The organism is Bacillus sp. GW821-FHT11D08 (assembly GCF_058808515.1).
The window spans coordinates 1-57,671 of record NZ_JBXARS010000008.1 but is presented as its reverse complement, the minus strand read 5'-3'; the positions used below and the strand labels follow the sequence as shown (position 1 = coordinate 57,671).

Sequence of the window (57,671 nt, the reverse complement as noted above, 5' to 3'; positions counted from 1 at the left end):
TCCCCATGCAGTCTGAATCAATGCACTTAAAGTAATGTGATATTGATCAGCTGCAGCTTTCAACATCGAAGTACATGTTTCATCAATAATGAATGTTTTCTTCCTATTATTGAAACCGCCCTCATCAGCAGAACTTTGGAATACCGGCTTGCTGCTCATATTCATTTAGATAATCCCCCCAATATTCTAATGCGGCACTTTTGTCCTGATTATCCAGCCATTCTAAGTAGGTGCTGTAAGGCTCGGTATGCTGAAGCACTGTCTCTCTTCCTTCTTTTAATGACGTATAAATAGTTTTTATATCATTCATTATTAAACTCATACACCAGCCATCCATAATAATATGGTGAAAACTGAACAGCAGTTTATATTCTTTCTCATCAGTTTTTAATACGGTTACTCTTATTAAGCAATCATTCGTCAAATCGAATCTCGTTCCCCTGTCTTTAAACTGGACATCTTTAAGCCGGACTTTCTTTTGATATTCCGAGAAAGTGCTGATATCTTCAAATTCAATTTTAACTTTTCTCTCTCTTAGAACAGCCTGTTTAAACTTACTTAGTCCTTCATGAAAAAAGCATGTTCTTAAAATTTCATACTTCTCGATCAGCATATTAAAAGCTGTATTTAATCTGCCAATATCAAGCTGACCGGATAAAGAAAATGTAAGCTGTTCAAAATAGGCTTGTGAAAACGGATCAAGCAATGCATGATAAAGCATCCCGCTCTGCATAGGAGTCAGGGAGTGGATTTTCTCTATCTCTTTTCCGCTTGATAAAATCTGCTCCAAATCTCCAATGGATAAATCCAGATCTCCATAGTCAAAGGGTGTTTTTTCAGGAATTTTTTTCATTTCGCAATGCTGAATAATATCGATTAACCGGTTTATATAGGATTCGGTTAATGTTTTAATTGTTTCTTCTTTAAACTCTTTCGTACTATAGTTAAATTCCAACTGCAGTTGACCGTCCATAATAAAGCTGTTGATTTCGATGGCATTCAATTTTTTATTAGATAAAGAAACACTTGTACCAGATGATATATCTGCATGCTGAAAAACAGCCCGCTTTTTTTGAGAGATTTCTCCCAGATAGTTAAACCCGATCTCGGGCTTTATCGTAAAACTGATGTCTTTTTTATGTTCCCGTGCCGTCAAGTATTTAATAATTCCGTAACCAATACCTTTATGAGGTATTCTTCTTAAATACTCTTTCGTATTTTTTATGCAATAAGGCAGATCATCACTGTGCTCCATATCCAGCACGATCGGAAATAGTGAGGTGAACCAGCCGATGGTTCTTTCTATTGAAATGTTTTCTAATATGTTCTCTCTTCCGTGGCCTTCCAGACCGATTAAAACCTTGTCAAGTCCCGCCCATTCTTTTACTGCCATTCCCAGTGAACAAAGCAAGATGTCATTAATCTGTGTGTTATAAGCTGCATTTGTATTCCTCTGGAGCTTATCAGTTAACTGCTTTGTAAGACTGACAGTAATGGTGCGGCTTTCCTTAAATACACTGTCAGTTTTATTGAAATCTCTCGGAATTTCTTTAATCTTCGTTTTTTCGATATTCTCCCAATACCGAAGTTCCTTTCTTATCTCACTTCCGTTTGCATATTCCGCCAATTTACGTGTCCATTCTTGAAAGGATGCCGTTTTCGGCGGAAGAACGGCCGGCTCTCCTTTTTGCAGATTGTTGTAGACCTGCTCCATATCTTCAAGCAGAATTCTCCAAGAGACTCCGTCAATCACCATATGATGTATAGCAATAAGTAGATAATCGCCCCTCATTGTTCGAAATAAACCAAGTTTCATTAAAAGCCCTTTTTCAAGATCCATTCCGCTTTGTAACTGATCGGCAAGTTTTTCTATTGTATTTTTGTAATCCGTATCAGCAAGCAGATCATATATGTCCAGAGTAAAAGTATCCCGGGCGGCTTGGACATCTCTGACTTCTTGTTTTATTTCGTCATTTTCGGCTGTATATATCAACCTCAAAGCATCATGATGCTTTACTAATAATTCAAATGTCTTTGCCAGAGCGTGTTCATTAATTTTTTCTTTCATTTGAAACATGAATGCCTGATTAAAGTGGTGAATGTCCGCAAAGTCATTCTCTATAAACCACTTTTGTATCGGTGCCAGTTCAGTTCTCCCGCTAACCGGGCTCTGATCTGTTTGAGCTTTATATAATTTCACGTGTTTACTGAGGTTTTTTATTTGCGGATACTGCAAAAGATCTTTTACCTCTAGACTGAGACTGTATTTTTGAAGCTTTGATACAATCAGTATAGATTTTATTGAGTCTCCGCCCAGCTCATAGTAATTATCATTAATACTAATATCATCAATTTTCAGAACTTCCGACCAAACATTTACCAGAATCTGTTCGACTTCGGAACGGGGTGCTTCAAGGTGCTCCTTTATATGTTTAGGCTCTTCTATTTCAGCAAGTGCTTTCCTGTCAATTTTCCCATTTGGTGTGAGAGGCAGCTGTTCAACCTGGATGATGACACCGGGAATCATATATTGCGGCAAAATGTCACCCAATTGCTCCCTCAAAGCTGCTCCGGATATTTTATATTCTGCGGTTACAAAAGCAGAAAGGTATTTGTCACCGTGAAGGTCGCACTTATCTATAACAACTGCTTCTTTTATCCCGCTTATTTTCAGAAGCTGGCTTTCTATTTCATCAGTTTCAATCCGGAAGCCTCTGATTTTGACTTGATTATCAATTCTCCCCAAAAATTCTATGTTTCCGTCAGGAAGCCACCTTGCCAAGTCTCCTGTTCGGTACATTTTAGTTCCGGACTCAAATGGATGATCAATAAACTTCTCACGCGTCATTTTCTCTTTATTGAGATATCCTCTTGCTAAGCTGTCACCCGACACACACAATTCTCCCGCTAAACCAATAGGCACAAGATTGTTGTTGTGATCAATTATGAAGGCTTTCAGATTTCTGATCGGCTTACCGATAGGAATGGTCTTTGCCATCGCCCTCTCAGCTTCTGAGTATCTCCACATTGTAGAGCAGATTGTCGTTTCAGTTGGGCCGTAGGCATTAATATAGTCTATTTTATTCACGATCCGGTTCAAGGATTTTGTAGATATCTGAGAACCAGCAGTAATTAAGAGCCTTAAAGCTGATAATCCGTTTATATTTATATGGTTGATGTATACAGGCGGCAAAGTGGCTACAGTAATGTCATGCCGGTTAATATACTCTTCAAATAATGTATAATTATTGATGACTTGACTTGAAAGGATGTGTAGTTCCGCTCCGGTCAACAGTGCCATACTGATTTCCCACACTGATGCATCAAATGAAAAACTTGCAAATTGAATAATTTTATCCCGGTAATTGATATTCATATCATGTTCAAAGACACTTTTGAGATTACTGATTCCGATATGCCGGATCGTTACACCCTTTGGTTTTCCAGTCGTTCCAGAAGTATAAATGACATAAGCAAGATGTTCTGCGGAACTCATCAGTGGCAGGTTATGCCGATCTCCGGAGTAAAGAGAACTATCTGTTAAATCAATAACCTTCCCGTCAAACGGGATATTATCAGCCTGACTATTCTGCACTAATAAAATGTCAGAACCGCTGTCTTCAATCATGTATTTGATTCTCTCAGAAGGATATCCCGGATCAATTGGCAAAAATGCGCCTCCCGCCTTCAGCACACCCAATATGCCTAACACCATCTCTAATGATTTGTCAGCAACAATACCTACTATTGACTCTTTTTTCACCCCCATTTTCATTAGTGTTCTCGCCAGACTATTTGATCTTTCGTTAAGTTCTTTATAAGTTACTTTATTATTTTCATACACTGCCGCTATTCTTTCCGGTGTCTTTTCCGCTTGTTCTTCAAACAATTGATGGATTGTCTTATTATGCGGGAAGTCGGCTGCTGTATCATTGAATACATAAAGCAGTTTATGTTTCTCATCATCCGTTATCATATTCAGTCTGCAGATTGCCGTGTCCGGTTCTGATACAACCTGTTGTAAAAGCTGGGTATAATGAGCACCCATTCTTTCGACTGTGTCTTTCCTGAATAAATGATTGCAATATTCCAATTGGAAGTTAACGCCTTCATCGGTTTCCATTGCAGTTAACGTTAAATCAAATCTTGATATATTGACCTCAGATACTAGTAAATTTGATTCTGCTGTCTCTTCATTTCCTCCGAATCCGTAATCCTTACTCTCAAAAGTAAACATGACATCAAACAGCGGGTTCCGGCTCGAATCTCTTTTTACCCCGAGTTTTTGAACAATATTTTCAAATTGGTAATCTGTATTCTCAAAATCTTTTAACGTATGATGTTTGACCTCTTCTAAAAACGCTCTGAATGTTTTATGTTCCTCAGGAAAATTTCTTATGGCGACGGTATTGACGAACATCCCCACTGTATTCTCCAGTTCGGTGTCTGACCTTCCGGACTCTGCTGTTCCGATGATTACATCCTGCTGACCGCTGTATTTTGAAAGCATGACATTATATACCGCCAGCAGCACCATGTACAAAGTTGTTCCTGTTTCTTTCGCCACCGACTTTAAGCTTGATGTTAACCTTTCATCGGCCGTAAAGCTGATTCGGCTTCCTTCAAAGCTTTTGACTCTCGGCCGCTCATAATCAGTCTGCAGATTGAGAATCGGCAGATCTCCGCTTAACCGCTTAAGCCAATACTCCTCTTGTTCCTTTAACGCCTCTTTTGTTCCTGAGCTTACTTGCCATTCTGAATAATCTTTATATTGCAGCGGCGGCTGTTTTAGTTTATGACCCGCATACAGCGCATTGAATTCTTTGCGGATTATTCCAACCGATACACCGTCCGCAGCGATATGATGAACATCCAGCAGCAGCAGATTCCGGTCTTCATACGTTATGAGTCCGGCTCTGATTAACGGTGCTTTGTCCAAATGAAAGGGTCTGATAAACTGCTTCACATATGGTCGTATCCCATCAGACGGCAGCTTCTGATAATCAAATTCGAGCTCCCATGTATCGTGAATAATCTGAACCACATCGCCGCTTACAACATCGAAACTTGTCCGTAACGCTTCGTGTCTGCCAATAATCTCTTGTAAAACTGATTCGGCTTTTTTTACATCTAATTTTCCGTTCAGTTCAATCATAATCGGCAAGTTATAAACGATACTGTCTTTATCCGTCTCCCAAAGGGCAAACATTCTTTTCTGAGCAGATGATGCTTGATAATAAGACTGCTTCCTCGCTTTACTGATGACCGGATAATTCTGTTTATCCCGCTTTTGAATAAGACGGCTCAGCTGTTTGATGGTAGGCTGCTCAAAAAGCTCCTTCACCTTTATATCCGTGCCGAAAGTTTTTCTGATGCGGGAAATTAACATAGAAGCCTTTAGTGAATGACCGCCGGTTTCAAAGAAATTTTCATCTATACCGACGCGTTCCCTGCCAAGTACAGCTTCCCAAATCTCCGAAAGTTTTTTCTCCGTTTCATTTGTCGGCGCTTCATATTTTGTTTCGGACATTTGAGATATATCAGGTCTAGGAAGTGCCCGTCTGTCAATTTTCCCATTTACCGTCAAAGGCATGTTTTCCATTTGTTTAAAGTACGATGGAATCATATATTCCGGAAGAAAGTCTCTCAGAAAGTGCTGCAATTCAATCTTTGCGATTTTATGATTTGAAGTGTAATAAGCACAGATATATAAATCTTCATCACCATTATGATTTACTGTTACTGCCGCTTCTTTAATTTCTGTATGATTGATCAATCGGGCTTCTATCTCCCCAAGCTCGATTCTAAAACCGCGGATTTTGACTTGCTCGTCCCGCCGTCCAATAAACTCCACATCGCCATTTTCTAAATAACGCACTAAGTCTCCTGTTTTATAAAGACGTGCTGAAGGATCATTATTGAAAGGGTGTGATATAAACCGTTCCTTCGTTAAATCAGGCCGTCGCCAATACTCTCGCGCCAGCCCATCTCCGCCAATAAACAGCTCACCAGGAATTCCCGGCGCTACCGGTTTTAATTGCGAATCTAAAATGAATATTTCTGTACCAGAAATAGGCCTCCCTATAGGAAGCATACTGCCTTTCCAATCATGAGGGACCGGGAAACAACAGGTAAAGGTCGTTCCCTCTGTCGGCCCATATCCGTTAATTACTTGTACCTTTCCAAGCGCTAATACTTTTTGAACATGCGGAACGGAAACCACATCTCCGCCTACTAATAATTGCTGAAGTCCTTTTAATGATTCTAACTGCTGATCAACTACTAGAGAAAATAAACCGGCCGTCAGCCAAAGAGTCGTAATGTTATATTTTTTCACAGCTTCTGCAATATCATCAGCCGTCGGTATTCCCGGAGGCATTATAGCCAGACATCCCCCATTCAATAAACAGCCCCAGATCTCGAAGGTAGAAGCGTCAAAAGCAGCAGAAGCTAATTGCAGAAACGTTTGATTCTCATCAAATACCGCATAATCAGTCTCCTTCACCAGCCGAATCACACCGCGGTTAACAATACTTACTCCTTTAGGCAGTCCCGTTGAGCCTGACGTATACATGACATAAGCCAGGTCATCCAAGGAACCTTTTATGCCAATATTAGATCCATCCATCTTTTCAATTTCTTCTTTCATACCATCCAAACAGATTACGCCGTCCCCGTGAGGCGGGAGTTGTGACTGAATGCTTTCGTTTGTAATCAGCAACTCTACACCTGAATCTTCGATTAAGAATGATAGTCTTTGCTTCGGATATTGAGGGTCTAACGGCACATAAGCACCGCCTGACTTTAATATTGCCAGAATACTAATATACAAATCAAAAGAGCGTTCTAAAGCAATTCCGACAAGGTCTCCCCGTTTTACTCCGCACTCCTGAAGATACCGTGCCAGCTGGTTCGCACGGTGATTAAGTTCTGCGTAACACATTGAAGAGTTTTCTAGTACCAAAGCAGTCTTATCCGAATATTCATCAGCCTGCTGCTCAAACACCTCCGAAATTGTTCCAATTTTCGAATAATTGTCTTCCCAGCCAAAGATTTTCTTTTGCTTATTTTTTTCTTTCAGGAATCTCATATCTTTCACTCTGATATTTTCAGGAGTTATCATAGCTTCAAGGATCATCTGAAATCGCAGTGACAAATCTTTTATCATCTTTTGAGAATAGAGGCATTCGTTATAGTGTATGACTGTCTCTATGTATTGTTTCTGGTTCATAAACGAAAATAGGATATGAATAGCGGGATTTTCTTGATTAAGTATGTATTCTTGAATATTTTCAAGGACTATCATGACATCAAAAGGAAGGCCAGTCATTTTATCACTTGTTCGAGAATTATTTTGGGGGCTTTCCAATGCCTGTTCTACGGTGAATTCGACTTTATGTATGATCTCTTTTAATAGGTCTTCACCATGAACAGCATTTTTAAGAGTCAAAATTTCTTGCTCACAATCAATCGTTCTGTTCTTTTTGAAAACAGGAGTTTTGATTACAATATTTTGTCTTTCTGTATATTGATTTATTAACAAAGTCAGTGCCGCTGTTAATACGATATGCAGACGTTCATCCGATCCATTGCAGTATACATTCAGCTTATCGCTTAATTGCTGTGACAATTTATATGTAAGATTTTTCATTCTTTTTTCTTTAGAAGGTTTACTTGCCACTAAAAAATGCTCTTCAGTTTTTAACTCACCAATACTGTCTTTATCTCCCTTTATACTTTTTGTCATAACAAAAACTCCTTCACTTGATATCAAAATTCAAATCATTCACTGAATTAAAACAGCAGAGGCTTTCGGTGGATTTTTATGTTAAACTGCATCACAGGCAATACCGCTCACCAATAATTGTTGTTGTAGTCTGACAGTTTATTTATCGGCAGCAAAAACCATTTTTTAATGATATAGACCCGTACAAACACTTTTTTTAAAATAAGGATAATGAAGAAGAACTAGCCATCTTTAAGAAATATTATACAAATATTTGAGAGTTGTCAATTAGCGGGAAAAAACACCTAAGCACATTAACCCAGTTTTTATTTTTCGTATTAACATAAAAAAAAACCGGGACAAAGTAACACTCCCGATTTTTTAATCAAAAATTCATCTCAAGGTTTTATTTATAATGTCAGTTATTTCATTCGAAAATTGATGAATAAAAAAATGATTTCCTTCAAACGTATAAAAATTGCATTTCCCTAAAGTATAATGTCCCCACTTACATATTAAATCTGAGCTTATCGTCTTGTCATTATTACCATGCAACACTGTTATATCACAGTCCATAACAGTCTTATTTTCAGAAATAACATCCTCTTCCAACATTTTGAAATCACTTCTTAAAATAGGAAGATATAATTGTTGTAATTCCTTGTTATGTAACAGTTCTTCCGAAGTCCCGCCCATATCCATGATTCTTTGCAAAAATAAATTATCCGGCAAAGCATGAATCATCCCCTCTGCTTTCTTCGTTTTAGGAATGCCGCAGCCGGAGAAAAATATGTGATTTGGCTTCTTCTGCTGCATTTCAGCAATTTTACTATATAACTTATAAACTAATCGGCCTCCCATACTGTGGCCGAATAAAGCATAATCACACTCCCTGATTTGATCCTTTATCAGATCATATATATCATTAACAGCCTCATCTATATGTTCATAAAAATCTTCGTTAATTCTTGTACCTCTTCCTTTTAACTCAATAGGATGTATTGTTAAAGAGTCACTCATTAACCTTCTCCATTTATAGTATATTGCACTTGATCCCCCTGCATACGGAAGACAAAATATTTTTTTCATAATTCACCTCAGAAATTTTGTAATAACCCGATAAAAAAACACCCTGAAAAGGATGTTTTTTACTATCTCATTTTATATATGAAATGCTCTTGAAACTCCGTTGATGATGAGGAAGATTCCTATTACTCTTAAAATGATCCTTGTTGTTCTGTTATCTTTTCCAAAAGCAACTTGCCCGATTTTACCGATAAATACATTCATGAGTACACCTATAATTAATTCAGCCATTCCAAATAGTTCTTCCATACCCAATTCCCTCACGTCCTTTTTGATCTGTTAATTTTATCAGATTATTGTTGATTTAATTTTTCTTTTTTTTAATCTCCCTGCTTATTAAGATGAAAGATACAATAATACTTAATAAGCCGACACTTGCAAAAATTACGATCGGAAGCCATTCAGTTCCTAAGGTACTCTTACTAAAGATAATGTTGTTTAAAGACTGTATTGCCCATGCTTCGGGTGTAAATTTAGAAATAACCTGCATATATTTTGGAGCAATTTCCAATGAGAAAAAGGAACCGCCTATCATCCCGCTTACTGCAATTATGATCGATGCGGCAGAAGTAAACTGCTTTTGGCTTCTCATAAATGGAACCATAATCATCGTAATGCAGGTCAATGCAAATAAATAAACAGCGAGCATAACAGCGATGGCAAAGATGTTATGACCTATGCTGATCTTGAGTAAATATTTTCCCGCAAGTATAATAACGATTATATGAATGATTCCGGAAATATAAGTAGCAGCCATTTTGGATAAAACATATTTTGTATAGTTTATAGGCGTACTTAGTAATCTGCTGAAAGTATTATTCTCTTTTTCATCAATAAGTGTTCTTAACCCTTGAATAACAACAAACCAAATAAACATTACAAGAAAACCAATTAATCTCACGGTCGCATTATCCTGAGTATGTTCACCCTGACTTAATGTTTTGTCATTCACTTCTATTCCTGAATTGTTTTTCAATTTCTTGAAAATGTTCTTTTCTATATCTTTTGAGTCCGTATGCAACTGTGCAGACATATATTGCGAATCTTTAACTACCTTTTTAAGAGTTCCCGCCTCATTTGTGACCAGCTGCTCTAACAATGTTCCGCTGCCGTTCTCGTAGTTTTGGATGATTTTCATTTTTATCTTGTGATTGTCCGTCAAATCCTTTCCAAAACCTTTTTCAATAACGACCCCAAAAGGAATATCCTGATCATCGACTTTTTTCTTTAATTCATTTTCCGTTAGCTTTATAACTTTAATATTTTTATGCTCTTTTATCATTTCAATGAGCTTTGCAGCATAGTTACTTTTATCAGCATTGGCTATATACAAGTTCTCTTTGCTATCCGTATCTTGAGAAAAAGAGAACAAAAATGTAAGGATTAACGGCACCGAAATCGTTGCAAAAATTGCTAATCTATTTCGGAGCATCAGTTTCAGCTGATGTTTAATCATGGCAATCAATTGCACTACTACGCCACCTTCTTCCGGTTGAATACCATAATATTAATAAAGACAAAGATGAGACCAATACCAATTAGCTCAAGCAAATCAATATACATGCCGCTAAGACCAATATTCTGTTTGACTTTTAAATAAGAGTTTATTGCCTTACCGTTCGGTATGATCTCTTGAACAACCCTCAAGCTATCAGGCAGTCCGTTCTTAGAAATAAAACTGCCTCCCAAAAAACTAAAAATATAAAGAACCGGAGAAGCCATACTGGACACCGCCACGTGGTCCTTAGCGGTAAAACCCCAAAACAATACAATGCTGCCTATAGCAAATGCGTATACTACCGTAATAACAAAAATATCAAACAAGTTGCCCCAGTTCATTCGGAATACGACCCAGCTTATCAGAATAACAGCAGTCATCTGCATTAAGATCGCAAAAATAATACCTGTCAACTTTCCAAGCACATACTGAATATTTAAAGTCGGTGTAGATTTAATTCTGAACAGCGTATTATTCTGCCGCTCATCAACAATGCTGTGAACAAGCACAAAAGCCGTCATAATGGAAAACATGACAACCATTGCAATTGAATAATACTGCATGGAATCGACAGGAACCGCATTTTTATTTGTCGCTGCTTTTGGGATATCAGCGGAGATCCCGTCATTATCGGCCAAATCGTTCATCATTTTTTCTATTTTTTCTTTTGGTACGCTGCCGCCGGAGCTGATATGTTTTATTACTTCTTGTTGCTCAGCGCTCATTGTTTTCACGCTTTTCGTAAAGCCCTCCAAAACAGCCTGAACAATATTTTTATCTATGGTCTTGTTATTATCTCCAATTAAATCGATATTTGTTTTCCCGTTGTTCATAACGGCTTTCGTAAAGTGTTCCGGTACATAGATAAAAGCTGCAGCCTTTCCTTCTTTAACTAATTTTTCACCGTCATTGTAGCTCTCAGCTTCTTTTAAATGAATGATATCTTTGAGATCGCCTTTCTTAAAAACTTTATCCTTTAAGACATCACCTAAAGAAACACTCTCCCCTGAATCTGCTGAGTAAAAAGCTACATCAAATGCTTCGATTTTTGAATCTGAATTACTGAACACACTGCCCAATATGAGGATTAGCAGTGATGGAAACAGCATCAGCTTTAAATAAAATGACTTATTTTTTGTTAACAGCTTAAAATCAAGAAAAAATAAGTTGAATAATTTTCTCAAGATAGCCTCCTCCTACTAATCTCTTAGGTTTTTCCCTGTAATTTGAAGGAAAATGCTTTCCAAATTTACTTCCTCGTACTTAAAGCTAGTGAGGTCGATCCCCAGATTTTTGATATCATCTACAATTTCAATGATGTTTCTTTCCTTCGTCGATACAAGCATTGAAATTTGTTTATGATCTACCGTCACTTTATCAATTCCTGTAATGCTGTTTATCCGGCTGAGTGCCTCTTCATCAGCACCCTTAAAAGTAACGGTTAAAGTGTCACAAGCATTTAAGTTTTCCTTGAGTTCTTCTTTCGTTCCTAAAGCAATAAGAGATCCATGATCAACAATTGCCACCTTCTCGCAAAGATACTCTACTTCTTCCATGTAGTGGCTGGTATAAATAACAGTCATTCCTTTTTCTTTATTCAGCCTTTTTACTGTTTCAAGAATATGATTTCTTGATTGCGGATCAATTCCTACTGTAGGCTCATCAAGAATTAATAATTTAGGATTATTCATTAACGCCACGCCTATGTTGACCCGGCGTTTCATTCCCCCGGAAAACTCTGATACATTTTGATTTTTTTTATCTGTCAGTTCAATAATCTCCAGAACCTCATCAGTTCTTTCTTTTAGCTTTTTCCCTTTCAGCCCGTAAAGGCTTCCGAAGAAGTTCAAGTTATCTTTGGCGCTTAACGTTTCATATAAAGCTAAATCCTGTGGAACAACCCCCATTATTTTTTTTATCTCAATAGGTTTTTCCTTAAGTGATTTATTATCTACTTTAATTGTCCCGCTGGTAGGTGCAAGAACAGTGCTAATCATAGAAACCATTGTTGATTTGCCGGCACCGTTAGGACCCAATAGTCCGAATACTTCTCCATCTTCTACAGTCAGCGAAATATTATTAACTGCCGTAAAGTCATCATATTTTTTGGTAAGTTTTTTTAATTCGAGCATAATTAAAACACCCCTCGTGGTATTTCGGTTCTTTTATTTTAACCTGAATGGAATATTTTTAGAATTTACTATAGTACTCATTTACCTTATTACTTTAGTTAGGAATCGCATTGTTACTTTAGTCATATACGGAAGGTGTAAGTCCGGATATATTCAGAAGAAAATGGAGGAAAGGAATTTGATGAAATTCCTTTCTGATTGAAGGAAAAAAGTTGAATCACATATGCTTTTGTAAATATAAGCTAAGCTCCGTTCGATTGTTCATTTGAAGTTTTTCCAGTATTCTTGATACATAATTTTTGACTGTGCCTTCAGTAATAAAAAGTGCTTCGCTTATAGCTTTGTTGCTTTTCCCTTCCATAATCTGTTTAGCGACTTCTTTTTCTCTGGGAGTAAGCAATTGCACCAGCTGTTCCTTTTCATTATTTTCTTGAACAAGCTCTTTATTATGTTCTACCGAATTTAGAGCCTTTACAACTTTTAGCGTTACCTTAGGATTTAACAGAATATTGCCTTCACATGCTGTTTTGATGGAATCAATAATTTCTTGTGAATCAGAATCTTTCAGTATGTAACCATCAGCACCGCTTTTCAGTCCAGTAAAAATGTATTCACTATCATTAAAGGTTGTCAGGATAATCACTTTAATATCCGGATATCTCTCTTTAACTAGCTTTGTTGCTTCAATGCCGTCCATTATGGGCATTCTTATATCCATTAAAATGATTTCAGGCCTTATCTGTTTTAGCAAATCTAATAAATGTTCACCATTAGAAGCTTCGCCTACAATATTAATTTCCTCGTGCAGACTCAGAATCATTTTAAGCCCTTCCCTGACAATTTGCTGATCATCCACAATGATAATATCCATATCAATACCTCCTCACATTCGGATTAAAGATCTGCTATCTCGGGGATTACGGCTTCCACAGTAAATCCTGAATCTAGCCCTGAATGAAAATCAACCTCTCCTCCAAGTGCAGCAAATCTTTTCTCTATTCCTTTTATTCCATTTGACTTATTAATTTCAGAACATCCTGTTCCGTTATCAGTTATCGATATAGAGATTTTTTCAAAAGACTTACGTATTCTTATTGAAAAAAACGTAGCATTTCCATGTTTTATCCCGTTCGTTATAGACTCTTGTACTGTTTTATAGAGACAATTCTTGATATCAGGATCAGCTGACTCTACTTTATTGTCCATATCAAGCTCGAATTTTATTTCATTTGTTTGCTGAAAATTTTCAAAAATCTCATTGATCGATTTCAGAAGCCCTTTTTGAGGAGCAGGGTCATTGAGCAAAGCGACAGCTTCTCTCAGGTTAATAATACACTCCTTCGATAAATCATGTGACTTATTGATGACTTGTTTAGCCTCGCTGGGATTTTTACTGACTATTTTATCGGCGAATTCAAGATTCATTGTTAATGCGATCAAATAATGCCCTAGGGAATCATGAAGCTCTTGTGCAATTCTTGTCCGCTCTTTAGAAATAGTTAACTCTTGAATCTTTTGAGAATAATTCTTAAGTTTAGTGTTTACACTTTGTAATTCTTTATTTAATGTTTGTATTTTTGCTTTTTCGAGCAGTACGTTTCTAAACAGATAAATAATAGCCATGATCACTAAATAGGACATCAATATATCTTTCCCGCTGGTCCCTGCTGCTTTAAGAGCTGTTAAAAAAATAATAAAATGCAGGCTTACTACAGTCCAGGGCAGTTTACGAGTTGTTACAATAATCTCGATCAGTAAGAAAATATTATATATTTGAGAACCGAGACAGTTAATTTTAAACAATAAAATGCCTGATAAAAGGTTACTTACTAAAAAAGATGCATAATATCTAAAAGAATACTGACCGCTTAGGTATTTTAATCTGATATGATCGTTGACGACTAAAAAAATGGTGATTATCAGCAGGTAAGCGGATTCCGAAGCCGTGAAAGTTGGCGTTTTAAAAATAGAACTGATAATAGAATATAAGGAAAAACAAATAATGGTTTTTTCTATGAGCACTCTTGTACTAATTGAAGAAAGATTTTTCATAATAATCCTTCCTGAGACAACTTGATATAAATTATATTATACATATATTGAGAAATCATAAAGCGACAACCTCCACGTTCAGCACATCATACAGCTCATCAAGCGAATGAATCTCGTACGTCGGGATGATTCCGGACTCATTTGCTTTCTTTCCGGGATTAAACCAGCACGTATCCATTCCCGCCATCTGGCCGCCTTTTATGTCCGCGCTCAGTGAATCGCCGATAATAAGTCCGCCCTCGGCAGAAAAACCGGGAATTCTCGCAAACACGTAATCAAAGTATTCCTTCATCGGCTTTTGAAAACCCGTGTCCTCAGATACAAACACATCTTTAAAGAACGGATACAGACCGGAGTCGCCCAGCCGCTTATATTGTGATCTTGAGACGCCGTTCGTCACGATGTATAAATCAAATAAAGGACTCAGCCGTTCAATCAGCTCATAAGCTCCGTCTATCATCTGGTGCCCTTCTTCTAAGTATTGGCGGTACGCCTGATTCATCAGCACGCCGTCGGCTTCGAGGCCGTATTCTTTAAACAAAAGGGCAAACCGTGTATTCACCACTTCATCGCGGGTCATTTCCCCCTCTTCAAACGCCTTCCACAGCCCTTGATTTAACGCTTTATAACGGGCTTCCACCTCTGCCGTCAGCTCCAGCTTTGAACCTTGAAACAATTTTTGAAGAGCATCGGTTTCTGAAGCGGTAAAATCCAGCAGCGTATTGTCTATATCAAATAATAACGTACGGTAATGACTCATCGATGTTTCCCCCGGTTCTGCTTTTTTTAACCAGTATACCACTCGCGGACAAGCCGAAAAAGACACCCCTGTAAGAGAGGTGTCTTTTTGAATTATACAGCGTCTTCTATTTTCGATTTTTCACCAGGCATGCGCTTGCCGATACCGAACGCATAATAGCTGACCGTCACTATCGCCAGGAAAATCACCCCGACAACCAAAGAAATCCGCGTATCTTTGTTAAACCACATGCCGATCAATACCATGAGTAAGAAAGCGATCGTCAAATAGTTTGTAAACGGCGCAAAAGGCATTTTAAACGGATGCTTATCAAGCTCAGCGCCCTTCGCTCTTCTGAAACCGAGATGGCTGATTAAAATGACGAACCACGGAATCATTCCCGGCAGCACACTCGCGCTGTACACATAGACAAAAATTTTCGGAGGCGCGATGTAGTTCAGCACGACACCGATCACAAGTCCGATTAATACGGCAAACGTACCGAATATCGGCACACCGCTCGAAGAAACTTTCTTAAAGAATTTCGGGGCCTGTCCGTTCACGCCCAATGTATAAAGCATGCGTCCCGCACTGAATATCCCGCTGTTGCATCCGGACATCGCAGCGGTAATCACAACAAAGTTAATCAAACCGGCCGCCGCCGTAATCCCGACTTTCGCAAATGTCGAAACAAACGGACTGCCGAGTGAGTGAAGCTCATTCCACGGATATACGGTAACGATTACGAAAATCGCACCGATGTAGAAAATTAAAATCCGCCAAATAATACTCTGAATCGCGCTTCGCAGCGTTTTTTGCGGGTCCTTCGCTTCCCCTGCCGTAATCCCGATCAGTTCGACCCCTTGATAGGCCGCAACGACCAAAGACAAGGCAAAGAAAAATCCTGAAAAACCATTCGTAAAGAAACCGCCGTGCGACCATAAATTAGATAATCCGATCGCATGCCCTCCGTTACCGAAACCGAAGAAAATAATCCCGATTCCGGCCACAATCATCAGAATAATGGTGACGATTTTGATCATGGCAAACCAAAATTCAAACTCACCGAAAGATTTTACCGAAATTAAATTCGCCGCACCGAGAATGGCCATGGCGATAATGCCGGGAATCCATGCCGGCAGATCAGGAAACCAATATTTCATATACGAACCGACGGCGATAATTTCAGACATCCCGACGATCACCCATTGAAACCAGTTGCTCCACGCCGTCATATAGCCGGCTAACGGATGTATATACTTATGGCCGAACGTCGCAAACGACCCTGTACTCGGCTCTACATAGAGCATTTCGCCCATCGCACGCATGATAAAAAAGATAAAGATACCCGAGATCGCATAAGCCAGCAGGACAGACGGCCCGGTCCATCCGATCGTGCTGGATGACCCCATGAATAAACCGACACCGATCGTGCCGCCCAGCGCAATCATCTGTATATGACGCGCGCCTAAGCCTCTCTTTAATTCTTTGTTTGCCACTTCGCTTCCTCCTCTTAACAGCTCTGATATATGTGAAATAATGAAGCAGAAGGTGCACCTGTTGAACCTAACTCACTCTTCATTTCCCGCAATATTAGAAATATTCTATCTTTCTATTGTTATATAATCTCCAATTTCCTTATTCCATCATAATAAATTTCCGTGGAAAATACAATTGTTTTTTTCAGGTAAACACCTTGCACCCTAAATCAACAAACCGAAAATAAAGCGCTTTCATTTTTATTGAATTATGAATATTGAGATAATAAATGCCGCAGCCTCCGAGAAACAGGATGTCCCCTGGAGAAACATGTTCCGCCCCCTATTCAATATTATTTTTGCTAAGCAGAATGGCGTAAAGCCTTACCCTCTTCCATTCTCCCTTGTATACGCCATAATCCTGCTTAACTCGGCAAAAATCATGCATTAATCGATAAATGCCTCATTCAGCCGCAGCAAAAGCCGGCCGAACATTTCTTTTTCATCGCCGGACCAATCGTCAAGCATACGATGATACCGCTCAAGACGCATCTTTTTATCAGCTTTTAACCTCTGTTTGCCAAGCTTCGTAATCGCAAACAGACTGACCCGCCCGTCAGAAGGATCGGAAAAACGCTGGATCAGCTCTTTCGACTCCAAGGCCGCGGCCTGGCGTGACAATGTGGAAATATCCAGCTTAAATGATTCGGCCAATTCCTTCACACGCGCCGGCCCGAATTCATCCAGCTGCCGTAATAACAAATACGCAGCCCTTTCCAGATGTCCGATTTTACGGTCGGAGTTATCAAGATAAACAGCTCTCCTGATAAAAGTGGTGAGCTCATATTCAATTAATTCAATCGGATCTTGTTTTGACAAACAGCCTCACTCCTTACATTGACAACAGCAATATTAGTTGTATAATACAAACATATGCACATTTACTCAGAAAACATATAGAAAGATTTTGCATACATATATTTGTATAGTACAAATATATGCGTAAAAAGTAAAGAAACTTACCGAAGCATCAAGAAAGGGGGAAGCTGCTCTTCTCCAAAGAACAGCATTGTCGTGAAAGTCATACGCATCATACTGCAAATCATTATTTTATTCGCATTTTCCTTTATCGGGGGAGCCGTTCAGCAGTTCTTTCACCTGCCCATTCCCGGAAGTATCATCGGTTTGATCCTGCTGATCATATGTTTATCGGTTAAGATCATTCCCGTCAAAATGATTGAAGAAGGAGCCGGATTTTTGCTGTCTTTTCTTCCGCTGTTATTCATTCCGGCCATGACGGGCGTCATCAATTACCCGTCACTGTTTTCCGCCAGCGGGGCTGCTCTGTTTCTGATCATCGTGCTGAGCACCATCGTCACAATGATCGCCGCAGGGTACGCCAGCCAGCTGTTAGAGCACAAAGCCAATCAGAGAAAGGAGAAAAAGAAGTGCAGCAAGCATGTATCGCAATCCTTATAATTTTGTTCACGGCCGCCGCCTATCTGGCTATGGTGAAGTTATATGTGCGCTTTCCATATCCCTTTCTCATACCGGTTTTGACGACTACGATTTTCATTATCGCCGTGCTGCTTGTTTTTCATATTTCGTATAAAGACTATATGATCGGCGGCCAATGGATCAATTCACTGCTCGGACCCGCCGTGGTGGCTTTGGCATACCCGCTTTATAAGCAGCGCCGGGTATTAATCAAGTATATGTTTCCGATCATCGGCGGCGTGTTGGCCGGTTTATTCTCCGGAATGGTCAGCGGCCTGCTATTTGCAGAGCTGTTCGGCATCAGCCGGAGTTTGATTTTGTCAATTATCCCAAAATCAATTACGACGCCTGTCGCCATACAGATTGCGTCCGGTATCGGCGGTGTCCCTTCCATGACAGTCGTGTTCGTCATGATCGCAGGGTTTTCCGGCGTTATCTTAGGACCGCTGCTTCTCAAGTGGATCCGCATCCGCAGCTCACTCGGGAAAGGAATTGCATTCGGGAGCGCTTCCCATGCGCTCGGCACCTCAAAAGCAATGGAGTACGGAGAATTAACGGTCTCCATGAGTTCTGTTTCCATGACGCTCTGCGCCGTGTTAGGGTCGGTCTTCGGCCCCGTCGTAGCATGGATGTTTCAAATTTAAAGCTGACGATTCTCCGTCAGCTTTTTTCATGTGCGGATCATCTCATTTCCTTCCATTATTAAGTTTCATTTGTAAGAATAATGGTAAAGTAGAAAACAAGGAGGGATTTAATGATGACTGAAGCAATTCCGCAAAAGAAACTGCTGGATGGGACAAGCATTCCCGCGATCGGCTTCGGTACATACGCTCTTAACGGAAACAACGGCGTTCATGCCATTACCAGCGCCATTGATATCGGCTACCGTCTGATTGACACCGCTTATAACTATGAAAATGAAGGGACGGTCGGAGAAGCCATCAAGAGAAGCTCTGTTCCGAGAGAACAGCTATACGTGACGTCCAAGCTGCCCGGACGCTACCATGACTATGACAAAGCTGTACAGACCATCCAAGAATCTTTATACCGCGCCGGTCTGGACTACTATGACCTGTATCTCGTCCATTGGCCGAATCCGAAACAAGACCGCTACACGGAAGCATGGCAGGCACTGATTGATGCGAAAAAATGGGGTCTGATCCGATCCATCGGCGTCTGCAATTTCCTGCCTGAGCATATCGAACGGCTCGAACGTGAAACCGGCGTAAAGCCAGGCATCAACCAAATCGAACTGCATCCCGCTTTTAATCAGCAGCAGCAGCGCCAATGGCACGAAGAACAGGGCATCGTGACAGAATCATGGAGTCCGTTATCCCGCGCCGGCGAAGTATTGAACGATCAAAAACTCGGACGGATTGCGGACAAATACGGCAAAACCATTTCTCAAGTCATTTTACGCTGGCATATCCAGATGGGCGCCATCCCGATTCCAAAATCAGCATCGCCCGAGCGCCAGCTTGAAAACATCTCCGTTTTTGATTTCTCCCTTGATGAAAACGACATGAACATCATCGACTCGCTTACCCGCCCCGACGGACGCATAAACGGCCAAGATCCGGCGGAGTATGAGGAGTTTTAAGTAAACGCATAAAGAAAAGCTGACGGCATCATTTGTCAGCTTTTTTCTCATTTTATATACGCACACCCAGCTCCCGTTTCCATTCAGAAAGCCAGTCTGTATCCCCAGATCCGTATTGCCTGCTTTGGCCGACATCACGCAGAGATCCGTTTTTATACTCAATGGACAGCACCAAATCAGGAATGGCGTCATAACCCGTTCTCGCAAGCTTCGTGAGCCCCTGTCCGTAATGGGCGGCCGCTTCTGCGGCCGTATGTCTCAACAAAGGATCTTGCTGCAGCGCTTCCTTATAGACGTCTAAAAGGTCGCGTCCGTCTTCTGTGACGTACTTTCCGTCCACGATCTGCAAGTCTTTCAGATGATAGCCGGTCACCTCGTACATTTCCCGAACGACTTGATATTTCTCATATGTTTCCGGCGTAAACTGCGAGGAGTCATCACTCCGGCTGCGAATGATGTGCGCAAACAGCTCTTTGCTGTTTTCCCCGGAGTTTAAGACAGCTTCAATCTGCTGAGTGAGCTCTTTATCGTCAGTCCCGCTCACTTTCAACAGATAATCAATCGGTGATATCGTAAATGTAAGATTCGCACCCTCCGGAATCTGAATATGATTCCGATGGAAAAGCATCTCAATCTGCTGATTCACCTGCCCGCGCTGAAACACCTTTTCATTTTCGACTTGAATCTCTCCGTTGAGCGTTTCACCCCGAAACGCCGCATCACGGAAATCATAGCTCTGGGCTTTCCCCTTAAACAGCCATTCCGTTTCATTATGATAAGCGGCCTGACGCTCCGATTCTGATAAATCACTTCTGAAATAAGGTGAATCGGCACGCTGGTATTTGTCCTTAATATAATGCAAAGGATCTGGTTTTCGTTTATTGATTTCATTGATACGGCTGTATTTCTCATCAAGAATCTTGCTCGCAATATCACTCTCAGACTCATATGGATTATTAGCGTCTATTACCGTCTCATTCCCATTATCCGTAATCGTTTTCTGATTTGCAGATTGATATAAACGGGACAGGCTGCTCCCTTTCTCAGTGACACCGCTCCTTGAATAATTCACCTGGCTCAGATCGCGGCTCCCGCCTGTCTGAATCAATAAGCTGTCCGATCCTTTTGCCGCATCTTTCACATTTGTTTTGGAAGAATACCGCTGAAGCACTTGCTGAACCATTACTTGATTTTTTATATATCGAGCGTTTAGGCGCATGTTTTTAACCTCCGCTTGAGATGATGTTCTAGTGTTTGTATCGGCTGTTTCCCAGTTGATTTTAACCTTAAATAACAAATGTTTACATAGCTAATGTTTTTATGTATGATGTAGTCAAAAAGGGGGATTTTTCCATGAAGAAGTGTATATTGATTCTATTTGTCAGTGTCATCGTTTTATCAGGCGCATTGTTTGCATCTTCACCTTCAGCCTCTGCGTCTCAAAAGAACTCGTTACAAATAAGCGCCATTACAGGAAATCATTCATTTGAAACTGCCAATCCGGTAGGCTACTGGAAATATAAAAATATTGATACTGCCATATTGCCAAAAGGGGAAAAAGATTCGTATTTCACTTTCACGGCAAATAAGGGAGAAAGACTTTATGTCAGGAGTTCAACAAGAAGTGAATACAAGGGAATGGACATTGAAATTTATAATAAAAATAAAGTACTGATCAGTAAAGGCACAGAAGTGATAAATCCTGATACGGCGCTACCTTTTATCTATGCGAATACAGATGCGAAAGAAAATAACGAGACGTTCTACGTGAAAGTGTCCCGCGGCTCCTACACTGACGATATGTACTTTACACTCTCTATTTACGACCGAATCAAATCCGGCAGTGAGACCTTCTCATTCAGCGGTACAGCTGAAAATAAAGGGAACACAGGCCTCAGTCCGAATGGATCAGATTCAACTGTTCTTAGACTCGACTTAACCAAACAGACAAGCATTCCAAGAGACGCCACAGTGAAAAGAATCAACACCACCGCAACCCAAACACCAAGCCAAGGAAATACAAGCCACTACATCATGTCGGAAGAAAATAAAGTGTGGCACCGTGCACTTGCAAACAGCTCCACTCAAGGAAATTACGGTATCACACTGGATGATAACCTCTCAGTCTCAAGCATCTGGAATTTTAAATACAACACACTCGCAACAGCAAAATCGACTATGAAAAATGTAAAATTGAAGATTGATTATGAGTACGATGTGACAACGCAGTTTTAATTAGAAGAACAGCCGCCCATTGTGCGGGCGGCTGTCTGCTTGGAGTTAAAGTGAATTTATGAGCCCGTGCCATGCCGTATCCTGTTATAACTTGATCAGTTGCTAAAATTCTTTTTTATGATATATAGCTGCGGCAATGAAAAATGAAATGATATATAAGATAACGCCGATCATGAGATATATAATCGGAACATATAAAGAAGGATTTATGTGCAAAAATGACAGCGGTACTTGTTCTGCTGCATACCCAGCGACACTTTGCAATCCAAACGTAGCAAAAAGTCCCCCCATTGCTCCTCCAATCACGATAGCATCGGATTTTTCCGGGCCTATCATGTAGAGAAGAGGATAAACGATTGCACCGGCAAAGAGAACGATGAACGTTCCAAAAGAGACAATATTAAATATGCCGTCAATCGGTTCATCAGAACCCAGGCTGTATACAAGGAAAATACCATAAGATATTACGGCTCCGATCACAACAATCAAAAGATAGAAGACATAGTGGCTTTGAACAATATTTGTTCTGCTGACCGGTAAAGTCAGGACATACCTGTCATAGCCAGACTTGCTCTCATACTTTATAACCTCAAGTGCGGGCATGACGACAAACAAAATAATCAGCATAGCAACAAAACGATGCATTGAAGCATCCCCAAAATAAAAAATGACTGCTGATACCAATATGGCCAACCCCGTGTATGCAAAGAAACTCCGATAAACCAAGTAATAGTTAGTCAGTAACAGACCTCTCAATGTTTTCACTCCTCGTTAAAAAGACGCTGATTTCTTCTATGGAAATGGTGTTGGCCGATACGCCATTCGGCAACTTCTGTTGATCCGATACAAGCACACTCCAATAAGATCCATGATTCCTTTTTGCTAGAACGATTTCTTCGTCTAGCTCAGCCAATTGGCCTTCATCAACGTCTATAACGGTATAGCTTTCAAGAACCTTATCTTTCTCTTCATTTAATAAAATTTCTCCATCTTTCATAATAACGATATGGCTGGCTATCTTCTCGACATCAGTCATAATGTGCGATGAAAGTAAAATACCGCCGTTGCTTTTACTCACAAAGCTTTTTAATTCATTTAACAGATCATCTCTTGAAGAGGGATCAAGCCCTCCCGTTGCTTCATCCAGGAGTAATAATTGTGCATTATGCGACAAAGCAACAGCTACGGATAACTTCATTGACATGCCGCGCGAGAATGTATTCACTTTTTTGTCCATAGGTAAAGAGAAAGAATGAACCAACCGGTAAAAATGATCTTGGTCCCAAGCACCGAATAGTTTCTTAAATACATGATTCAGCTGCTTTATCGTAAGGTGCGCAGGAAGATTCATCGCATCAAATACGACCCCAATATCTTCTTTGAACTTTATATGTTTATCCAGATTCTCTTTACCAAAGATTTTCACTTTACCTCTATCCTGAGAGATTAATCCTAATATCGTTTTAAATGTTGTTGACTTGCCTGCGCCGTTATCACCGATAAAACCGACAATTGATCCGGCAGGCACATTGAATGTAACATCCTTTAAAACAGCTTTATGGCCAAAAGATTTGCTGATGTTTCTGATTTCTAAAAGGTTTGACATCATTCCACTCCTATCATTGTTGTCAGGACTTTTTTAAGAATTGAACCGGATTATTGCAAAAATGTTGTTATTTTCATATCCAGTCGAGGTATTCATAATGGATCAGGAGTCGGCAAATACAAAAGGGATTTTAAAGTCTTTTTTAATCATAATTTGGATGTGTAATCGATTGATTACGTTTATATAATGGATATTCATGATGAAAATTGCTGGAGGTGATTACTTTCTGATGAGGCATGCACAAAAATAATTTACTAATGATTACATTTATGGATTTTAACCGGAATGCATCTCGTATTATAAAGCAGGTGTTAATCCTTTTCAATATATAAAAGGGGATTTCTTTACAATCGCAAAGAGTATGCATTTCTCATTTCCGCATTAAAAAACCCCTCTGGCTAATAATGTAGCTTTCGAATAAAGTTCAATTAAAAGCATTTTGCAAACGTTGATTTTATAATAGAAGAAACCCACACATTTTGAACAAAGTTTGATCAAAATGCGTGGGTTTGATTTTTGTGTGGAGTTTGGTTTTATAAAAAAGATTGATATAAAATATCAATTTCCCACTATGTATATGGCATTAACTAAATTCAAAGCAATCATTTAGTTAACACTTTGGTTAATTTCTTTTATAAAAGCTGTATAGTCAGATGCTTTTAGGTCACTTAAATTAGTATTGTTCCAATCACTTATATCAGATAAAAATTCACTGACGTTATTTGTGATACTCTTTATTCTTTTTAACTCCTGTAAAGGTTCAATCTTATTTGTATCTTGAGTTATTTTCTGAATCATTTCCGAGTATGCCTTCTCTTTCTCTTCCCAATATGATATATATCCTATCCTTTGCTCAAAAGAATATATATTAGCTGCAATTGTAGTCGGTATCTCTGAAAGTGAAGGTACAAATTCTTTATCAGAATCTTTTAGTATAACTAATAACATTTTCTCTTTATATTCACGCGAACGCATAACTTCAGATATCTCATACATACAATTTACTGATTTTAAATATTGGTCACTAATAATACTAATAACAAAATCGTGTTTCCCAATAGTTTTCATGAAATCTTTAATACTATCTTTAAACTCAATGTTTCGAACATCTCTAGTCAAAGTATACCCCATATTTTTGAAATCATTATCAATTAAATCAGCAAACGCTACATCATTCCAACAATATGAAATAAATATCTTCTGGTTCTTCATCTGTTCAGCCACTCCACTATCACCAATTTTATAAATCGTTTTATTTACTGTTACTAATTCCTCTGCTTTATTAATAGAGATATAATATAGCCTAATGTCTTTTAAAGTAAAGTACTCACTTTTAATATTTATAATACCCTCTATCAAATTTTGAACTCTCTCCAAACCAAATCTAAAGGGAAAATTCTTTATTTCTAATCTTTTTCCATCATCTCGTATTCCAAAGACTATATCTCCACCGTTACTGTTCGAGTATGCAACAATTAATTTTGCTATTTCTTCATGACTCGCAATTGGGTGTATATATGTTGTATTCTGTCTATTATTTGTACTTATTTTGTTTTCAATATCTTTAATTGTTCTAAACACTAAAAAGTACCTCTCTTATAACTTAGTCAATGGAATTTTAGATATACCTGTTGTTTTAAGCAAATCACCTAAAGTAACCATTCGTTGTACTTCTCCATCATCCGTCCATAATTGATAGTTGACATCATCTAAAGCCTCTAATTCTTCATCATAATAAAATATTATTTTTTGATAATCACTTGGACGAATAATGATTCTAAAATCATTTCCGTTATACTTAGCCGGAAATACCGTATCAGAATACTTTTCATTCATCCATTCTTCTAAAGTTGCCGGAAGTGTATAATCTTTAAGTCTGCTTAAATACTTAAAAATATTTTCTGTACTTCTATGTAGTAATTTCTCAACATAGCGTTTCATTTCTTCGGATGAGGTAATAACATGTTTTAATTGATTGATAATATCTTCTTTACTCAGTTCAGAGTTAGTTACAATCTCCATTATTTTATCTCGATTATTAATAATTTCATCTAATTCTTCAAACTTAATGTTATTTTCCTCTATTTTTTCCGCTATTCTATATCTTCTCAGATTTTCTTCTGGAGAAGATAACATCATTCTCTTTGAATATAAATTCCCAAACCATTTTTTTGATTTTTCAGGATTTGATAGGAACCAATTAGTTAATCTATTAAATATTTTTTGGGTAGATTCATTTCTTTCTATCCTGTCAATAGTTTCCTCACTGAGAAGTTTTGATACTTTGAGCTCAATTTGATCAGAGCATATTTCATTAGTCTTAATTTTTTTGGGGTGTTCTTCGAAATAGTGTTCAAATGAAATAATATCTACTTTCAATAACTGTCCTTCAATTTTCTCACCCAATAATGTTAAGATCTGTTTTAATTCTTGATCTATATTTTTATCAAGATAAATACAGGCGAACTGTACAAATTCATTAATTTGATTCGGTACAAATGCCGATTTTACAACTTCATCAATACCTGCATCCTTAATCCAAAGAGAAAAAAATGCATTTAACCACTCTGCATATAGAGTCTTATCATTCAAACAAGCAACTAATTTATCAATATTTGAATCTTCAAAAATATCGTTTATCCAAGAGAATCCAGCATTCTCTCCAAAAACCTCCGCCCAGCCTAAGTAAGTATCTTTAGTTGGTATCGATACTCCGTTATAATTAGATAAAACATCCCAAAGTAAGTCCTTATGTGTGCTTTTTTTTGTTTTTGGTATGCCTATTGCTACGTTACCATTATTATCTTTAAATGCTAATCGTTTCAAATCTTCCAAATGATTATGAATAGGAACAATTGGACTCTTCTCAATATGCTCTTTAATTTCTTTATAGCTATAAGCCTGAATATTTGATGAAGTAGAGGGTTTTAAAATGCAAATATTAAATTCATTTCTTGTCCTTTTACTTTCTGAACAATAATCTATTAATTCCTTGTATAAAGAGACAGCTACCTTTATTAATTCATTATTTACTGGATTGCTATCTCTAATAGCATTTCTGTCCCTTTCTACTTCAAATAATCCTGAATTAACTACTATAGGAAAACTAAATTTTTCAGTTCCTAATAGAGGAAATTCACAAAAGACCCTTGGCATGGCATCAGGAATTGGTAAGAAATATAATTTCTTGTCTTTACGTTCGATAGCACAACCAATAGTTACATTATTTTCATTTAATATTAGCAACTCTTTAATACTATCAGAAACGTTAATTTGAACAGCTTTTAGCTTGTTATTTGAACGTGAAGTTTCTACTTTCTCCTTTTTGTAACAATCACCATTGTATGTAATAGAGTTGATATTCTTATTAAAAGTTAATACATAAGGAATAGTCTCTTTTAAATCTTCTATCCCTTCCTCTACTGCTTCTTTTATGTCATCATCCTGTATTAAATAAACGAATTTTGTATCCTCATACTCTTCTTGTAATTCCTCTTGATTTCTGCTTACAAGATCTAATTGTTCTAGCATAATTTTTGTTTTATTCTTAATATCGCTATAATCATCTCCTGACCTATCAACAATGAACTCAAATTTTGTATACCTACTATCTTCTTGGCTAAACGACCCTTCAATTCGTACAACCTCTGATAATAAATGAGTCGACATAAAACCTGTTCCAAATTTTCCTGTTTTCTTTTCTTCTGAACTTTGCTTAGATGAGATTTGTGTGATTAAATCTAATAAATTTTCATACGAAAATGGCAGTCCATTATGACTAAATATGATTTGATTATTAGAGTAATCAATTTTTATATCTATTTTCTTACCTTTAGGTGTACAGTCTGATGCATTTTGAATTAGTTCCCATATCCATCTACGCCTAATAGTCTTTTTTTCTATTTCTGAAGACTCTCTTATCTTTTTCAATTCATCCCAAATTGTATTAGAACTCGCATCTAAAACTTTATTTAATAAAACCTCTTCATTAGACATAGTAATAATCAAACCTCTTTTTCCCTGTATTTTTCTGAATTCCCGGGTATTAATTTCTTTTTATTTTCGGCATTATAAGATTTGAGGAGCCTTCTATATTATTCATTTAAATATCCTTTACGAATTCTCCAACTCTCTTGATTTAAGTAAAGATGATAATATTACCTAGATCTCGAATGGGTTTAAAACTACTTCAAAAACATTAACTGATATTTCTCAGTATATTGATTTTGTACAACCTTCTAACCAATATTTATTCGTCTCCCTAAGCCTTTATCATAACAATGTGTTCTTTTGTTTTAAGAACTGTATGATGGTTTATTTCTAACTCATCTGCAACCTTTCATTGATAATATAATCTAATGATTATCTTGTATGCTAATTTTATTTTCTAAATATTCAGTTAAATGTTATAATTATTGTTTTATATCAGATAGAAGGCTCCTACTATCTTCCTTATTCAATTTATTATAAACGATGAGCATCCTTATTGAAGTTAATACTTGAATGTTTAGCTCCAGTTTATGTATTTTTTAGCTCCTATACCTTTTTCAATCAATTTTTCTACTTAGTTTTCTGTTTAGACATGAAAATACCCCTTTAGATGAGTATATCTAAAGGGGTAGAACGGTGCAACTTTTTCCAGGAACAATACAAACTTTGAATTTAAAACAACATACTGTTTTCTTTCCTTGTCAAATCCTTATTCCACAGTCACACTCTTCGCAAGGTTGCGCGGTTTATCAACGTCACAGCCGCGGTGCAGTGCCGCGTAGTAAGCGATCAGCTGCAATGGCACAACAGATACCAGCGGAGCAAGCGCAGGGTTGACTTCCGGCAGGATGAATCTGTCGTCTGCGTCTTCTAAGCCTTTCAGCGAGATGATGCAAGTGTTGGCGCCGCGGGCTGCGACTTCCTTCACGTTTCCGCGGATGCTCAGGTTGACGTGCTCTTGTGTCGCCAGCGCAAAGACTGGTGTTCCTTCTTCAATCAGAGCGATTGTTCCATGCTTCAGCTCGCCGCCGGCGAAGCCTTCCGCCTGGATGTAAGAAATCTCTTTCAGCTTCAGGGCGCCTTCGACACATACGAAGTAGTCGAGGCCGCGGCCGATGAAGAAAGCGTTTCTTGAAACAGTCAGGTACTCACGCGCGATCATTTCCATTTCGTCCTTCTGGTCGCAGAGGGCTTCCATGGCGTTTGCCGCGATACCTAATTCTTTGACTAAATCAAAACCGATATCAACACCGTTGCGTTCTGCTGCAACGGACGCAAGGATCGCGAGGACGGCAATCTGAGCCGTATACGCTTTTGTTGATGCCACCGCGATCTCAGGGCCTGCGTGCAGAAGCAATGTGTAATCCGCTTCACGGGAAAGCGTTGATCCCGGAACGTTTGTGATCGTCAGCGCTTTGTGACCCAGCGCTTTGACTTGAACAAGCACGGCGCGGCTGTCCGCTGTTTCTCCGCTTTGAGAAAGGAAGATAAAGAGCGGCTTCTTAGACAGAAGCGGCATGTTATAAGAGAATTCACTCGCTACATGCACTTCAACCGGTACGTTTGCCCACATTTCAATATATTGTTTCCCGACAAGACCGGCATGGTAGCTCGTTCCGCAAGCCACGATATAAATGCGGTCCGCTTCCGCCACAGCGTCAGCGACATCGCCGGCCACGGCCAGTCTGCCATTTTCGTCCTGATACGTTTGGATGATTTTGCGCATAACAAGCGGCTGCTCATCCGTTTCTTTTAACATGTAGTGAGGGTATGTGCCTTTTTCGATATCACTGGCATCAAGCTCAGCGATATAAGACGCACGTGTCATGACTTCACCGTCAAGGTTTTTAATCACGGCTTCGTCTTTTGTCACGATCACCATTTCTTTGTCCAAAAGCTCAACGTATTCATTCGTTACTTGAAGCATAGCCATCGCGTCAGACGCCACGACATTAAACGTATCTCCAAGGCCGATTAACAGAGGGCTTTTGTTTTTTGCAACGTAAATGGTGTCTGTGTTTTCACCGTCAAATAATGCAATTGCGTAAGAGCCTTTTAACAGAGTCAGTGTTTTGCGGAACGCTTCTTCTGTGTTAAGTCCTCCCGCCACAAATTGCTCGATCATTTGAACGACTACTTCAGTGTCCGTGTCGCTTTTCAGTTCAACGTTTTCAAGATATTCGCGCTTCAGCTGAACATAGTTCTCGATCACACCGTTGTGAACAAGTGTAAAGCGGCCGAGTGCGCTTTGATGCGGGTGAGCGTTCAGGAAGCTTGGTTCGCCGTGAGTCGCCCAGCGTGTATGGCCGATTCCCGCTTGAGATTCAACCGAGTGATCTACCACTTCACGAAGGTCGGCGATGCGGCCTTTTTCTTTGTACACATGCACGCCCTGCTCATTCGCCACAGCGATACCGGCAGAGTCATAACCGCGGTACTCAAGCTTCTCTAATCCTTTTAACAAAATCTCTTTCGCATCAAGCTGACCGATGTAACCTACAATTCCACACATATTTTCTTCCTCCTAAAGGTGCAAAAGGAGACGAAGAAAGTCAAATTACAAGGGGACTTTCAATCGTCCCCTCCCACATGTTTTTTTGGAAGATCATGTGATTTCTCTTTGTTCGGAGAGTCGCCCCTCCGGTTTGAAGAAATCCTTACGGCTGTGATCTAAATGAATCAGCCGGGAGGCATCCGCCGAAAATTCGATAACCTCCATCCTCGTCAACTAAGCCGTTTTTCGGGCGCTTAGTTCGGGCGCTGTAATTATAAAAGATGCAAACAATCCCGCCTTTCCTGCAAGTGAAAAACAAAGGCTGAACAAGCTTGATTTTACAGCATGTGCCAAGGACGGTCAATTATTTTTTGCCGCCCCGGCATCATGTTTACTATCATATTATGCTGATCGCACTTGTCTTGTTCGCTCTCTGCTTATAAACTTCGCTACTCCGCTCCCATTTCTGTCCGCACGACATCCACGATTTTTGTGACATATTCGTCACAAAGCTCTTTTGTTCTCGCTTCGGCCATCACTCGGACGAGCGGTTCGGTGCCTGACGGGCGCACTAAAATCCGGCCGTCTCCGTTCATTTCTTTTTCCACTTCAGAAATAACGGCCTTCACCTTAGCGTTTTCTTCTACCTTATATTTATCCGTCACTTTCACGTTCACTAAGAGCTGCGGGAATTTTTTCATTTCATCCGCAAGTTCTGAAAGGGTTTTGCCGGACGCCTTCAGCGTATTCACAAGCATGATCGCGGACAAAAGACCGTCGCCGGTAGTGTTGTAATCAAGGAAAATAAGGTGCCCTGACTGCTCGCCGCCGACATTATAGCCGTCTTTTTTCATCGCTTCTACGACATAGCGGTCGCCGACTGCCGTTTGAACGCTTTTGATTTCTTCTTTTTCAAGCGCTTTGTAGAAACCGAGGTTGCTCATCACAGTCGATACGACGGTATCATCCTTCAGACGGCCCTCTGATTTCAAATACTTCGCGCATATGTACATAATCTGATCACCGTCGACGATGTTTCCTTTTTCATCAACAGCAATGAGGCGGTCGCCGTCTCCGTCAAACGCAAGGCCGATATCGGCGTTTTTTTCTTTGACGAAAGCACTCAGCGCTTCCGGGTGTGTAGACCCGACGCCATCATTAATGTTTAATCCGTTCGGAGACGTCCCCATTGTAGACACGTCAGCATCGAGATCGGCAAAAAGGTGCGTCGCAATGGATGATGTCGCACCATGGGCGCAGTCAAGCGCTACATGAATGCCTGTGAAATCTTCGTCCGCCGTCTGCTTTAAAAATTGCAGATACTTTTGAACGCCTTCAAAATAATCGTTCACAAGCCCGAGGTCCGCGCCTGTCGGTCTCGGCAGCTTATCTTCCGGTTCATCCATAAGACGTTCAATCTCGGCCTCCTGCTCATCAGAAAGCTTAAAGCCGTCCCCTCCGAAAAATTTAATTCCGTTATCCTGTACGGGGTTGTGAGAAGCGGAGATCATGACGCCCGCCTCAGCATCCATGGCTTTCGTTAAATAGGATACCCCCGGCGTAGAAATAACGCCGAGGCGCATCACTTCAGCTCCGATCGATAAAAGTCCGGCGACAAGGGCTCCCTCCAGCATATGTCCGGAGATACGTGTATCGCGGCCGATCAGCACTTTCGGGCGCTGCTTATCTTTGGTCAGGACATAACCGCCAAAACGCCCAACTTTAAAGGCCAGCTCTGGCGTAAGCTCGCTGTTGGCAACACCTCTTACACCATCTGTTCCAAAATACTTGCCCATTTTGTATCGCTCCTTTTTCATTCTGTTGAAGAAGAATCAGCGCTTGATCCGTCTTCATCCTGGTCTTGATTTTGATCCTGGTTTTGACTTTTATTCTGATCGCTGTCAGTGTCGTCTTCCCGGTTCTTGTTCTTGTCTTTGTCTGCGTCTCCGCTTGTGCCGTTCTTATTGCCGGAATCAGCGGAACCGCCGTTATTTTTATTTGAACTTGAGTTTTTCTTAGAAGTCAGCTTGATCTTAACCGTGTCTTTTGACAGGGACCATGTGACGTTTTGCGGGCCGTTTACTTCTAGCTTTACAGAGTGCTCTCCGTCATCCAAGTCCGAGACATTGGCATACAGTTCAATGTCCGACTTTTTCAGCGCCTTAATGTTGGCGGGGGAGCCTTTGGCCGTAATATTTATCGCCTGCGATTCAGGATCGAGAAACTCAATCTGCTGTGAGCCTCCCAGTCCGACCGTCTTGATTCCGACATTGTCAAAATCCTTTTTGTCTTCACTGTCCACTTTAACATGAAGCGTGATTTTTTCCGGTGATACCTTAGTGACACCCTTAGGAAGCGGGATATCGGCATTGATATCGGTATCTTTATCAATTTTGCCTAAATCAAGAGATACGCCGTCAATAAATTCAAGTGAATCCAGCACATCCTGCGGGCCGTAAACCGTCACCTCACTCGGATTCGAGTCAATGCTCGCAACGCTCACTCCGTCCGGAAGACTTCCCTTCCTTTCGATTTTGAAAGGAAGCTTTTTGCTCGGACTGGCTACGGGAACCGTCACTTTAATGACTGACGGTTCAACATCAACAGGAAGTGCGTTGCCGTCTTTGTCATAGACGGTCACCTTCACTTCCTTTTCAATGGTCTCATTTGCATTTTCAAGGTTCACGGATGCTTTGACAAGTGAAATGTTATCAATCACATTTTTCGAACCTGTAATCTGCACGTTTTTCGGGCTGATAATCGGCTGCTGAGGGGTGTATCCCTTTTTCATTTTGCTTTTATTGTAGTATTCAACTTCCACGGGAAAACTCTCAGCCGTTTTTTCCTGAATCGTAACCGTCGTGACTGACGGGTTAATGGAGATCGTCAGTCCGTCCGATACGTTTTTCGCCTTCAATTCGACCTTATGAGTCCCGGTCTTCAGCTTATTCATATCGGCGTATATCTCAAAATTCTTTGTCTGTCTCGCCTTTTTCACCGCGCTTGTCGAGCCTTTAATCGTGACATTTACGGTCTGGGGCACGCCGGTGACGACATAGTTCGCTTCATCATAGTATGCTTTTACAGGAATATCAGTAAGCGTAGCCTCGTCAGTCGTTGATGTCGGAAAAAAGGATTCCCCCGGCTTTTTCGGAGTCGGCGCCTGGTTGTTGTTAACCGCAACGTAAAGCAGCAGCGCAAAGAGCAATGCAATGATCTTTACAGCCCAGCGGTTGTTTAAGAATTTATCCATTTTTCTTGCCCCTCCAGTACCAGCGGTTAGAAGAAGTATCTCTGGCGTTTTTCTTAAACTCGGCTTCAAGCATTTCTTTCAGTGCTTCTTCCGTCAATTCTCTGTGAAGGTCTCCGTTTTTGGCCACACTGATGGCGCCCGTCTCTTCAGATACAATAATGGTTAAGCTGTCCGTCACTTCACTGATGCCGACAGCCGCTCTGTGACGCGTCCCCAGCTCCTTTGAAATAAACGGGCTTTCAGAAAGCGGCAGATAACAGGCAGCCGCCGCAATCTCGTTATTTTTCATAATGACCGCTCCATCATGCAGCGGTGTATTCGGGATGAAGATATTAATCAAAAGCTCCGAGCTGACCTGCGCATTAAGCGGGATGCCCGTCTCAATATAATCGCCCATTCCCGTATCGCGCTCAATGGCGATGAGTGCGCCGATGCGGCGTTTCGCCATGTAGCTGATCGATTTTGTAATCGCTTCAATTGTCTTATGCTGCGCTTCCTCCACGGGGGTTCCGCTCCTGGAAAAGAACCGGCCCCGTCCGAGCTGTTCAAGCGCCCGTCTCAGCTCAGGCTGGAATATAATGATGATCGCTAAAAATCCCCATGTTATCGCTTGGTCCATCAGCCACTGAAGCGTGCTGAGTCCCAAATATGAACTGGCCATCCGGACCAAAACGATGACGACGATTCCTTTTAAAAGCTGAACCGCCTTCGTCCCGCGTATGACCATGATTAATTTATATATCACATACCAAACAAGGAGAATATCAACGGCATTGCCGAGGTATTGCAAAAATGGGATGTCCTCAAAAGCCATTTCCTCGTCCTCCAAGAATTCAGTCATTTCGTTTTTCTGTTATGAATTGTGCTGCATGAGCAATATGTACATCATATAGCGTGCTCATTATACCACATTTTGATTTCTCAAGTGAAATGAGCCAGAGCGGCGATGCACAAAAAAAGAGTAAAGCGATTATACGCTTTACTCATCTTCACTCGGGTCCAAAGCGCTCACGACGCCCTGGCCCGCCGATTTCAGTTCGTACCAGACCCAGTCAAACAATTGGTTAATCTCTTCAATCTGCCCGGTGACTTGTCCGGCTGAGGCCATGTATTTTTCTCCGTTGACGACGGTCACATTGCCGTCGACTTTTCCTTCAATGAACAGCTTGCCGTTTTTTACTGTGACATCGCCCTTTACGGTCTCGCCTTCAGGGACGGTGACCGTGTGATTCTGCACGACAAGGTTCGGCTGTTTGGACACACTGAAATTGTGGTCATTATGCCAGCTGTTGAAAAAACCGCCGCCCATTAAAATCACAAAAACCGCTGCGGCTGCAATCATCGGATGAGTTTTGATCCATCGTTTTACAGAAGCGCGTTTTTTCTCTTTTGGAAGATTCGCCATAACTTTGGCAGTAAAATCAGCAGGGGCCGTGACATGCGATGTGCTTCGGACGAGTGCTACGGATTTCTCCATTTCATGAAAATGCCGTTTGCAATTCCCGCATGACTGCAAATGTTGTTTTAATACGTTTTCATCTTCAGGAAGGATATCTCCATCAAGATGCTTATGCATAAGCTGCACGATCTGTTCAGGACAGCTCATTTCATCACCCCACTTAAAGATCCCTCAATTGTTTTCTAAGAGCCTCTCTGCCTCTGTGTATCCTTGTCTTGACGGTGCCGACAGGGATATTCAGAATCTCCCCGATTTCAATTAAAGAGAGTTCGTCAATATACTTTAATACAATAACCGTTCTGTACTTGTCAGGCAGCTTTAAAATCTTTTTCTGAATTGTGTCCGACAGCTCCAATGACAATACGGCGTCTTCAGGGAGAACCCCGTCCGCGGCGATCTGCGAATACATCGTCAGCCCTTCTGCTCCCGCTACTTCTGCGTCCAGATAGTAATCAGGCTTTTTCTTGCGGATGCGGTCAATGGTCAGGTTGGTCGCAATTCTGTAAAGCCACGTTGAAAACTTTCTGTTGATATCGAAACTGTCGATATTGACATACGCTCTGATAAAAGCTTCCTGCGCAATATCTTCCGCTTCGTGAACATTGCCGAGCATGCGGTAGCAAAGCTGGTAAATCTTATCTTTATAAAGGTCAACGATTTCTGCAAACGCATTTTGATCGCCTTTTTTGACTTGCTTGATTCTTTTTTTAATCAGGTTTTCCATGTTTTATCTTACCTCTGCCCTTCACCGGTCTGTATCTATACGTTGATTGTTTTAAAAGGTTTCATTTTTTTTATTACATTTATTTTACCAAATTTCAGGCAGCGTGTAGATGGAAAATACAGAATATACTGCCTTAACAGCAGCTTAAAAATAGTATATCTGATGAACAATCAGAAATCGAAACAAAATGCTGATAAAAAAAAGACACCTTTATGCAAAAGGTGTCTGAGACTGGGCTAGCTGGATTCGAACCAACGCATGACGGAGTCAAAGTCCGTTGCCTTACCGCTTGGCTATAGCCCAAAAATGGTGGAGGGGGGCAGATTCGAACTGCCGAACCCTGAGGGAGCGGATTTACAGTCCGCCGCGTTTAGCCACTTCGCTACCCCTCCGTATTTTTTTGAAAAACAGTGCCGGCCAGAGGACTTGAACCCCCAACCTACTGATTACAAGTCAGTTGCTCTACCAATTGAGCTAGGCCGGCAAATATGGTGGAGGATGACGGGCTCGAACCGCCGACCCTCTGCTTGTAAGGCAGATGCTCTCCCAGCTGAGCTAATCCTCCATATGACCCGTACGGGATTCGAACCCGTGTTACCGCCGTGAAAGGGCGGTGTCTTAACCGCTTGACCAACGGGCCGTTGTGTCCGCGTCGAGCTGACAAAAGTTATTATATACAGGTTGTACCCCATTTGTAAAGAGGAAAATTATTTTTTTTATTTTCAAACTTTTTTACCCGTTTTTTAACTGAAAAACTCATCCCTCCTCTCTTATTTCATTTATGATGAAAGTATCAAAATATTGAAGGGAATGGACACAGATGATCTTAGTCAGCTCTTGTCTCGGCGGTATCGAATGCAGGTATAACGGCTCTCACGCCGCTTCGGAAAAAATCCGCAGACTCGTAGAAGAAAAGAAAGCTGTTATGGTCTGCCCCGAACTTTTGGGCGGCTTCACCACTCCCCGCGAACCGGCGGAAATCATCGGCGGCACGGGCGAAGACGTGCTGAACGGAACAGCAAGAATCGTAACGGCATCAGGCGAAGACGTTACGGCTTTATATATGGACGGCGCGGAAAAAACATTAGCATACGCAAAAGAAATAGGCGCCGCCACGGTCATCCTTAAAGAAAACAGTCCGTCCTGCGGCAGCAGCTTTATCTATGACGGCACTTTCTCAGGGAAAAAAATAATCGGAGACGGCATCACTTCCGCTCTTTTAAAACGGGCAGGCTGCCGTGTTCTATCAGAAGATGAATTGGATCAATTATAAAAAAGGAGAGTAGATATCATGGATGTAGCCCTGTCCTTTTATAAACCGGAGCATGCAGACGGACTGAACGGGTTTGTGCTGAGTGAAGAAGATAAAAAGTTCACAGCTCTGCCGATAGATGTACTGCCGCAGGCTCTTGTCATCCGGGATCGCTACCCGACAGTCATTTTAAATGAAGACCGCCCCGTCGGTTTTTTTATTTTACATACCTCAAAAGAAACCATTGCCCCGTATTCGAATAATGTGTCTGCCATTTTGCTGAGTGCGCTGTCCTTACATGCGCCGCATCAGGGAAAAGGTTATGCCAAACAAGCGATGCTGCAGCTCCCCGCTTTTGTCGCAAATTACTTTCCTTGGTGTGATGAAATCGTGCTTGCTGTAAACCATCGCAATCATCGTGCAAAGAACCTGTACCGGTCTTCCGGTTTTATTGATAAAGGTCGTCGCAGGATCGGCCCCATCGGTGAACAGCACATTCTGCATCATTTTTTGTGAAAGCGCTTGATTATCCATCTCATCCCTGCCGATTTTTCTTGAAACATCTATTCAGAAGCCCATATACTTCAAGTATTAACGACTTGGGAGGGTACAATCATGACAGACCGGCTTAACATTCACAGATTGACCACAGAAACCAGAAATCCGCAGACCGCTTCAATCCATCAAGCAGACACGATGGAAATTCTCCGCATCATTAACGAAGAGGATTTCAAAGTGGCTGAAGCCGTTCAGCAGGTGCTGCCCGATATTCAGATTGCCGTTCAATTCGCCCATCAATCATTACGGCGAAACGGCAGGCTGATTTATGCGGGAGCGGGCACAAGCGGCAGACTCGGTGTACTGGATGCGGTTGAATGCCCGCCTACATACAGCGTAAGTCCCGACACCGTCATCGGTCTGATGGCCGGAGGAGCAGACGCCTTTTTGCAAGCGGCTGAAGGTATAGAAGACAGCGAGGAAACCGGCGCTCTCGATCTCAAAACGATCGGGCTTACCGCAGAAGACACCGTGATCGCCATCGCGGCAAGCGGGCGCACGCCGTATGCGGCCGGTGCGCTGAAATACGCAAAAACAATCGGCGCCAAAACCGTCGCGCTCACATGCAATAAACACTCATTGATCAGCACTTATGCCGATCACAGCATTGAAGTCGTCGTCGGCCCCGAAGTGATTACAGGGTCAACACGAATGAAAGCGGCGACGGCACATAAAATGATTCTGAACATGATTTCCACGGCCGTGATGATCAAAAGCGGCAAAGTGTACGAAAATTTAATGGTGGACGTTCATGTCAGCAACGAAAAATTGAAAGAACGCGCAATCGGCATTATCCAAAGCATCACGGGCGTTCCGTACGACAAGGCAAAAGAAACGCTTGAGGCCGCAGGCAGCCATGTCAAAACGGCAATCGTCATGCTGAAGACGAATTCAGACGAAACACAAGCGAAGGCACTGCTCAAAGAAGCAGACGGCTTCATTGACAAAGCCATTGAACAGCACGTTTCAAAAGAAAAAGAACGCTGATCGTTCTTTGGTGAAAAATAATGTGCTTTTATGAGCCCGCGCCGTTTTCATGATCGGCGCAGGCGCTTTTAGGACGCGTTTCAGGCACAGCTCCCCGGGAAAAATCGCACGGAAAAAGGAGGATCTCCATGAGCAAAGAGGCATTTTATCAGTCACTGGCCAAAGACATCCTGGACAATTGCGGCGGTTCATCGAATATTTCAGGCTTTACCCACTGTATGACACGCCTGAGGATTACACCTTTAGATCGGGACAAAACGGATATTGAAGCGCTGAAACGGCTTGACGGGGTAATAGGCGTCGTCGAAGCCGAAACACTGCAAATCATTCTCGGCACGGGTGTCGTCAATCATGTCGCCGACGCTTTCGCAAAACTTATGTCATCCGGAAAAAACATTGATTTAAAAGAAGCCGCCTCACGGAAAAAAGCCGATCTCAACAGAAAAAACACCACACCCATCACACTGTTTCTGAGAAAAATATCAAGCATCTTCATTCCCCTTATTCCCGCACTCATTGCATCAGGTTTAATCACCGGTATTACGAAAGCCGTCATTCAGGCCGGCTGGCTCCCGAAAGAATCCCAAATCGCACTTATTTTAACGGTTATCGGTTCAGGCTTATTCGCTTACCTCGGCGTCCTTGTCGGCATCAATGCGGCGAAGGAATTCGGCGGGACACCTGCGATGGGCGGCCTTGCGGGCATATTGATCCTTAACCCTGAGATCGCCAATATCAGTTTGTTCGGAGAGAATCTGCTCCCTGGCAGGGGAGGATTAATCGGCGTTCTTTTCGCTGCGGTTTTTATCGCTTATACCGAACGGTTTATCAGAAAGTACGTCCATCAATCCATCGACATTATCGTCACGCCTACATTGTCTTTACTTATCACCGGGCTGGTGACATATGTCGTTTTTATCCCTGCAGGCGGTTTTATTTCTGATCTGATTACATCAGGTTTATTGTCGCTGCTGAATGTCGGGGGAGTGCTCTCAGGGTTTGTACTGGGAGCCGCCTTCCTGCCGCTTGTCGTCACCGGCCTGCATCAGGGCTTGACTCCCGTACATTTGGAATTAATCCGATCAATCGGAGATGACCCGCTTCTTCCGATTCTCGCGATGGGAGGCGCGGGTCAAGTAGGGGCGGCCTTCGCCATCTTTATGAAAACAAAAAAAGCCTCATTGAAAAGAGCGATCGGCGGAGGACTTCCATCCGGTCTGCTCGGAATCGGAGAGCCGCTCATCTTCGGCGTCACGCTCCCGCTCGGCCGGCCGTTTTTGACGGCGTGTTTAGGGGCGGGAATCGGCGGCGCCTTTCAAGCCCATTTTCAGGTGGCTACTTTTTCAATCGGTGTCTCCGGCCTTCCGCTCTCGTTTCTCGTACAGCCGGCTCAAATCGTTTTGTATATCATCGGTCTCTTCATCTCTTACGCGGCGGGCTTTGTCTTCACTTATGCGTTCGGATTTAAGGATGACATGGCTGCTGAATTTGAATAAACCGGGAGGGATCAGAATATGAAAACACTGACAGCCGCCATACTCACAATGGTCATCAGCCTCTCTTTTCTGCCGCAGCACAAAGCCGAAGCCCAATCCAAATTATACGACGCAGCAAAGCTCAGAAAGGTTGATCAAATGATTGAAAAAGACATTGCAGCAGGATTCCCCGGAGCCGTCCTCGTCGTCGTAAAGGACGGACGGGTGATCAAAAAGAAAGCATACGGCTACAGCAAAAAATATGACGGGAACACCCTTTTATCCCGTCCGAAAAAAATGAAAACATCAACCATGTTTGATCTAGCTTCCAATACAAAAATGTACGCGGCGAATTTTGCATTACAGCGACTCGTCAGCCAGGGAAAGCTTGATGTGTATCAAAAAGTCTCGGCTTACCTTCCTGATTTCAAAGACAGAAAAAGCGATCCGATTCAAGAAAAAGACCGCATTCGCGTCATCGATGTGCTCCAGCATCAATCCGGTCTGCCGGCAAGCTTTTATTTCTATCAGCCGGACACCGCAGGCCCTTTGTATTCACAAGAACGGGATAAAACGATCCGTTTTCTCACCCAAATCCCGCTTGCATACAAACCGGGAACAAAACACGTATACAGCGATATCGGTTACATGCTTCTCGGCTGCATCATTGAAAACATAACCGGAAAAACCCTTGATGCCTATGCGGAACAAGAACTGTACAAACCGCTGAAACTGACGCACACACTGTTCAATCCGCTGCAAAAAGGCTTTAAAGAAAAATCATTCGCAGCTACTGAACGTTTAGGCAACACACGTGACGGAGTCATCCGTTTCCCTCACATCAGGACGTATACGCTGCAGGGGGAAGTTCACGATGAAAAAGCATTTTACTCAATGGGAGGGGTGTCCGGTCACGCCGGGCTGTTTTCCAGAGCTGATGACATGGCCGTCCTTCTTCAAGTCATGCTGAACGGAGGCAGTTATAAACACGTTTCTCTCTTCAATAAAAGAACGGCCGATTTGTTCACCACGGCGGCATCCTCTGATCCGACTTTCGCTCTCGGCTGGCGGAAAAACGGCAGCCCGGATATGGAGTGGATGTTCGGCCCTTATGCAAGCAGGCAGGCATATGGCCATACGGGATGGACCGGCACCGTCACGATTATTGATCCCGCTTATAAGCTGGGGATCGCACTTTTGACCAATAAAAAGCATTCCCCCGTCGTCAGTCCCGGTGAAAACCCGAATGTTTTTGAAGGGGATCTTTTTCCGACCGGAAGCTACGGCAGCATCATAAAAACGATTTATGAAGCCATTGAATGACAACCCATGTCTTTTGTCCAAACTATGACGGCAGGAGGGCACCATCATGAAACTTGTTATCTCAGCTGTATTACTGTTGTTCATTGTTTTCGGCACGCATCATGTATCGACAAAACCGGACATTCCGTCACAGGCGGAACAAGCGGTATCCCGTATGACATTAGATGAAAAATTAGGGCAGATGCTCATGCCTGATTTTCGCAATTGGCAAAAAAAGGGGCAGTCATCACCTGAGGCTCTTACCCAAATGAATAAAGAAGTCGCAGGGCTTATTCAAAAGTACCGGTTCGGCGGCGTTATTTTATTTTCAGAAAATGTAAAAAACACTGAACAAACGGTACGCCTGACAGATGCCTTTCAAAAGGCGAGCCCTGACATTCCGCTATTATTAAGCATTGATCAGGAGGGCGGCATCGTAACTAGACTTGGTGAGGGCACTCATTTCCCAGGCAATATGGCGCTCGGAGCCGCTAGAAAAACAGCCTACGCGTCCCAGACCGGCGCCATTATCGGGAAAGAACTGAAAGCACTGGGCATTAATACGAACTTCGCTCCCGTTCTCGATATCAATAATAATCCCGGAAATCCTGTCATCGGCGTCAGGTCCTTCAGTTCAGACCGAGATCTGACAGCTTCACTCGGTCTTGCCTCAATGAAGGCTCAGCAAAAGCAGGATGTCGCTGCCGCCGTCAAACATTTCCCGGGACACGGCGACACGGATGTCGACAGCCACTACGGCCTTCCGCTTGTCACCCACAATCAAGAAAGGCTGCGTCAGATTGAACTTTATCCGTTCCGGAAGGCCATTCAGGCCGGAGCTGATATGATCATGACAGCCCATGTGCAATTTCCCGCGTTTGACGATACAACCTATAAAAGCAAGCTGGACGGTTCAGACATCCTCGTACCCGCCACGCTCTCGAAAAAAGTGATGACTCATCTTCTCCGTGAGGAAATGGGCTTTAACGGCGTCATCGTCACGGATGCATTAAATATGAAAGCCATTGCCGATCATTTCGGCCAGGAAGAGGCGGTCGTCATGGCCGTAAAAGCAGGAGTCGATATTGCCCTGATGCCGGCCCAAGTGACATCGCTGCAAACAGAAAACCGCTTTGCCCGGGTTCATTCCGCATTAAAAAAGGCGGTACAAAAAGGGGATATTCCGCTTCAGCAAATTAACAAATCAGCGGAACGTATCATTTCCCTGAAAATAAAACGAGGGATATATCCCGCCCCGAAAGAGACAAATCTGAAAAAGAAGATTGCAAAAGCAAAGAAAACCGTCGGCAGCAAAAATCACCTAAAAGCTGAAAAACAAATCGCGGAAAGATCCGTCACCGTCTTACAAAACAAAAACCGCACGCTCCCATTCAAACCGAAAAAGAACAGCCGCGTTCTCATTGCCGCTCCATATGAAGATCAAACAGCGTCAATGGAACAAACCATTCGGCAGCTCATCAAAAAGAAAAAAATCCGGCCGGTAACCATCAGTAAAATGAACTTTGCCGAGCGTACATTTCATTATGAACACAAAAAGCAGATATCTGACGCTGATTACGTGATTACAGGCTCATATGTTGTGAAAAATGATCCTGTCGTAAACGACGGCGTGATTGACGATTCCGTTACAGATCCCGGCAAGTGGACGACTGCATTTCCGCGGGCCGTCATGAAAGCCGCACAATCGAACCAAAAACCCTTTGTGCTGATGAGCCTGCGTAATCCATATGACGCTGCGAACTTTGAAGAAGCTGAAGCCCTTATCGCAGTCTACGGCTTTAAAGGATATACAGACGGACAATTTCTCCAGCCAAACATTCCGGCAGGTATTGAAGCGATATTCGGACAGACAACACCGCAAGGCAGGCTGCCCGCTGACATTCCTTCCGTCACGCATCCGGGAACGACACTGTATCCTTATGGTTTCGGTATCAATCTGAAGACCGGAAAACCGCTTTAAACAGGAGGACTGATCATGAAAACACAAACGGCTGCGCTTCTTGCCGGATTAGTCGTCATCAGTGCTATGACGGCAGTCTCGGCGGCTTCTGACAGAAACCTTCATACCGCCAAGAAACCAAGCATCCAAACAGGCATCGACCGCCTGCTGAAAGATTATAAACAGGAACTGAAGGGAAAAAGGGTCGGGCTGATCACCAACCCGACCGGTGTGAACAATTCATTGAAAAGCAGCGTTGACGTGCTGTATGAGGCACCAGACATCCATTTGACGGCATTATTCGGACCGGAGCACGGTGTCCGCGGCGATGCTCAGGCCGGAGACAAAGTCACATCGTATATAGACGAAAAAACAGGGCTTCCCGTCTACAGCCTGTACGGGGAAACGAGGAAACCGACGCCTGACATGCTGAAAGATACAGATGTACTGATTTTCGATATTCAGGATGTCGGAACGCGATACTACACCTACATTTATACAATGGCCTATGCAATGGAAGCGGCAAAAGAAAAAGGCATTCCTTTTTATGTCTTGGACCGGCCGAATCCGCAAGGCGGACGAAATCCGGACGGCCCGGTTCTTGAACCGGATTACGCTTCATTTGTCGGACTGTATCCGATCCCGCTGAGGCACGGCATGACGATCGGTGAGCTTGCTCTTTTATTCAATAAAGAGTTTCATATTGGCGCCGACCTAACCGTCGTAAAAATGAAGCGCTGGAAGCGGACGATGACGATTGAAGATACCGGTCTGCCGTTCGTCCTCCCTTCGCCTAATATCCCGACTCCGGACAGCATATTCGCATATTCGGCGACAGGACTAATCGAAGGTACAAACGTATCCGAAGGAAGGGGCACGACAAAGCCGTTTGAACTGATCGGCGCGCCTTATATGAAAAGCACCGAGCTCGAAGAACGCCTGAACAGTCTCAAGCTTCCGGGCGTCACCTTCAGAGCCGCATCATTTATCCCCAGCTTCTCCAAGCACCAGGGCAAGCTGTGCCACGGCGTACAAGTCTACGTAACAAACAGAAACACATTTGAAGCGGCAAAAACAGGGCTTTCCATTCTGAAAACCATGCATGACTTATATCCGAATGACTTTTCATTCTTGCCGACAGGCTCTTTTGACAAGTTGATCGGTAACGGCTGGGTACGCAAAAAAATAGAAAAAGGCACTTCCATTGAAGACATCACCGGCACATATCAACGCCGGCTGGACCAATTCAAAACTCTAAGAAAACAATACCTCATATACTGACAACATTCGTGTTACACGTGTAACATTTTGACGCATTTCACATTTCCGCTTTTTATAGGAAAACATTCATTTATTTGGTACAATTTAAATGATAACAGTTATCATTTAAATGAATGTTTCCTAAAAGGTGGTTTCTCATGAAAAACACATTATTCTTTCAGCCCATTGATATCATCTCCGTAAAAAAAACAGCCGACCTTCTGTCAGAGCATCAGCTCACTGATTCCCCCGTATTGATCTTTCATGTGAAAGGCGAGGGACAAATTGATATCGGAACAGACAGCTTTCCGCTGCAGAAGGAAACGCTCTACATCTGTCCTTGTGATGAGACATTCAATATTGCCCCTATACCGTCAGGCGGCATCCATTTGTATATCGTCAGACTCCGTGTTTTCTCCTATTCATCAGATGATGAAGCGATGCTTCCGGATAACGGGGAAGACATCTTCCACGGACTTCAGCAAATGAATTTACAAACGGTTGATCATTTGACAAGCCGGCTTCAGTCACTTTCTGAAAATGCGCGATCGGCGGATGCATTGCAGAAAATGAAATATACAGCCGACTTTCAGCAGCTGATGTACGACCTTTATGCCGCAAAAGTATGCCATCAAAATAATACGAAAGCGGCGATCGAACAGACAAAACAATTCATACATGCTCAGTCCGACACAAAAATCACGCTCACCCAGCTCGCTCATATGGCGGGAATCAGTCCCAAGCATTACAGTGAAACCTTTAAAAAACTATACGGGCAGAGCGTAACTGAATATATCACAGACATCCGCATAACCAATGCGAAAAAACTGATGGCCAAGGCAAACTGCAAACTGCGGGAAATCGCTCATCAAATCGGCTACCAAGATGAATTTTATTTCAGCCGCATCTTTAAAAAACATACCGGCAGCTCACCTACAAGCTATATGAAAAAAAGGCGCACAAAAATGGCCGCGTACGGAAAAGAAACGATGGGGCATCTGATTCCTCTGCATCACGTGCCTTATGCTGCGGCGCTGCACCCGAAATGGACGGCCTATTATTACAAACAATTCTCTTCCGATATTCCGGTTCACCTGAGTGCTTACCGCTATAATGCAAATTGGGAAGAGAACCTGCACACGCTTTCCCAAGCTGCCCCGGACATCATTTTCAGTCTTGATTCTGTCAGTGAAGAAGAAAAACAGCGCCTGAATGACATCACTGACGTTTTTTACCTTCCGGCTCAAAAGAATTGGAGAGACCAGTTTCTTCGCACAGCCGCATATTTGAATGAAGAGCAGGAAGCGCGGCACTGGCTTAAAGCTTATCAAAGTCTCGCCCATTCAGCGAAAGATGCTCTGAAACACGTGCGGCATCAGCGGTTCTTATTTGTCCGTGTATATAAAGAAAATATGTACATCGCCCATAACAACAGTATTGAGGATGTCTTCTTCGGTGATTTAGGCTTTGCCTCCGCAAAACCGGAATCTTTTGCTCCTGACGAAAAGATTTCCTTGGACATGCTGGCGGATTGCCAGGCTGACTGCATCATGCTTTTCACTTGTAAAGAACCGGAAACGCTTCGTTATTTTCAGCGGATTCAGCAGACCGGGATATGGCAGAACCTTAGAGCCGTCAGCAATAAACGCGTGTTTCCCATATCATCTGACCCGTGGATTGAATATTCTCCAAGCGGACATCAGCGGATGATCGAGCAAAGCATTTCCATTTTATCCGAAGATCGTCCATGGTAATGCCGGAAATTATCCATGGTCTTATCCCTGTTCATTCTCTATAATTCCAATTGATAATAGTTATCAATTGAACAGGAGGAACAATAGATGAAGAAATTGGCATTCGCTTTCATGATTTTGCTTTTGGCTTTCACGGCCGCGGCTTGCGGAAGCTCAGAAACATCTGATACAGCAAGTAAAGGAAAGGACGCTTCTTCAGATAAAAAGAAAATCGAATATCTCGGAAAAACATATGAAGTCAAAGCGCCGACTGACAAAATCGCCATTACAGGCAGCGTAGAATCAATGGAAGACGCCAAATTGCTTGACGTTCATCCGGCAGGGGCAATTTCTTTCTCCGGCAAATTCCCGGAACTGTTTAAAGATATTACAGATAAATCCGTATCTACGGGAGAAAAAATGCAGCCGAATATGGAAAAAATTCTTGAGCTGCAGCCGGACGTCATTCTGGCATCAACCAAATTCCCGGAAAAAACGTTGAAAAAATTGAGCGGCACCGCTGAAACGATCCCTGTCTCTCATATCTCATCAAACTGGAAAGAAAACATGATGCTGCTCGCCCAGCTTACAGATAAAGAGAAAAAAGCGAAAAAAATCATCGCAGATTACGAACAGGACCTGAAAAAGACAAAAACAAAGATCAACAGCAAAGCGAAACAATCAAACGCGCTGGTCATCAGAATCAGACAAGGCAATATTTATATTTATCCTGAACAAGTTTATTTCAACTCCACGCTTTACGGTGATTTAGGCCTGAAGGCGCCGGACGAAGTCAAAGCGGCGAAAGCGCAGGAACTGATTTCTCTTGAAAAATTAAGCGAAATGAACCCTGACCATATCTTCGTACAATTCTCTGATGACGAAAATGCAGATAAGCCGGACGCTTTGAAAGACTTAGAGAAAAATCCGATCTGGAAGAGCCTGAAGGCAGTCAAAAAAGACCATGTATACGTCAATACGATTGATCCATTAGCCCAAGGCGGAACCGCGTGGAGTAAAATCAGCTTCTTACAGGTTGCGGCTGACAAATTGACTCAAGACTAATAAAGAGTAGGTTTTTCACATGTATGCAAAACGGCGGACACACATGATTATCATTGCTTCACCGATTGCCATTGTTCTGACACTGCTGCTTTCCGTTTTATACGGCGCAAAGCAGCTTGACTTCCATACCGTGTTCTCCGCATTGCTGCACTTTAATCCGGAGAATACCGACCATCAGATCATATGGCATTCAAGAATCCCGAGGGCTGCCGGCGCTATGTTTATCGGCGCCGCCCTTGCTGTTTCCGGAGCGCTCATGCAGGGAATCACACGGAACTATCTGGCCTCGCCTTCGATCATGGGTGTGTCGGACGGCTCCGCTTTTATCATCACCCTTTGCATGGTATTGCTCCCTCAATCGACATCCATTGAAATGATCATATACTCGTTTATCGGTTCCGCATTCGGCGCCGCTCTTGTTTTCGGGCTGGCCTCCATTCTTCCCGGCGGTTTTACCCCGGTGCAGCTTGCCATTATTGGAACGGTGACCAGTATGCTTCTCAGCAGTCTGTCGGCTGCACTTTCGATTTATTTTCAAATTTCGCAGGATCTCAGTTTTTGGTACAGTGCGAGACTGCATCAAATGAACCCTGATTTTTTGAAACTGGCCGTCCCGTTTTTTGCGATCGGAATCATCACGGCCATGATTCTCAGCAAAAAGGTCACTGCCGTATCATTAGGAGACGACATTTCAAAAAGTCTGGGACAGCAGAAAAGAACCATCAAACTCATGGCGATGGCGGCCGTTGTCATATTGACCGGAAGCTCGGTGGCACTCGCCGGAAAAATTGCCTTTGTCGGTTTGGTCGTTCCGCACATCACACGTTTTCTCGTCGGATCGGATTACAGCAGGCTGATCCCATGCGCGTGCATCATCGGCGGCGTCTTCCTGACCCTTTGCGATCTTGCCAGCCGATTCATCAATTATCCGTTTGAGACGCCTATTGAAGTTGTCACTTCTATCATCGGTGTTCCTTTCTTTCTTTATTTGATTAAAAGAAAAGGAGGGGATCAGCGTGGTGCGTAAAATGGCCGAAATTTATATCATTCTGATTGCTCTCATATTGCTCGTAAGCTATTTCAGCATGACAAGCGGTTCTTTTTCCGCAAAGCCGGGTGAACTGCTCAGTACGCTTTTCCGCATCCATCCGAATCCGCAATATGACATTTTGCTGTTTCAGCTGAGGCTGCCGCGCATTGTCATGGCTGCTGCCATCGGGCTCGGATTGGGGATAGCCGGAGCCGTTATTCAGGCCATTACCAAAAACGGTCTTGCCGATCCCGGTATTTTGGGCATTAATGCAGGAGCCGGAGCCGGAATCGTCACGTTTATGCTTCTGTTTCAGGGACAATCTGAAGCGACGGCACTTGCCTCTGCGATGGGTATGCCTGTCTTTGGCCTCATCGGAGGATTGATGGCGGCCGTGCTGATCTATATTTTCGCCTGGCACCGGGGGCATCTGGAATCGGGCAGAATTATTCTCGTCGGGATCGCCATGAATTCCGGATTCAGCGCGCTGTCTTTATTTCTTTCATTAAAAATGGACCCGCAGGATTATGAGATGGCGATGGTTTGGAAAAACGGCAGCATCTGGTCGGCAAACTGGATGACCATTACGGCAATCCTTCCGTGGCTGATCGTGTTCATTCCTCTGCTTATGGCGAAAACGTCATTGCTGGATACCATTCGTTTCGATGAGGACACGGTGAAAAGCCTCGGTGTTTCAACCAATAAAGAAAAAACGATTTTACTCATTGCCTGCATCGCTTTGATCAGCGCATGTGTAACCGCAGCGGGCAGCATGGCATTTGTCGGACTGATCGCGCCTCATATTTCCCGCAGGCTCGCCGGGATTGAGCACAGATACTCATTACCGGTCAGCGGATTGGTCGGTATGCTCCTCGTCATATCCGCCGACTTTGCGGGCAAATTGTTCTTTCAGCCTTCAGAAGTGCCGGCGGGAATTATTCTTGCGATTCTCGGCGTTCCTTATTTCTTTTTTCTTCTGTTTAAGCAAAAGAAGGGGCTGGATGCATGAGAGGCACCCTTACAGAACACCGGATAAACGGAAAGGAATGCACTGTGTATCTTCCTCCCTCCTATTCGGTTCAAACAGGGGCTTTACCCTGTGTGTACGTACTGGACGGGGGTTCTTTGTTTTTAGAACAGATGGATAACCTTGAATCCCAATTTGCGAACGGTACACTTCCCGAATTGATTTTCATCGGCATCAAACCGGCTGACAGGCTCGATGAGTACACGCCGTGGCCCGCGCCTTCCCTGAGCCCTGCGTTTCATGATTTCGGCGGCAAAGGGAGGCTCTTTCTCGAGGAGCTGACAAATGTCATCATTCCAACTGTAGAAGATATGCATCACATTTCTGCACATCCGGAAACGAGAGGACTGATCGGCGCGTCATTAGGCGGACTGTTTTCGATATACGCGATGCTCCAAAAGCCTGAAATATTCGGCAGAATCGGTTGTATTTCCGGTTCCTTCTGGTATGAAAAATCAGCAGATTATGTCCGCTCCGCATCTTTGCGTCCGGCACGGCGGCGTATCTTTATGTCTGTCGGCAGCCGTGAAGCAGCACAAAAACGTAACATCCAAAACGCCATGATCCGACTAAATAAAGACGTGTACGAAAACCTGAGGCAAAAAGGCTTTTCTCAAGCTCAGCTCTTATTCACGATCGAAGAGGGCGCCGTGCACCATCAAGAAGCGTTCAAACGACAATTCAATGCAGCACTAAGCTGGCTGTACGGAAAAAACCGCTCACGTAGCTGAGCGGTTTTTTTCGTACTTCATCACGACCGGCTTAAGTTCAAAGCGTCTCAGCAAATAGCCGAACAAAGCGGCAAGGATTTGCTGAAAGAGCATCCCGATGACGACCGGAACCGCCACTTGAGACGGAAAAAAAGAAACGGCGAGAACGGCTCCGGCGCTGATATTGCGCATGCCCCCCGTATAAATCAGAGACACAATTTCATCCTGGCTCCGCTTCATCAGCCTTCCGATCAGCCATGCCACGGCATAACCCGTCATGGCAATAAAAAATACCATGCCTGCGATGCCCGCAAATTTGATATCCACGTGCGTGACATACGGCGCGATTTCAGAACTGTTAATGGCAATGACAATCATCAGACAGATTTTTGAAAAAGGAGCCAGCGAACGGCTTATTGCCTGAGTCCTTACCGGCGGGGAAAACTGGTTGACTATCATCCCTGCGATGGATGGAATTACCACCATCTCCGCCAGCCCTTTCATCATTCCCCACACATCCATCTGAACATTCGCCCCGGCCAGGACAGACAGGCTTAACGGTACGATAAAAGGAGAAAGCACGGTATCAACCAGGATAATAGACAGCGTCAATCCGACATTCCCCTTATACATCGCAGCCCAAATCAAACTCGTAATTCCGGTCGGAATCACCACACCCATAATCAGCCCCGTCACAGTTAAAGGGTCACCGCTGAAAATCAGATGGCCGCTTCCCCATGCAAAAACAGGCATGAAAATATGCAGAACAAACAATGCCATGATCATCGGGAGCGGCTTCTCGATACTGCGCTTCAGCGAATGAAAATTGGCACTCAGACTGCCCGTAAATGTAATAAATGCAAATATCCACGGCACAGCGCCGGCCATCCAGCTGATATGCTGAGATAACAGCACACCCGCCGCCACACTTGACGGAGTCAAAAGCGGCATGATTCTCCCCAACACTTGGTTCAACTTCTGAAGCCACATCATATGCAAGTCTCCTATATACGGTTTTCAAGTCTCATTCATTATAACAATGCACCCCGGCAAATTTAACCGAAAAAAAGCCCGGATATATTCATCCGGACTTCACAAATTCTATGCCATTTGTTTCATTAAATCTCGGCTTTTCTGATTTAATCCCTTTAATTCAGCCTCAATTCCGTATTCTTTACATTTGGCGACAATTTTCTCAAGAGCCGCTGCTCCCGAATCATCCCACACGTGGGCATCGGTCAAATCAATGACAATCCGCTTCACGTCTTCATCATAAACGATGGCATTCGTGAGCTCAAACACGGAAGCAAAAAAGATCTGTCCCGTTACCTTATAAGTTCTGACATCTTTCTGTTCGGAATGTGACACAATCTTCAGCTTAGAAATTTTCGCCGTAAAAAAGATCGCGCTTAGCAGCACACCCGCGAAGACACCCTTTGATAAATCATTTGTCAGGACGACCGTCATGACGGTAATAACCATAACGATCGAATCAGTAAGGGGCGCTTTCCGCAAACCTTTAATCGATGACCAGTCGAACGTGCCGATAGACACCATAACCATCACGGCCACCAGCGCAGCCATCGGAATTTTCACGACGATACCGCTTAATACGGCAATTAAAAACATTAAAAACGCGCCGGCGGTAAAAGCCGATAATCGGCCGCGTCCGCCGGCTTTCGTATTAATGACAGACTGGCCGATCATGGCGCACCCGGCCATGCCTCCGAAAAATCCGTTCACAATATTGGCGATGCCTTGTCCGCGGCTTTCTTTGTTCTTATCACTATCCGTATCCGTCATTTCATCAATGATCTGGGCTGTCAGCAATGACTCGAGCAATCCGACGAAAGCAAGCGCCAGAGAATACGGGAAAATAATCCGCAATGTCTCAAACGTCCACGGAACATCCGGTATCAAGAAATGCGGAAGTGAACTTGTAATCCCGCCCATATCACCGACCGTGCGGACATCCGCATGGAAGACCACCGCAATGATCGTCATGACAATAATCGCCACCAGCGGAGACGGCACAGCCGTCGTAACCTTCGGCAATAGATATATGATAGCCAGTGATCCGGCAAGCATGGCGTACATGACCCATGAGGCTCCTTTGAACTGGGGCAGCTGCGCAGAAAAAATCAAGATCGCCAAAGCATTCACAAATCCGATCATGACCGAACGCGGAATAAATTTCATCAATTTCGCTATCTTACTGACACCAAGAATAAATTGAATAATACCTGTCAAAATGGTTGCCGCAAACAAATACTGCAGCCCGTAATCAGCCACCAATGTCACCATGACAACCGCCATTGAACCCGTAGCGGCTGATATCATTCCCGGTCTGCCGCCGAAGATAGAAATAATAATCGCGATACAAAATGATGCATAAAGGCCGACCATCGGATCGACACCTGCAATAATTGAAAATCCGATCGCCTCGGGGATCAGAGCGAGGGCAACCAGAATACCGGCCAGAATGTCTTTACGGACATTCCCGAACCATTGCTGCTGTAACGTATAATCTTTCAAATGATAACGACTCCTTTTCTCTATAAAAATCCGCACCCTATCAGTTGGAAACATTGATTTTCATCTGGGGAATATGAGGCAAACTTACGGGGAAAAAGAGGACACGCTCAGAGTATAATGTCGTTGAGGAAAGGAATTGTTAACAAAGAGTATCATATTAAACTTTAATGAAATGTGCAAGACCGTATAAATAAGAAAAGAAAACGACTCTCACTGGAGCCGTTTCCGCTTTTATAAAAGTTCCGGATCAGACACAAGAATCGTTTTTATTGCGCTGATATCCTTTCTTTCTTTTGTCACCGGGTCGATGCCCATGAGATGATCAATGGCTTCTTCATAATTCTTCAGTTCCGTCTTTTCCGTAATAAGATCATAGAGCTGCGGAAGGTCGGACGCGCATGCTAACGCGGCTTCCATGATCTGGCGGGCTTCACCTGTGCCTACAATCGTCACGCCGTTTGACAGCAGCTGGTACGGCCTGACCGTCATCTCATACGTATCATCAAAGCCCATCGGCACGATTCTGCCTCCCTTTTCAATAAAAGGATAAGCCCAATCAAGCTGATTGCCGATCGCGTCAAAAATCACATCAAATTTTCTTCCTTGATTAATCCGTTTCACTTCATCCACGGTTAATGCTTCAGGGTGGTAGACATAATCAGATATCCGGCTCGCCGCCTCGCTTCGGAAACTGCCTATTTCAGTCGCAACCGTCAATCGCGCCAGTTTTTTCACCATCATTTGCACAAGCAGTCCGATCGGTCCCGACCCCAAAACCAAGACCGAGTCCTCCGGCTGAATCGAAGCCTTGTCCACAACATTCAGCACACAGGAGAGAGGCTCAACCAATGTGGCCCGCTCCCATTCCATTGAATCCGGAATTCTGTACATGAACCTGTCTTCCCCCACGTAATATTCCGCAAACGTTCCGTGCGCCCCGATTCCGAGCTGCCAATCCTCGAAGGTTTCGCAATAACACGTCAGCCCTCTCCGGCAATAATGACATTTCCCGCAAAACTGCGTAGGATCTATCACGACGCGGTCTCCGACTTTTACATTTGTCACGTCCGGTCCGATTTCCACGACCGCTCCCACCGATTCATGCCCCATAATCATATGATGGGTTGCATTCATTTTTCCTTTCAGCACATTTAAGTCCGTTCCGCAGATACCGGTGCCGAAAATTTTCACTTTCACATCATTGGATTTCCGAATTTGAGGCTCGTCCACCTCTTGATATTCAAGCTTATCATTAGGAGTCCAGACCAACGCCTTCATATTTCTCTTCCTTTCTGCCCCAGCGGATTTGGTCTAACAATGTTTGATGAAGCTCCTTCGTTGATGCCGCAATACATGATTGCTGATTCTGATAACTTAAATCTGTCAGAAGCGTTTCGTCCAAAGACCGGCCGTACGCATCCGTAATGACCACTCCCGCCTTCTTCGCCAAAAAGACGCTTGCGGCAATATCATAAGGAAACAAATGCAGCACCTCTCCGTTCCCGACCTGCTGAAAATCTGAAAGCAGCTTCGGATCATCTTTCAGCAGACGATTGCCGATATCCACATAAGCATCCATCTGCCCCGTGATAATTCGTGAAATCGAATAAGAAGCGCTGTTGAAAACAAAAACCCCGCCATTATTGGCCGACTGGTCAATCAGATGGCCGTATGCGTCCGTCATCAGCTGCGCCGGATGCCCGTTAAATTCAAGGCTCCAAAACATATTTTTAATATCCCGCACTCCGCTCAAATTCGGCAATTCTCCATGATACCCTTCAAAATGAATGGCATCGCTGTATATATCACCGTACATATAAGCGCCTGATTTCAATTCAAGTAAAAAAGCAAACTCGATATCCTTAATCTTTGCGTTTGGCTTATACGAAGCAAGCGCAATCGAAATACACGACATTTCAAGTCCTGCGGCGGCCGGGCGCGTTCCGTCTATCGGATCTACAATTAAAATATATTGCGGATCTTCTCCAATCAGCTTCAGGCCGCCATCCTCCGTGTAAAAAGCAACCGGATGGCCCTTTTCTTGAATATAATCCAGCACCGCCTCCTCAGCAGCGGCGTCTATGTTAAATTGGGCGTCGCCTCCCGGAGAATAGCCATTTACGAGCCGGTTTTTCAGCGTGCCTTTTTGATTTTTCACCTTTTGATAAACAAATTGTCCAAGCTCAATGATATAGTCTCTCACTTGATTTCCTCCAATAGCTTGCGAAGTCTGTAGCAGAGCACTTCGGCTTCACTAAGTGTTATGGTTAAAGGCGGACGGATTTTAAAGACATTTCCGAATCCGTAACGGGATGTCCGGAGAATCAGCCCGTAATCCATTGCCCGTTTTGCAATATAATTGGTCAGCTCCACATCCGGTTCATTGTTCTCTTTAACAATCTCCACACCGATCATAAGACCGACGCCTCTTACCTCAGAAATAAAAGCGAAATCCTCTTTCATCGTTTCTAAGCGATCCATAATATAATGACCGACCGTCGTTACATTTTCCAAAAATCCCGGTCGCTGCATGATATCTATGGTTTTACAAGCGGCAGCGGCGGCCATCACATTTGAGCCGTATGTGAAGGAGTGCGTATACCCCGGAAGCCCGGTATACTTGTCCTCCGTCAGAGTGGCGGCGACTTGGAAACCTGTGCCCCCGAGCCCCTTTGCTACCGTCATCATATTAGGTTTCACATCGAAGTGGTCCGCGGCAAACATTTTACCCGTCCGTCCGAACCCGGTCTGAATTTCATCAAAAATCAGAGCGATATCATGTTCATCACAAAGCTGTCTCAGCTGTTTAAAATACTCTTTAGGCGGAACGACGTTTCCACCGTTTCCGGATATCGGTTCAATAATCATGGCGGCAATTTTTCCATTGCTCGCATACTCAATAAAATCATTAATTCTTTCTACGCACAGCATACCGCATGAATCAGGTTTCTGATTATAAAAACAGCGGCTGCAATAGGGATCGGGGACTTGCAGGCCAAAAGAAATTTGCGGCGGGAAAGGTTCTTTTCTGAATGAGTTGCCGGACAAAGCGGAAGTCATATACGTTTGTCCGAGGTGGCTTCGAAATAAGGAGATGACATCGGTTTTTCCGGAGTAATACTGAGCCATTTTAATAGCTCCTTCATTTGCACCGGAACCGCTGCTGACTTTAGGGTGTACTTTTGTGAGATTATCGGGGGCGATTTCTACTAGTTTTTCTGCCAGTTTATTTACGGCGTCTGTTTGAAAAGATGATGTTACATGGATGAGCTTATCGGCTTGTTCTTTAACCGTATCAATGACCTCTTTGTTACCGTATCCTAAATTCAAGTTAAACGTGGCAGAGGCGCAATCAATGTACTCATTTCCCTCTTGATCGTACAGGTAAATCCCTTCTCCGCGCTCCATTACTACATCGTCAACACTGTAATACAAGCTGTCTGGATTCGTGATTTCCTTCGTTCCCACAAATACCACCCCTATGAAATTATTAGAATTTCGCTTTTTATCGTATAAATTATTGAAAATAATGTCAACGATCTTTCTTGTAAAAAATGTTAACAATTTGTTAACGTTACCATAATGGATGTACGAGAAAAAGTTATGTGATATAGTAACAATACTTGGATTTTTTGTAAAAACATCATGTCATACGAGTAGAGAGAAATATGATTTTACCAATAAGGAGATAAAATGATGAAAACTCGTCTGCTGTGGATAAGCTGTTTTTCTTATGGATCGATTGCTTTTACACTTGTTATTCTGGGAGCCGTACTGCCTGAGTTACTCACACATTATTCACAAAGCTACAGTAATGGCGGAGTATTGGTATTCTCTCAGTTCATGGGCTTTCTCATCGGTGTCATCGGAATGCCATACATGGTGAAAAAGCTTGGGCGCAAAAACGTCGTTATCTTTGGCCTGGCACTCATCAGCTGTGAAATGTTCATCACCTTCCTGCCGCCCTGGCCGCTGCTCTTTCTTCTCGTCAGCATCGCAGGGCTTGGCGCCGGATTGGTGGAATCCTGTGTAGGCACGATCATCCTCACCGCTATTAAAGAAAGACAGGCTGTGGCCATGAGCAAGATGGAAGTGGCCTACGGATTAGGTGCGCTGTTCATGCCTCTGCTCTCAGGCTTTCTTATCAACAACCACATGTGGACAATTGCTTTTTTAGTATTAGGGTTATCCAGTTTTGCACTCTTAATCGCATGGAAGCAGATGAGTTTCGGCAGTATTGATCAGCTTCTCATCCGCAAAGAGGTCTCTTCCGATGACACTAAAAAACAAAGCACCGGTTATCGGTCACACGGATTGCTGTTTATTGCCTTGGCGGGTGCTTACTTCTTCTTTTACGGCGGCAGTGAAGTTTCCATTGTACATTTTATCCCCTCCATCTTCGCTGAGAAATGGGATATCCCCAACTCTTTGGCAACGATAACAGTTACTGTGTATTGGACGGGGATGATCATAGGAAGATTATTAACAGGCCCGGTATCAGAAAAGCTGACATATCACCGTTATCTCCGTCTCATAAGCATTGGCGGTCTGGCTGCACTTACTGTATTAGCATTAAGCAAAAACGTATGGTTCGGTTTTGCCCTTTGCTTCTTTTTAGGGCTGTTCATGGCAGGCATGTTTGCAATAGCCCTAATCATCACGAATCATTTTTATCCCGGAAAGACAGAAACGACTACCAGTATTCTGCTCGCTTCAAACGGATTAGGAGGTTCACTCCTTCCGATCGCCGTCGGCTGGAGCTTAGATGAATATCCCGCACAAACTGCGTTCTGGCTGTTTACTGCACTGATGCTCCTTATGCTGCTGATTGTGTTCAGTTTAAGAATGCTCGAAACAATAAAATCAAACAATCTTCAACATCACAACAGCAAAGCAAAATCAATGTAAAAAAAAAAGCTAATGCCTTTGAAAGGCATTAGCTTTATATATCTATGTGATCTTTCATATAAAAAACCCAGTTCATCATGAACTGGGTTAAGAAAGCTTGGCGGCGTCCTACTCTCACAGGGGGAAACCCCCGACTACCATCGGCGCTGAAGAGCTTAACTTCCGTGTTCGGCATGGGAACGGGTGTGACCTCTTCGCTATCGCCACCAAACCATTGAGAGTGTTCTCTCAAAACTAGATAACAGTAAGCATACATTCAAATTGGTTAAGTCCTCGATCGATTAGTATCTGTCAGCTCCA

At 42.8% G+C, this 57,671-nt stretch carries 45 protein-coding genes, 5 tRNA genes and 1 rRNA gene (1 of these 51 running past the window's edge); 17 read left to right on the top strand and 34 right to left on the bottom strand.

The window, feature by feature from the left end; translation table 11 throughout:
- The 12 genes from AC1RRX_RS15805 to AC1RRX_RS15750 form a co-directional block, all read right to left on the bottom strand.
- Positions 1–165 carry the 5' end (the start) of a non-ribosomal peptide synthetase gene (locus tag AC1RRX_RS15805; protein WP_144464828.1) on the bottom strand. Its footprint begins 10,593 nt before the window's first position, so the window shows 165 of its 10,758 coding nt (coding positions 1–165); its start codon is at positions 163–165; its stop codon lies beyond the left edge, outside the window.
- The gene (locus tag AC1RRX_RS15800; protein ID WP_144464826.1) at positions 125–7,747 is read right to left on the bottom strand and encodes a non-ribosomal peptide synthetase; all 7,623 of its coding nucleotides are present in this window, start codon (positions 7,745–7,747) and stop codon (positions 125–127) included. Before AC1RRX_RS15800 ends, AC1RRX_RS15805 begins: the two co-directional genes overlap by 41 nt.
- 372 nt (positions 7,748–8,119) lie before the next feature.
- Positions 8,120–8,815, bottom strand: coding sequence for a thioesterase II family protein (locus tag AC1RRX_RS15795; RefSeq protein ID WP_094032877.1), 696 nt, complete (start codon positions 8,813–8,815; stop codon positions 8,120–8,122).
- Between the two features lie 72 nt (positions 8,816–8,887).
- Entirely contained in the window at positions 8,888–9,067 is a 180-nt protein-coding gene (locus AC1RRX_RS15790; RefSeq protein ID WP_024084829.1) for a hypothetical protein, read from the bottom strand.
- 49 nt (positions 9,068–9,116) lie between these two features.
- A complete protein-coding gene (locus tag AC1RRX_RS15785) occupies positions 9,117–10,283 on the bottom strand; it encodes an ABC transporter permease (RefSeq protein WP_033575109.1) in 1,167 nt (388 codons plus the stop codon).
- A gap of 2 nt (positions 10,284–10,285) precedes the next feature.
- Entirely contained in the window at positions 10,286–11,494 is a 1,209-nt protein-coding gene (locus AC1RRX_RS15780) for an ABC transporter permease (protein WP_064107291.1), read from the bottom strand.
- Positions 11,495–11,509: 15 nt separating this feature from the next.
- Complete coding sequence (locus AC1RRX_RS15775; RefSeq protein WP_024084826.1) at positions 11,510–12,442, bottom strand: ABC transporter ATP-binding protein; 933 nt, start codon at positions 12,440–12,442, stop codon at positions 11,510–11,512.
- A gap of 217 nt (positions 12,443–12,659) precedes the next feature.
- The gene (locus tag AC1RRX_RS15770; protein WP_033575107.1) at positions 12,660–13,313 is read right to left on the bottom strand and encodes a response regulator transcription factor; all 654 of its coding nucleotides are present in this window, start codon (positions 13,311–13,313) and stop codon (positions 12,660–12,662) included.
- 23 nt (positions 13,314–13,336) lie between these two features.
- The gene (locus AC1RRX_RS15765; RefSeq protein ID WP_144464824.1) at positions 13,337–14,494 is read right to left on the bottom strand and encodes a sensor histidine kinase; all 1,158 of its coding nucleotides are present in this window, start codon (positions 14,492–14,494) and stop codon (positions 13,337–13,339) included.
- A gap of 55 nt (positions 14,495–14,549) precedes the next feature.
- Positions 14,550–15,254 (bottom strand): YjjG family noncanonical pyrimidine nucleotidase, encoded by a 705-nt coding sequence (locus AC1RRX_RS15760; RefSeq protein ID WP_061861104.1) that lies wholly within the window; start codon positions 15,252–15,254, stop codon positions 14,550–14,552.
- A gap of 92 nt (positions 15,255–15,346) precedes the next feature.
- Entirely contained in the window at positions 15,347–16,732 is a 1,386-nt protein-coding gene (locus AC1RRX_RS15755; protein ID WP_015416703.1) for an amino acid permease, read from the bottom strand.
- A gap of 426 nt (positions 16,733–17,158) precedes the next feature.
- A complete protein-coding gene (locus AC1RRX_RS15750; RefSeq protein WP_003156749.1) occupies positions 17,159–17,590 on the bottom strand; it encodes a MarR family winged helix-turn-helix transcriptional regulator in 432 nt (143 codons plus the stop codon).
- Positions 17,591–17,785: 195 nt separating this feature from the next.
- On the opposite strand from AC1RRX_RS15750, the gene AC1RRX_RS15745 reads away from it, so the two are divergent.
- From AC1RRX_RS15745 to AC1RRX_RS15735, 3 genes are all read left to right on the top strand, one after another.
- Positions 17,786–18,190: a CidA/LrgA family holin-like protein gene (locus AC1RRX_RS15745; protein ID WP_085341690.1), complete on the top strand. Its 405-nt coding sequence runs from the start codon at positions 17,786–17,788 to the stop codon at positions 18,188–18,190.
- Positions 18,160–18,852, top strand: coding sequence for an LrgB family protein (locus AC1RRX_RS15740; protein WP_007408978.1), 693 nt, complete (start codon positions 18,160–18,162; stop codon positions 18,850–18,852). Before AC1RRX_RS15745 ends, AC1RRX_RS15740 begins: the two co-directional genes overlap by 31 nt.
- Before the next feature lie 110 nt (positions 18,853–18,962).
- Positions 18,963–19,808 carry an aldo/keto reductase gene (locus AC1RRX_RS15735; RefSeq protein ID WP_144464822.1) on the top strand — a complete coding sequence of 282 codons (846 nt, stop codon included), beginning with the start codon at positions 18,963–18,965 and terminating at the stop codon, positions 19,806–19,808.
- A gap of 52 nt (positions 19,809–19,860) precedes the next feature.
- Here AC1RRX_RS15735 and AC1RRX_RS15730 read toward each other — a convergent pair whose 3' ends face one another.
- The gene (locus AC1RRX_RS15730; RefSeq protein ID WP_144464820.1) at positions 19,861–21,027 is read right to left on the bottom strand and encodes a DUF4885 family protein; all 1,167 of its coding nucleotides are present in this window, start codon (positions 21,025–21,027) and stop codon (positions 19,861–19,863) included.
- 134 nt (positions 21,028–21,161) lie between these two features.
- Between AC1RRX_RS15730 and AC1RRX_RS15725 the strand changes: the two genes are divergently transcribed.
- On the top strand, positions 21,162–22,043 hold the full coding sequence (locus AC1RRX_RS15725) for a hypothetical protein (RefSeq protein ID WP_144464818.1): 882 nt from the start codon (positions 21,162–21,164) through the stop codon (positions 22,041–22,043).
- Positions 22,044–22,145: 102 nt separating this feature from the next.
- Here the strand turns inward: AC1RRX_RS15725 and AC1RRX_RS15720 are convergent, their stop codons facing one another.
- The 15 genes from AC1RRX_RS15720 to AC1RRX_RS15650 all read right to left on the bottom strand — a co-directional run bounded on the left by AC1RRX_RS15720 (position 22,146) and on the right by AC1RRX_RS15650 (position 36,209).
- Complete coding sequence (locus tag AC1RRX_RS15720; RefSeq protein WP_144464816.1) at positions 22,146–22,799, bottom strand: ABC-2 transporter permease; 654 nt, start codon at positions 22,797–22,799, stop codon at positions 22,146–22,148.
- A complete protein-coding gene (locus AC1RRX_RS15715; RefSeq protein WP_144464814.1) occupies positions 22,777–23,649 on the bottom strand; it encodes an ABC transporter ATP-binding protein in 873 nt (290 codons plus the stop codon). The genes AC1RRX_RS15720 and AC1RRX_RS15715 overlap by 23 nt, the downstream gene beginning before the upstream one ends.
- A 606-nt stretch (positions 23,650–24,255) precedes the next feature.
- Complete coding sequence (locus tag AC1RRX_RS15710) at positions 24,256–25,230, bottom strand: TIR domain-containing protein (RefSeq protein WP_025650151.1); 975 nt, start codon at positions 25,228–25,230, stop codon at positions 24,256–24,258.
- Between the two features lie 15 nt (positions 25,231–25,245).
- Entirely contained in the window at positions 25,246–27,657 is a 2,412-nt protein-coding gene (locus AC1RRX_RS15705) for an ATP-binding protein (protein ID WP_128424632.1), read from the bottom strand.
- Positions 27,658–28,348: 691 nt separating this feature from the next.
- Positions 28,349–30,151, bottom strand: a complete 1,803-nt coding sequence (gene glmS / locus AC1RRX_RS15700; protein ID WP_039252922.1) for a glutamine--fructose-6-phosphate transaminase (isomerizing) — start codon at positions 30,149–30,151, stop codon at positions 28,349–28,351.
- A gap of 431 nt (positions 30,152–30,582) precedes the next feature.
- Entirely contained in the window at positions 30,583–31,929 is a 1,347-nt protein-coding gene (gene glmM, locus AC1RRX_RS15695; protein WP_007408011.1) for a phosphoglucosamine mutase, read from the bottom strand.
- A gap of 17 nt (positions 31,930–31,946) precedes the next feature.
- The gene (gene cdaR / locus AC1RRX_RS15690) at positions 31,947–33,386 is read right to left on the bottom strand and encodes a CdaA regulatory protein CdaR (protein ID WP_007408012.1); all 1,440 of its coding nucleotides are present in this window, start codon (positions 33,384–33,386) and stop codon (positions 31,947–31,949) included.
- On the bottom strand, positions 33,379–34,200 hold the full coding sequence (gene cdaA, locus AC1RRX_RS15685) for a diadenylate cyclase CdaA (RefSeq protein WP_003156763.1): 822 nt from the start codon (positions 34,198–34,200) through the stop codon (positions 33,379–33,381). The genes cdaR and cdaA overlap by 8 nt, the downstream gene beginning before the upstream one ends.
- A 165-nt stretch (positions 34,201–34,365) precedes the next feature.
- Positions 34,366–34,992, bottom strand: coding sequence for an anti-sigma-W factor RsiW (gene rsiW / locus AC1RRX_RS15680; protein ID WP_011996220.1), 627 nt, complete (start codon positions 34,990–34,992; stop codon positions 34,366–34,368).
- Between the two features lie 13 nt (positions 34,993–35,005).
- Positions 35,006–35,569 (bottom strand): RNA polymerase sigma factor SigW, encoded by a 564-nt coding sequence (gene sigW / locus AC1RRX_RS15675; RefSeq protein WP_003156766.1) that lies wholly within the window; start codon positions 35,567–35,569, stop codon positions 35,006–35,008.
- Positions 35,570–35,800: 231 nt separating this feature from the next.
- A tRNA-Gln gene (locus AC1RRX_RS15670) sits at positions 35,801–35,872 on the bottom strand.
- Positions 35,873–35,876: 4 nt separating this feature from the next.
- A tRNA-Tyr gene (locus AC1RRX_RS15665) sits at positions 35,877–35,961 on the bottom strand.
- Positions 35,962–35,980: 19 nt separating this feature from the next.
- A tRNA-Thr gene (locus tag AC1RRX_RS15660) sits at positions 35,981–36,053 on the bottom strand.
- A 5-nt stretch (positions 36,054–36,058) separates the two neighbouring features.
- Positions 36,059–36,134, bottom strand: a tRNA-Val gene (locus AC1RRX_RS15655).
- 3 nt (positions 36,135–36,137) lie between these two features.
- Positions 36,138–36,209 (bottom strand) — tRNA-Glu (locus AC1RRX_RS15650).
- Between the two features lie 180 nt (positions 36,210–36,389).
- On the opposite strand from AC1RRX_RS15650, the gene AC1RRX_RS15645 reads away from it, so the two are divergent.
- From AC1RRX_RS15645 to AC1RRX_RS15590, 12 genes are all read left to right on the top strand, one after another.
- Positions 36,390–36,842 (top strand): 2-thiouracil desulfurase family protein, encoded by a 453-nt coding sequence (locus AC1RRX_RS15645; protein ID WP_007408014.1) that lies wholly within the window; start codon positions 36,390–36,392, stop codon positions 36,840–36,842.
- Positions 36,843–36,860: 18 nt separating this feature from the next.
- Positions 36,861–37,337, top strand: coding sequence for a GNAT family N-acetyltransferase (locus AC1RRX_RS15640; RefSeq protein ID WP_064107795.1), 477 nt, complete (start codon positions 36,861–36,863; stop codon positions 37,335–37,337).
- Between the two features lie 99 nt (positions 37,338–37,436).
- Positions 37,437–38,366 (top strand): N-acetylmuramic acid 6-phosphate etherase, encoded by a 930-nt coding sequence (gene murQ, locus AC1RRX_RS15635; RefSeq protein WP_144464812.1) that lies wholly within the window; start codon positions 37,437–37,439, stop codon positions 38,364–38,366.
- 128 nt (positions 38,367–38,494) lie between these two features.
- A complete protein-coding gene (locus AC1RRX_RS15630; RefSeq protein WP_061861099.1) occupies positions 38,495–39,862 on the top strand; it encodes a PTS transporter subunit EIIC in 1,368 nt (455 codons plus the stop codon).
- An 18-nt stretch (positions 39,863–39,880) separates the two neighbouring features.
- Entirely contained in the window at positions 39,881–41,164 is a 1,284-nt protein-coding gene (pbp4b, locus tag AC1RRX_RS15625) for a penicillin binding protein PBP4B (protein WP_144464810.1), read from the top strand.
- Between the two features lie 46 nt (positions 41,165–41,210).
- A complete protein-coding gene (locus AC1RRX_RS15620; protein ID WP_144464808.1) occupies positions 41,211–43,124 on the top strand; it encodes a glycoside hydrolase family 3 protein in 1,914 nt (637 codons plus the stop codon).
- Between the two features lie 15 nt (positions 43,125–43,139).
- On the top strand, positions 43,140–44,384 hold the full coding sequence (locus AC1RRX_RS15615; protein ID WP_144464806.1) for an exo-beta-N-acetylmuramidase NamZ family protein: 1,245 nt from the start codon (positions 43,140–43,142) through the stop codon (positions 44,382–44,384).
- Positions 44,385–44,521: 137 nt separating this feature from the next.
- Positions 44,522–46,117 carry a bacillibactin transport transcriptional regulator Btr gene (gene btr, locus AC1RRX_RS15610; protein WP_144464804.1) on the top strand — a complete coding sequence of 532 codons (1,596 nt, stop codon included), beginning with the start codon at positions 44,522–44,524 and terminating at the stop codon, positions 46,115–46,117.
- Positions 46,118–46,204: 87 nt separating this feature from the next.
- The gene (locus AC1RRX_RS15605) at positions 46,205–47,161 is read left to right on the top strand and encodes an ABC transporter substrate-binding protein (RefSeq protein WP_003156778.1); all 957 of its coding nucleotides are present in this window, start codon (positions 46,205–46,207) and stop codon (positions 47,159–47,161) included.
- A 19-nt stretch (positions 47,162–47,180) separates the two neighbouring features.
- Positions 47,181–48,188, top strand: a complete 1,008-nt coding sequence (locus AC1RRX_RS15600) for a FecCD family ABC transporter permease (protein ID WP_144464802.1) — start codon at positions 47,181–47,183, stop codon at positions 48,186–48,188.
- 1 nt (position 48,189) lies between these two features.
- Positions 48,190–49,200 carry an iron ABC transporter permease FeuC gene (feuC, locus tag AC1RRX_RS15595; RefSeq protein WP_144464889.1) on the top strand — a complete coding sequence of 337 codons (1,011 nt, stop codon included), beginning with the start codon at positions 48,190–48,192 and terminating at the stop codon, positions 49,198–49,200.
- A complete protein-coding gene (locus tag AC1RRX_RS15590) occupies positions 49,197–49,949 on the top strand; it encodes an alpha/beta hydrolase (protein WP_144464800.1) in 753 nt (250 codons plus the stop codon). Before feuC ends, AC1RRX_RS15590 begins: the two co-directional genes overlap by 4 nt.
- On the opposite strand, the gene AC1RRX_RS15585 is transcribed toward AC1RRX_RS15590, so the two are convergent.
- The 5 genes from AC1RRX_RS15585 to AC1RRX_RS15565 form a co-directional block, all read right to left on the bottom strand.
- A complete protein-coding gene (locus AC1RRX_RS15585) occupies positions 49,938–50,879 on the bottom strand; it encodes a bile acid:sodium symporter family protein (protein ID WP_114354912.1) in 942 nt (313 codons plus the stop codon). The two genes, AC1RRX_RS15590 and AC1RRX_RS15585, sit on opposite strands and share 12 nt — an antisense overlap.
- A gap of 150 nt (positions 50,880–51,029) precedes the next feature.
- Positions 51,030–52,463: a SulP family inorganic anion transporter gene (locus AC1RRX_RS15580; protein ID WP_144464798.1), complete on the bottom strand. Its 1,434-nt coding sequence runs from the start codon at positions 52,461–52,463 to the stop codon at positions 51,030–51,032.
- A 231-nt stretch (positions 52,464–52,694) separates the two neighbouring features.
- Positions 52,695–53,741 carry a zinc-dependent alcohol dehydrogenase gene (locus AC1RRX_RS15575; RefSeq protein WP_038456747.1) on the bottom strand — a complete coding sequence of 349 codons (1,047 nt, stop codon included), beginning with the start codon at positions 53,739–53,741 and terminating at the stop codon, positions 52,695–52,697.
- The gene (locus tag AC1RRX_RS15570; protein ID WP_007408028.1) at positions 53,716–54,666 is read right to left on the bottom strand and encodes an inositol monophosphatase family protein; all 951 of its coding nucleotides are present in this window, start codon (positions 54,664–54,666) and stop codon (positions 53,716–53,718) included. Before AC1RRX_RS15570 ends, AC1RRX_RS15575 begins: the two co-directional genes overlap by 26 nt.
- A complete protein-coding gene (locus tag AC1RRX_RS15565) occupies positions 54,663–55,931 on the bottom strand; it encodes an aspartate aminotransferase family protein (RefSeq protein ID WP_015388774.1) in 1,269 nt (422 codons plus the stop codon). The genes AC1RRX_RS15570 and AC1RRX_RS15565 overlap by 4 nt, the downstream gene beginning before the upstream one ends.
- A gap of 228 nt (positions 55,932–56,159) precedes the next feature.
- On the opposite strand from AC1RRX_RS15565, the gene AC1RRX_RS15560 reads away from it, so the two are divergent.
- Positions 56,160–57,371: an MFS transporter gene (locus AC1RRX_RS15560; protein ID WP_181005566.1), complete on the top strand. Its 1,212-nt coding sequence runs from the start codon at positions 56,160–56,162 to the stop codon at positions 57,369–57,371.
- A 95-nt stretch (positions 57,372–57,466) separates the two neighbouring features.
- On the opposite strand, the gene rrf is transcribed toward AC1RRX_RS15560, so the two are convergent.
- Positions 57,467–57,582 (bottom strand): 5S ribosomal RNA (gene rrf, locus AC1RRX_RS15555).
- Between the last annotated feature and the right edge of the window lie 89 nt (positions 57,583–57,671).

Bases quoted from the DNA above. Each gene is read 5' to 3' on its own strand.
- AC1RRX_RS15800 (WP_144464826.1), bottom strand. From the start codon at position 7,747: ATGACAAAAAGTATAAAGGGAGATAAAGACAGTATTGGTGAGTTAAAA.
- AC1RRX_RS15795 (WP_094032877.1), bottom strand. From the start codon at position 8,815: ATGAAAAAAATATTTTGTCTTCCGTATGCAGGGGGATCAAGTGCAATA.
- AC1RRX_RS15775 (WP_024084826.1), bottom strand. From the start codon at position 12,442: ATGCTCGAATTAAAAAAACTTACCAAAAAATATGATGACTTTACGGCA.
- AC1RRX_RS15770 (WP_033575107.1), bottom strand. From the start codon at position 13,313: ATGGATATTATCATTGTGGATGATCAGCAAATTGTCAGGGAAGGGCTT.
- AC1RRX_RS15765 (WP_144464824.1), bottom strand. From the start codon at position 14,494: ATGAAAAATCTTTCTTCAATTAGTACAAGAGTGCTCATAGAAAAAACC.
- AC1RRX_RS15760 (WP_061861104.1), bottom strand. From the start codon at position 15,254: ATGAGTCATTACCGTACGTTATTATTTGATATAGACAATACGCTGCTG.
- AC1RRX_RS15735 (WP_144464822.1), top strand. From the start codon at position 18,963: ATGATGACTGAAGCAATTCCGCAAAAGAAACTGCTGGATGGGACAAGC.
- AC1RRX_RS15730 (WP_144464820.1), bottom strand. From the start codon at position 21,027: ATGCGCCTAAACGCTCGATATATAAAAAATCAAGTAATGGTTCAGCAA.
- AC1RRX_RS15725 (WP_144464818.1), top strand. From the start codon at position 21,162: ATGAAGAAGTGTATATTGATTCTATTTGTCAGTGTCATCGTTTTATCA.
- AC1RRX_RS15715 (WP_144464814.1), bottom strand. From the start codon at position 23,649: ATGTCAAACCTTTTAGAAATCAGAAACATCAGCAAATCTTTTGGCCAT.
- glmS (WP_039252922.1), bottom strand. From the start codon at position 30,151: ATGTGTGGAATTGTAGGTTACATCGGTCAGCTTGATGCGAAAGAGATT.
- glmM (WP_007408011.1), bottom strand. From the start codon at position 31,929: ATGGGCAAGTATTTTGGAACAGATGGTGTAAGAGGTGTTGCCAACAGC.
- cdaR (WP_007408012.1), bottom strand. From the start codon at position 33,386: ATGGATAAATTCTTAAACAACCGCTGGGCTGTAAAGATCATTGCATTG.
- cdaA (WP_003156763.1), bottom strand. From the start codon at position 34,200: ATGGCTTTTGAGGACATCCCATTTTTGCAATACCTCGGCAATGCCGTT.
- rsiW (WP_011996220.1), bottom strand. From the start codon at position 34,992: ATGAGCTGTCCTGAACAGATCGTGCAGCTTATGCATAAGCATCTTGAT.
- sigW (WP_003156766.1), bottom strand. From the start codon at position 35,569: ATGGAAAACCTGATTAAAAAAAGAATCAAGCAAGTCAAAAAAGGCGAT.
- AC1RRX_RS15645 (WP_007408014.1), top strand. From the start codon at position 36,390: ATGATCTTAGTCAGCTCTTGTCTCGGCGGTATCGAATGCAGGTATAAC.
- AC1RRX_RS15640 (WP_064107795.1), top strand. From the start codon at position 36,861: ATGGATGTAGCCCTGTCCTTTTATAAACCGGAGCATGCAGACGGACTG.
- murQ (WP_144464812.1), top strand. From the start codon at position 37,437: ATGACAGACCGGCTTAACATTCACAGATTGACCACAGAAACCAGAAAT.
- AC1RRX_RS15630 (WP_061861099.1), top strand. From the start codon at position 38,495: ATGAGCAAAGAGGCATTTTATCAGTCACTGGCCAAAGACATCCTGGAC.
- pbp4b (WP_144464810.1), top strand. From the start codon at position 39,881: ATGAAAACACTGACAGCCGCCATACTCACAATGGTCATCAGCCTCTCT.
- AC1RRX_RS15620 (WP_144464808.1), top strand. From the start codon at position 41,211: ATGAAACTTGTTATCTCAGCTGTATTACTGTTGTTCATTGTTTTCGGC.
- AC1RRX_RS15615 (WP_144464806.1), top strand. From the start codon at position 43,140: ATGAAAACACAAACGGCTGCGCTTCTTGCCGGATTAGTCGTCATCAGT.
- btr (WP_144464804.1), top strand. From the start codon at position 44,522: ATGAAAAACACATTATTCTTTCAGCCCATTGATATCATCTCCGTAAAA.
- AC1RRX_RS15605 (WP_003156778.1), top strand. From the start codon at position 46,205: ATGAAGAAATTGGCATTCGCTTTCATGATTTTGCTTTTGGCTTTCACG.
- AC1RRX_RS15600 (WP_144464802.1), top strand. From the start codon at position 47,181: ATGTATGCAAAACGGCGGACACACATGATTATCATTGCTTCACCGATT.
- feuC (WP_144464889.1), top strand. From the start codon at position 48,190: ATGGCCGAAATTTATATCATTCTGATTGCTCTCATATTGCTCGTAAGC.
- AC1RRX_RS15590 (WP_144464800.1), top strand. From the start codon at position 49,197: ATGAGAGGCACCCTTACAGAACACCGGATAAACGGAAAGGAATGCACT.
- AC1RRX_RS15585 (WP_114354912.1), bottom strand. From the start codon at position 50,879: ATGCCGCTTTTGACTCCGTCAAGTGTGGCGGCGGGTGTGCTGTTATCT.
- AC1RRX_RS15575 (WP_038456747.1), bottom strand. From the start codon at position 53,741: ATGAAGGCGTTGGTCTGGACTCCTAATGATAAGCTTGAATATCAAGAG.
- AC1RRX_RS15560 (WP_181005566.1), top strand. From the start codon at position 56,160: ATGAAAACTCGTCTGCTGTGGATAAGCTGTTTTTCTTATGGATCGATT.